This is a genomic window from Lentzea kentuckyensis (genome assembly GCF_002150765.1).
Lineage (GTDB): Bacteria > Actinomycetota > Actinomycetes > Mycobacteriales > Pseudonocardiaceae > Lentzea > Lentzea kentuckyensis.
Window position 1 is genome coordinate 57,672 of the sequence record NZ_MUYM01000072.1, and the last position, 57,671, is coordinate 115,342.

Here is a 57,671-nt window from a genome sequence, read left to right on the forward strand (position 1 = left end):
GCACGCGCTGGCTGTGATCCACCGGAGTTAGAAACCACAGCCCTCCGGCGACCACGTCTGGTCGCTCGCGTTGCTGCCGTCGGCCCGCACGACCCGCACCTCGACGCACAGCGTGCCGGACGCGCTCAGCTCGATCGACGCCACGTCGACGGTGCCGGTCTTCAGCTCGTCGTTGGTGCGCCACACGAACTTGTCACCGGACCGCGCACCCAGGTAGGTCCACGTGAACCGGAGCGTCTGCGGGTTCACCCTGGTCGCCGTGACGACGGGCTTGTCGGAGGGCGGGGCCTGGGTGGTCGACGCACCCGGCGGTTGCGCGCCGACCGGGGCGGGCAGAGAACCGTTGTCCCGCATGAGGAACGCGCTGGTGACGACGACACCGGCGGCGACACCCGCCGCGCCGGCGTACACCGGCCAGCGAAGCCTGCGGCGCGCGGGCGGGTCCGCCGGGACGACGACGGCCTCGATCCCGGTGGTGGGAGCCGACTCGTCGTGGATCTCCCGCAGCTGTCGCGCGAGCTCGGCGGCCGACGCGGGGCGCGCGGCCGGATCGGCGGCCATCGCCTGGCGCAGCAGGCCTTCCAGCGGCTGGGGCACCCGGCCCGACGGCCTGCCGAGCAGGATGCGTTGCTTGATCGCCGTGCGGGTGTTGTCGCCGCGGGGCACCACGAACGGTGAGTGGCCGGCCAGCAGGTGCCACAAGGTCGCGCCGAGCGAGAAGACGTCCGCGCGGACGCCGTGGGTGCCGCTGCTGATCACCTCGGGCGCCGTCCACGGCAGCCGGTCCCGGCCGGTGGTGCCGAAGTCGGTGAGGTAGACCTGTCCGCGTTCGCCGACCAGGACGTTGGCGGGCTTGACGTCGCGGTGGATCACGCCGGCCTGGTGCGCGGCGTGCAACGCGTCCGCGACGTCGACCCCGATCTCCAGCACGCGCCCGAACGGCAGCGGTGCCGCGGCGGCCAGGTCGCCGTTCGGGAAGTACCTCATGACCAGGTAGGGCAGGCCGGCGCGGGTTCGTCCGGCGCGGTACACGGGCACGATGCCTTGATGCCTGAGCTCCGCCACGGTGCGGATCTCGGTCACGCGCGGTGAGTCGACGAGCAGTTTCACCGCGGCGTCGCCTTCCGCGCCGCGGTACAGGTGAACGTTCTTGCCCAACGGTCTTGCGTACCGGAAGCCGGGGATCTCCGGTAACTCCTCTGTCATTCGCCACCTCGTCGTCGGCGACGCGGTCGGGTGGCCCCGCCCACCCGACCGCGTCAGACACTCTGCCGGGGTTGGAATATTCCACCGATCAGGTGACTGTCAACCGTCAAACCACCAGTTGAGACGCGACGGGGCGCGTCGCAACGCGGTTGACCAGGGCTAGGAGGCGAGCGGGATGTCCCCGCCGACGCCCCACTGGGTGGTGAACTGGCCGCGGACGTACCAGTTGCCCTCCCACGGCCGCCACACGGCGAGATCGGTCACGCCGTCGCCGTTGAAGTCGCCGGGAACCGGGATGTCGCCGCCGACGCCCCACTGGGTCGTGCTGATCCCACGCACGTACCAGTTGCCCTCCGACGGACGCCACACCGCGAGATCCGCGACAGCATCACCGTTGTAGTCGCCCACAACAGGAACGTCCCCGCCGACACCCCACTGCGTCGTGCTGATGCCACGCACGTACCAGTTACCTTCGGACGGACGCCACACGGCGAGATCGGTGATGCCGTCGCCGTTGTAGTCGCCCGCGACAGGGATGTCACCGCCAACGCCCCACTGGGTCGTGCTGATCCCACGCACGTACCAGTTGCCCTCCGACGGACGCCACACCGCGAAGTCCGTGACGCCGTCACCGTTGTAGTCACCGGGAACCGGGATGTCCCCGCCGACACCCCACTGGACCGTGCCGATGCCACGCACGTACCAGTTGCCCTCCGACGGACGCCACACGGCGAGATCGGTCACGCCGTCGCCGTTGTAGTCGCCAGGAACCGGGATGTCGGCGCCGATGCCCCACTGCGTGGTGCTGATCCCGCGCACGTACCAGTTGCCCTCGGAAGGACGCCAGACCGTCAGGTCCGTTGTCCCGTCACCGTTGTAGTCGCCTTCCGGCCCCCACTGGGTGAACAGCGAGTACAGCAGCCGGTTCGGCGAGCCCGCGCCCGGACCGCCGACCACGGCCGCCGTCGCGTTGCGGACGATGGCGTCGTGCACCCGATCGGCCGGAGCCGCCGGATGCCGTTGCAGGTACAGCGCCGCCACGCCGGCCACGTGCGGTGTGGCCATCGAGGTGCCGCTGATCGAGTTGGTCGCCGTGTCGCTGGTGTTCCACGACGACGTGATGCCGACACCGGGTGCGAACAGGTCGGTACAGGTACCGAAGTTCGAGAACGAGGCCCTGGCGTCGTTGGTGCCCGTGGCGTTCACGGTCAGAGCTTGCGCGACCCTGGCAGGCGAGGTCTGACAGGCGTCGGCGTTGGAGTTGCCGGACGCCACCGCGTAGGTGACGCCCGACGCGATCGAGTTGCGGATCGCCGTGTCCAGCGGGTCGAACGCGCCACCGCCCAGGCTCATGTTCGCCACCGCCGGCCTGACCGCGTTGGCGGTCACCCAGTCCACACCGCTGATCACACCGGCGAAGCTGCCGCTGCCGGAACAGGACAGCACCTTCACCGCGACCAGCTGGACCGCTTTGGCCACACCGAATTCCGCGCCACCGATCGTGCCCGCCACGTGCGTGCCGTGGCCGTTGCAGTCGGTGTTGTTGCCATCTCCCGTGGTGTTGGTGCCCCAGGTCGCTCGTCCGCCGAACGTCGTGTGGGACACGCGGATACCGGTGTCGATCACGTAGGCGTGCACGCGGCCCGCGGTCGGCCCGTAGTTGTACCGCTGGTCCAGCGGCAGGTTCCGCTGGTCGATCCGGTCCAGGCCCCACGACGGCGGGTTCACCTGCACGCTGTCCGCCTTGACTTCGGCGTCCTGGTACACCGCCGCGACCCTGGGATCACGCGCCAGCGCCTTGGCGTCCGCCGCGTTGGCGTCGACCGCGAAACCCTGCAGCGCGTGCTGCCAGCTCGCGGTCACTTTTCCGTTGTACTGCTTGGCCAGCGAACCCGCGTTCGTCGCCGCCACGCCGTTGCGGAGCACGACCACGTACTGGTCCGCGATCGCCTTCCCCGCCGGTGCGGCGATGACGACACCTTCCGCGGCCGAGGCCGTCGCCACACAGGTCGACAACCCGGTCGCGGCCACCACGATCCCTACAAGCGCACGCCGTATGGCGCGTCTGCCCGAGGTTTTCACAAACGCCCCTCTCATCCGAGACAAGCCTTGTGCAGGCGCACGGACCGCGATCGGCCGATCGCGCAACGGAACCGTGACGCCCGACAGAGACGTCGTCGCAGCCGAGGTTTCGTAACCGAAAAAGTTGGGTATCGGCCCAAATGACTCCGTCGGGACCACGCGATCTGGTCCTTTCGCGGCGCGGTCTGTGCTCTTCGGCCACAAGGCGCAGGATTGAGACGTGGGTGACGACTGGGTGTTCGGCTTCGGGTCCACCTCGTGGGAGGAGCTGGCCGGAAAGCTGTTCGGCGGGCTGACGCAGCCCCGGTCCGCGACGCGGCGCACGGACCACTTCGGGCGCGATCTCACCGCGGCCGCACGGGACGGCCTCCTCGATCCGGTGATCGGCCGGGAGGACGTGATCGACGAGGTGCTCGAGGTGTTGTCGCGGCGCACCAAGAACAACCCCGTCCTGATCGGGGATCCGGGGGTGGGCAAGACCGCCGTCGTCGAAGGCATCGCGGCCAGGATCGCGAGCGGCGAGGTGCCGGCCACGCTGCGGGACCGGCGGCTGATCTCGCTGGACCTCGCGGGCCTGGTCGCCGGGGCGAAGTACCGGGGCGAGTTCGAGGAACGGCTGCGGGACGTCATCGAGGAGGTCGCCGCGACGGACCGGATGGTGGTCCTGTTCATCGACGAGCTGCACACCGTGGTGGGCGCGGGCAGTGCGGAAGGCGCGCCGCTGGACGCCGCGAACATGCTCAAACCCGTGCTCACCACCGGGAGGCTGCAGGTCATCGGCGCCACCACGGCCGAGGACTACCGGCGGCACATCGCGAAGGACGCCGCGTTGGAGCGGCGGTTCCAGCCGATCCTGGTCGCCGAACCGTCGGTCGAGGAGACGATCGCGATTCTGCGTGGGCTGCGGGCCCGGTACGAGATGCACCACGGAGTGCGGATCACCGACGAGGCGATCGTGTCCGCCGTGGAGCTGTCGGCCCGCTACGTCACCGACCGGTTCCTGCCGGACAAGGCGGTCGACCTGGTGGACCGCGCGAGCGCACGGGTCCGGATGCGGGCCAAGACCCCGATGCCACCGGACCCGGCGCGGATCGAGCAGCGGGTGAGACGGCTGGAGCAAAACCGGTCCACCGCGCAGGGCGAGGACGCGCTGACCCTCGACGACCAGCTCGACCGGGCCGTCGCCGAGCTGGAGGCCGCCCGCGCCGCGCTGGCCGACGCGCCGGAGGTCGGGGCGAACGACGTCGCCGAGGTCGTATCGCGCAGCACGGGCATCCCGGTCGCCCAGCTCACCGAGGCCGAACGGCATCGCCTGCTGCACCTGGAGGACTACCTCCACCAGCGGATCATCGGGCAGGACGAGGCGGTGGAGGCGGTCGCCGACGCGGTCCGCCAGGGCCGGGCCGGTCTCAAGCACCCGCACCGGCCCGTCGGCTCGTTCCTGTTCCTCGGCCCGACCGGGGTCGGCAAGACCGAGGTCGCACGGGCGTTGGCCGAGGTGCTCTTCGGTTCGCCGGATCGGCTGATCCGCTTCGACATGAGCGAGTACTCGCAGCACCACGCGGTCACGCGGCTGATCGGCGCGCCACCGGGATACGCCGGCTACGAGGACGCCGGTCAGCTCACCGGCGCGGTCCGGCGGGTGCCGTACTCGGTGCTGCTGCTGGACGAGATCGAGAAGGCGCACACCGACGTCTTCAACACGCTGCTGCAGGTGCTCGACGCGGGCCGGCTGACCGACGGCCAGGGACGCACCACCGACTTCTCCAACACCGTGATCATCATGGCCAGCAACATCGGCGCCGACCAGCTCCTCGCCGCGGCCACCTCGGGGGTTCCGGTCGAGCAGCTGCGGGAGCCGTTGACGGCCGCGGTCCGCCGGTGTTTCCGCCCGGAGTTCGTCAACCGCCTCGACGAGATCATCCTGTTCCGCGGTCTGGACTCAGGCCAGCTGCGGCAGATCACCGCGCTGCTGCTCGAACGCACCCGCCAGCGGCTGCGCGAACAGAACATCACGCTGGACGTGGACGACCAGGCCGTCGACTGGCTCGCGTCCCGCGGGCACGTCCCCGAGTACGGCGCGCGGCCGTTGCGCCGCACCATCGCCAGGGAGCTCGACCGGCGGTTGTCCCGCGCGCTGCTCGCGGGCGAGTTGCGCGGCGGGCAGCACGCCCTCGTCACGGTCGCGGACGACGTCCTGACCCTGACCGTCACCGATCCCCCTGGTTGACCCTCACACGGTGGGAGGGTCGAGGCTGTGCGGGTGATCATCGAGAACGTCTCGTTCCCCGCGGGTCAGCACTGCGAGACCACCACGCTCGGCGCTTTGCTGCACCACGAGGGCATCGAGTTGTCCGAGCCGATGTTGTTCGGTCTTGGCGAGGGTCTGGGCTTCGTCTACTGGGACGCGAAGAACATGGACTTCCCGTTCCTGGGCGGTCGCGTCAAACCGGCCGTGCTCACCCGGACCGCGACCGACCGGCTGGGCCTGACCCTGCACGTCCAGGAGACCACTTCGTCCCGCAAGGCCTGGCAGAACGTCGTCGACGCGCTCGCCGCGGGACGCCCGGTCGGTCTGCAGCTGGACTCCTACCACCTGGATTACTTCACGGCGAAGGTCCACTTCGGAGGCCACTTCGTCGCGATGTACGGCTACGACGCCACCCACGCCCACCTGATCGACACCGCGCAGCAGGGCGGCGCCGTGACGACCACGCTGGCGAGCCTGGAGCGAGCGCGCGGTGAACGCGGGCCGATGACCGCGCGGAACCTCTCGTACACCGTCACCGGCAGCACCGACCGGCTCGATCTGGGCGCGGCCGTCCGGAGTGCGATCTCCCGCAACGCCCACGCGTTCCTCACTCCGCCCATCGCCAACCTGGGTCATCGCGGCATCGCCAAGGCGGCCCGGCAGGTGACGCGGTGGCTCGACCGCTCGGGCGACCCGGCCCGCGACCTTCCCCTCGCCGCGATGCTGATGGAACGCGGCGGCACCGGCGGCGCGCTGTTCCGCGCCCTGTACCGCGACTTCCTCGCCGAAGCCTCCACGATCGTCGATGACGAGGACGTCCGCCTCGGTCACCGGCTGTACGCCGAGATCGCCCCGCTGTGGACCGAGGTCTCACACCACATCGCGGCCGCCGGGGAGACCGGCGACCCGGACCACCTGGCCCAGGCCTCGGCGATCCTCACCGACCTCGCGGCCAAGGAACACCATGCCATGCAGGTCCTCGCCGGTTGACTTCACTGCTGGCGCCACCAGTGCACTTCCAGCGCGACACCGACGTGCACCAGGTTGTGCTCCAACGGCCGTGGCAACAGCTTCGCCGCACGTGCCAGCCGGCGCAGCAGCGTGTTGCGGTGTGTGTAAAGCCGTGCCGCCGCCATGGTCGCGTTGCAGTTCGCGGCGATGAACGCCCGCACGGCTTCGATCACGTCGGGATCAGCTGTCGCGAGCGGGCCGAGGGTGCGTTTCACGAACCGGTCGGCCCGCTCGGCGTCCGTCGTCAGCAGCGCGACCAGCTCGACCTCCTCGTGGGTCGCGAGCTGTCGCGGTGACGCCAGCCGGGCGAGCATCCGTTGCACCGTCAGCGCGTCGAGATGGCTGCGCCGGAACCCGTCCGCGCCGAGGCCGCTGGGCCCCAACGCCACCCGCACGGCCGGGAAACGCGCGACGCCGCTGCGGAGCACGACGTCGTCCGGCGAGCCGTGCACCCACACCCAGCGGGTCGCGGCACTCGCGAGCACGGTCAGCGGCCGCGGATCCGAGGCCGCCGCCGCGAGCACGTCCGCCACCCGGTCGAGGTCGCCCAGCGCGTCGTCGCTCCACACGATCGCCGCGGTGTGTTCCCCGGAGAGCCGGTAGCCGAGGCGTTGCTCGGCGCGGGACACGGTGATCGGCGCGCCGTCGAGCAGCAACGTCACCGTCTCCAGGCGTTCGGCGTGCGTGCCGCGGGTGAGCTGCTCGCGTTCCCGCGTCATCTGCACCGAGATCGCGGACACGGTGTCGTCGACGAACGCCGAGATCGAACGGCACGACACGTCGATCAGCTCGCGCAGTTCCGCGGGATCGGACGTCAGCGAGAACGCGATCTGCATCCACAACCGCAGCGCGACGCCCTGTCCGGAGCGGTAGGCGTCGAGCGCCGACTCGTCGAGCCCGCGGCGGATCAGGTCGCGCGCGAACGCCAGCGGCGCCTCCCCCAGGTCCGCGGGCACGCGCTCGCCCGGCGCCCGGATGTTCGCCGACGCCCAGCCCAGCAGGTTCGACCGGTTCGTGCGCTTCAACGCCGCCGCCAGCACGGGATCCTCGGCCACCTGACGGCGGTTCGGGCCGGACAGCGTGGCCTCGTCCAGCTCGGCCAGCCATTCCGCGGGTGGATCCAGTGCGACCTCCGCGCCACGCCGGATGAGCTCACGCACGCGTGGTGACGGACGTTCCCACGACATGGTGCACATTGCACCACAGCGCCACCGAACAGGGGCACTCCGTGCTTTCGTGACCGGCGTCACCCCGGCCACGATGAGGACATGGCTGACCTCGACGTTCTCATCGTCGGCGCCGGGATCTCCGGCCTCGGCGCCGCCTACTACCTGCAGCGTGAGCACCCGCGCAAGAAGTACGCGATCCTCGAGGCGCGCGGGGCGATCGGCGGCACCTGGGACCTGTTCCGCTACCCCGGCATCCGGTCGGACTCGGACCTGCACACGTTCGGCTACGAGTTCCGGCCGTGGCGCGACGAGGACTCGATCGCCGGGGCGGACAAGATCCTCGACTACCTGCGCGAGACGGCGGAGGAACACGGCATCGATCGGGCCATCCGCTTCCACACCAAGGTGATCGCCGCCGAGTGGTCGTCGCCGGATGCGCATTGGACCGTGGAGGTCGAGAAGGACGGCGAACGAGAGACGCTGACGTGCTCGTGGCTGTTCTGCGCGGGCGGCTACTACCGCTACGACGAGGGGTTCACCCCGCAGTTCGAAGGCAGGGAACGCTTCCGCGGGCCGATCGTCCACCCGCAGCACTGGCCGGAGGACCTCGACCACGCGGGCAAGCGGGTGCTCGTGATCGGCAGCGGCGCGACCGCGGTGACGATCGTGCCTGCCATGGCAACGGCCGCGGCCCACGTGACAATGCTGCAACGCACCCCGACGTACGTCCTTCCGGTGCCGTCGAAGGACCCGATCCGCAACGCATTGCGCAAGGTGCTGAGCGAGGATCGCGCGTTCGCGATCACGCGGCGCAAGAACATCCTGCAGCAGCAACTCACCTGGCGGTTCGCCCAGCGGTTCCCGAACGCGGCGCGACGGCTGATCCGGCGGTTCAACGCCAAGCTGCTGCCCGAGGGTTATCCGGTCGACGAACACTTCAACCCGCCGTACAACCCTTGGGACCAAAGGCTGTGCATCGTTCCCGACGGTGACCTCTTCACGGCGATCCGCCGCGGGCGGGCGTCCGTGGTGACGGACCGGATCACGACCTTCACCGAGACCGGGGTGCTGCTGGAGTCCGGCCGAACGCTTGAGGCCGACATCATCGTCACCGCGACCGGGCTCAACGTCCAGGCGTTCGGCGGGATGACCCTGACCGTGGACGGCTCGCGGGTGAGCCTGCCGGACACCTTGGCGTACAAGGGGATGATGTTGTCCGGCGTGCCGAACTTCGCCTACGCCATCGGGTACACGAACTCGTCGTGGACGCTCAAGGTCGGCCTGTTGTGCGAGCACTTCTGCCGGCTGCTCGCGCACATGGACGCGCACGGCTACGACACCGCCCGGCCCGTGGTCGCCGATCCCGACGCGCCGACCCGCCCGTTCCTGGACTTCGGCGCGGGCTACATCCGGCGCGCCCTGGCCGACCTGCCGCGCCAGGGCGGGCGAGCGCCGTGGCTCACGTCGATGAGCTACTTCAGCGACGTGAAGCTGTTGCGCCGCCTGCCCGTCGAAGACGACGAACTGCGGTTCTCCCGGGCTCGCACCACCGTCGCCAACCAACCTTCGAAATAGCACCCGTTCACCCACACAAGCCCCACCAGCCCCATTTTTGGACACGCGGGGACCCCGCGTTTACCTGGAGGGAACGAAAGGCCCCCGCGTGCCGGCCGGCAAGCGGGGGTTGCGTGCGCGCGGGTAGTACAGGTGCGGGGCGATGGCAAGGGGTTGGAATCAGGCGAACCTTCGTTCAGGATGCCGCGGGTGCAGAGCGCGGCTGGATTCGGTGACAGCGGTGAGATCTCCGGTGTCGCGTGGACACCGCGACGGTCGACCGCTGCCGACGCCACGCCGGAGAACGTCCTGGCCGCGGCGCGGCGGGGTGACGAGGACGCCTTCCGGGCCCTCTACCGGGACCTCCAGCCGCGGCTGCTGCGATACCTGCGGGTGCTGGTCGCCGCCGACGCCGAGGACGTGGCGTCCGACACGTGGCTGCAGATCGCGCGCGATCTCGGCAAGTTCCGCGGGGACCTCGACGGGTTCCGCGGCTGGGCGACCACGATCGCCCGCAACCGCGCGCTGGACCACCTCCGCCACCAGCAGCGGCGGCCGGTCGTGCACGGGACCGTCGAGGACGCCGCCGAACCCGCCGGGCCGGACGACACCGCGCAGGCGGCGGTGGACGCCGTGGCCACCGACGCCGCGCTGGCCCTGATCGCCGGGCTGCCGCGCGACCAGGCCGAAGCCGTGCTGTTGCGGGTCGTCGTCGGCCTGGACGCGAAAGCCGCCGCGAAGGTGCTCGGCAAACGTCCCGGCGCCGTCCGCACGGCGGCGCACCGAGGCTTGCGCACCCTCGCCAAACACCTCGACGCAAGCCCACCACCAGGGCGAACACCAGTGGAGTGACAAAAAACAGAGCCCTGACGCTGAAGGACATGAGATGAGCGACCACCGATCCCGCCGCATCGACCGGCGCACTGCGGAGCGACTGCTGCGTAGCGCGCCCGGCCAGACGCGGGCCGGCGGGCACGACCGCCTGAGCGACCTGCTCGCGGCGGCGTCCGCACCGGCCCGCGACGGCGAACTGACCGGTGAGCGGGCCGCCATGGCGGCGTTCCGCGACGCTCATCTCGCCAACGCCCCTCAGCAACGGAGACCCTGGATGCTCAAGATCGCACTGGCGAACCTGCTGACGGTGAAGATCGCCGCGGTCACCGCGGCGGCCGCCGGCGGCATCGCACTCGCCGCCGCAGCCGGCACCCTGCCCGGTCAGCAGCGCGAGGAACCCGCGCCCACCGCCGACACGAACGTCGTCGCCACGACGTCCGCCCCGGCGGCCTCGAAGCACGGCAAGCCCGACCAGAAGCCGGACAACAGCGCGTCCCCGTCGCCTTCGCTCGACGGGCTGTGCCAGGCCTACACCGCGGGTGCGGGATCCGAACACGGCAAGGCGCACGACAACCCGGCGTTCAGCGCGCTGATCACGGCCGCGGGCGGTGCCGACCGCGTACCCGCCTTCTGCGCCGACCGGCTCGCCGACAAGCCCGGCAAGTCCGACGACACGCCTGGCAAGCCCGACACGGCGCCCGGCAAGCCCGAAGACGCGCCTGGCAAGCCCACCCACCCGAACCGCTGACGCGCACCAGACTCAGGCGACCCGAGGTCACACCTCTCCCATCAGCGGGTCGCCCGTTCCGGACGGGCGGCGGTCTGCCCCCCACGCCGCCGCTCGTCCGCCCCTTTCCGCGCTACCCGAGAGCTGGAGGAGAGCGCCTTGACCGACGCCTGTCCGCACGCCATCTCAGTCGGCAGCTACCTGCTCGAAATCCTCACTCCGGAAGAAACCGCCGAGTTCCGGCACCACAGCAGGCAATGCCTGGCCTGCCAACGCGAGATCGTCGCGCTTCTGCCCGGCGCCCTCTTCCTCCAGGTGCTCAGAAACGACATCCTCTCGGCGAACCAGCGCCTGTGCGCGGATCGGCCCGTGCTGGCCGCGGTCGCCGCCCGCGAGCCGCGCTGGATCGCCGGCTGCGGCACGTTCTGAGCAGAACTTGACCGCGCCGGAAGTCGCGGCCGGGGTGACACTGGTCGTCCGCCGTGCTGGGGGATTCCTTCCAGCGAAAGGCAGACCGCCATGCGAGCAGTGCGTTTCCACGAGTTCGGCGACCCGCACGTCCTCACCGTCGAGGACGCGCCCGATCCGCACGCCGGACCAGGCCAGATCCGGATCAGAGTCCAGGCCGCCAGCGTGAACCCGGTCGACCTGAAGATCCGGGCCGGCTACCTGGAACAGTTCATGCCGACCACGTTCCCCGCGATCACCGGCAACGACGCGACCGGTGTCGTCGACGAGATCGGCGAGGGCGTCACCGGCGTCGAGCCCGGCGACCGGGTGTTCGGCCTCGGTCAGGGCACCACCGCCGAGTACGCCGTCCTCACCGCCTGGGCGCCGGTGCCCAGTGGCTGGAGTGTGGAGCAGGCCGCCGCGGCGGGCCTCGTCTCCGCGACCGCGATGGTCAGCCTGGACACCGTGGGTGACGTCTCCGGCAGGACCGTGCTCGTCGAGGGCGCCGCGGGTGGCGTCGGTTCCGCCACCGTGCAGATCGCCGTTGCTCGCGGCGCCACGGTGATCGGCACCGCGAGCGAGGTGAACCACGACTTCCTCCGCGAACTCGGCGCCACCCCCGTCACCTACGGCGACGGCCTGGCCGAACGGGTGGCCGCCGTCGCACCGGACGGGGTCGACGCCGCGGTCGACACCGCCGGCTCCGGCTCACTGGCCGACATCGTGGCCATCGTCGGTGACGCTTCGCGCGTGGCGACGATCGCCGACTTCGGTGCCGAGGCCCTCGGTGTCACCCTCGTCTCGGGCAACGTCAACGCCGCCGCGAACCTCGCCGACGCGTCCCGGCTCGGGGAGAACGGTTCCTACACCCCGCGCGTGCAGACCACCTATCCGCTGGAGAAGGCCGCCGACGCCCACACGCAGGTCCAGGGCGGCCACACCAGGGGCAAGGTCGTCATCGCCCTCTGAAGTTCTGGACGGCTCGCGTGGGTGGTCAGGACTCGTAGCGGAACGACGCCGTGGCGGGCTCGGCGCACACCGCGTCGGCCGCCCGGTCCGTGTCCTGCAGGTACCACACCTTGGCCCGGTACTCGGTCCACCCGGACACCGCACGTCCGTTGACCGAGTCCGGGCCGATCGAGTTGCGGGACTCCAGCTTCGCCACCCCGTCGGCCCCCGCCGGCACCGTGCCGAGCACGACGCCCTGAGGTCCCAGCGTCGAGAACTCGACCTTCACGCCCTCCAGCGGGCCGTCACCGGTCAGCCGGGCCGCGAGGCTGAGGTCGGATCCTCGTGCCGTCACGGGCTCGACGCTCAGGCGGTAGCCGCAGCCACCGCACGCGGTGACCGCGGCGGGCGACGCCAGCACGAGTGCCAGCGCCGCCACCTGGGACTTCCTCAGCAAGGACCGCCTCCGCTCTCACCTTCGGCCGGGAACGGGCTGAACGCCCGCGACACCGCGATGTCGAGCAGCTGGGCGGACTCGCCGTCCAGGTACTGCATCTGACCGTTCACCACCTTGCCCGGATCCATCATGCTGAACACGAACTTCCGCGTGTTCGGGTCGCCCATGCCCGGCGGCGGCAGCACCGTGATGCCGGAGAGGCCCGAACCGGCCGCGGGGATCTGGTAGCCCAGCCTGCCGGGGCTCGACTCGTCCGCGTACACCCCGACCGGGATCGGGCCGATCTGCACCTGGAACTCGGCGTTCGTCCGCTTCTTCATGTCGAACACGTGGAAGCGCAGTCCACTGTAGACGTCGTCGGGGTTCGTCCTGAACGCCCACTTGTACAACGGGAACAGCGGCTGGTCGAACTTCTCGATGCGCAGGCTCAGGTCCATGTCGAGCTGGGCGTGCACATCCGGCGCGACCATGCTGAACCTGTCGTACGTGCCCTCGACGCCGAGCGCGACGTAGGCCTTGCCCGGCCGGATCGTCATGTCGCGCACCCCGTCGACCACGACGTACACACCACCGATGCGCACGTTCGGCGCCTGGATGTGGCCGTCGTTCACGTGCAGCGTGAGGATCGGGATGCTGACGCAGGACACGATGTCCTGCTCGAACTCGTTGATCTTGAACGGGTCCCGCTGCTTGAGCTCGAACGCTCCACCGACCAGCATCGAGCCGGTCGGGCCAGGCTCCGAGCGCAACCGTGTGCTGAACGTGCCGAGATCGTTCTCCTCGATGGTGACGGTGACCTTCTCACCGAGGTCGAGGAGCTTCGCGAACACGTCGTTGGTCTGGAACCGCAGCCCGGACTCGTTGTTCTCCACGGCGAACTTGCCCTGCACGAACGCCTCGGCGTCGAGTCCCGGCGCCGCGGACACGACGGTGATCACCGGCACCTTGAGTGCGTTGCCCTGGTTGTCGGTGCCCTTGATGTCGACGTCCACGCACGGCGCGTTCGGTCCGGCGTCACAGGCCGGGATGTCCGTGAACCGGGCTCGCGCGGACGCGGGACCACTCTGGTACATGCCCGTCACGTGCGCGTTCACCATGCTGATCGAACTGTTCGCGGCGACCCGCAGGTGGCTGTTGTCGCCGAAGTCCCCCGTCACCTGCAGGCTCGACGGCACCCCGTGCACGTCCGCCGCCCCACGCAGGTTCCCGTACGGGGTCGTCGTGTTCGCCTCGGCCCGCAGCTCCAGCACGTCGATGCCGCCGGACGCGGTGTACTGCACCTGCAGGTCGTGCGCCCGCTTCGGATCGGTCTGGTCGAATCCGAACGGGCCGATGTGCAGGTCGAACGGCGACGGCAGCCCGCGCAGGGTGGCCTTCGCGGCGGCGTACGGCGCGACGTCGAACAGGCCGTCGAGGCGCACGTAGGCGTTGAGCGGCACGTTCGCGGGCGGGCGGTAGCCGACGACGTCGATCTTCTTGGCCGCCATGTCGACCTCGACCACCGTGGGCAGGCCCGGCAACGACACCGTGCTCACCAGGCCGAAGCACTTGCCCAGCAACGAACAGATCGGCCCGTCGTCGCGGGTGCAGCCCGCACCGGTGCAGGACCGGGCTTCGGCGGCGATGCCGTGCTCGTACAACGGCACCTGCCCGATCGCGTTCAGCGCCGCCACCTTGCCGACCCTGGCCTCGGCGAGCAGGCCCACCGGACGGTCGGTGCGGTAGCTCAGCTTCCCGTCGCCGTAGCGCACGTCCAGCGAGCTCGGCAGGCTGACCTTGCCGAGCGCCGTGTACCGGTTGTCCGCGCCCAGCAGGAAGTCGCCGTCGAACGCGAACGTGCCGTCCCCGCTTCGCATGTCGAACCCGACACCGTCCGGCTTGGGCGCCACCGCGACCAGCGACAGCGAGCCGACCGCGGCACTGGCGTCGAGATCACCGTTGCCCTGGTTGTAGTGCGCGGCGACGTGCTGACCCCGTGGCGCGGTCGCGCCCGCGTGGTTCGTGACCGCGAACGCGGCCGACCCGATCGCCCCGGACGTGCTCTGGAACTTGAAGTTTCCGTCCGCCCAGTCCGCCGTCATCTTCGCGGGAATGTTCAGCGCCTGCGCGAACGCCTGGTGCTCACGTCCGCCGAACGGCACCTTCGCCGCGCGGAACGTGATGCCGCCGAGCGGCGCCGACGCCGACGACTCGAAGTGCTTCGCCGGTGCGTCGACCACCACGTCGAGGTCGGCCGGCACGCCGTTCGCGGACGCGGACAGGTAGCCGGCGTCCACACCGGACAGTGCGGCGGTGATCTCGTTGATCGGCGCCGAGTTGTGCACACCCAGCGTCGTGCGTGCGTCGAAGGTGCCGACCACGTGCACGGTCGCCGGCAGCTTGTCGATCGACGCCCTTGCCCTCAGCGTGCCGAACGAGGTCCGGGTGTCGGCCTCGGCGGCGATCTTCAGCACCCCGAGCGGTGCCGACGCGCGGTAGCCGACGTCGACGCGGGCGGGGTTGCCGTCGACCGTGATCGGGCCGACCGTGAGGTCGACGCCCGACGGCAGCCCGTCCAGCGTGACCTGGCCTTCGAGCCTCGGCAGGTTCGGCAGCAGACCGCTGATCTCCAGATACGCCGTCAGCGGTGCGGTGGCGGTGTACCCGCTGATCTCGATCTCCCTGCCCACCAGGTCGACCGCGAGCGCGGACGGCAGGCCGGGCAGCCGGATGGTGCCGGCGAGCCCGAGGCACCGGCCGAACAGCGTGCAGATCGGCGAGTCGTCCTGCACGCACCCCGCGCCCTCGGCACAGCCGCGAGCCCGGACCGCGACGCCGTTGTCGAACAGCGGCGCGCCGAGACCGTTCAGCGCCGCGACCTTGCCCACGTGCACGTCCGCGAGCAGGCCGATCGACTTGTCACCGGTGTAGGTGAGCTTGCCGTCGGCGAGGTCGATCGTGAGCGTGAGGTTCGTCGGCAGGTGGTCGATGCGCGACGTCACCGCGAGACGGGTGTCGTCGGCGCCGTTGGCGGCGAGCAGGACGTCCGCGTCGACGAACACCGGCTGGCCGTCGGTGTCGAGCTGGAGGTTCGCCACCTGCTTCGCCGGGCCGCGGGCGTACTCGGCCAGCTTCAGGTTCCGAATGCTGACGCTGCCGTCGAAGTCGCCGGTGACCTGGCGGTAGTGGGCCGAGACGTGCTGCCCGGCCGGCATGGTCGCCCCGCCGTGGTTCGTGACGGAGAACCGCGCCGCCCCGAGCGCGCCGGACAGGCCGCGGAACCGCATGAGGCCGTCGCCGAAGTCGGCGTCGAACCGGGCCGGCACACCGGTGAGCTCACCGATCGCGAGGTAGTCGCGGCCGGCGAACGGCACCCGTGCGACCGCCGCGATTCCACCGAGCGGCGCCGACGACGTGCCGTCCAGGTGCCGCGCTGGCAGGTCGACCAGGACGTCGACCTCGGCCGGCAGGTCGGTGAGCGCGGTGGAGAGGTAGTGGTGGCCGTTCGGGTCGAGCCGCTCGACCCCCTGCGGGCTCACGAAGAGCTCGGCCCTCGGCACCGCGCTCGACGCCCGATAGCTCACCTTCGGCTTGTCGCCGAGGTCGTAGCGCACGTCCACGGTCCGCGGCAGCCCGTTGATCGCCGCGACCGCGCTCGGCCCGGCAGCGGTGTCGACGTAGGCGGCCTTCACCCGTTGCACCACGGAGCTCGCGTTGAACTGCACGCGCCGTGCCACGGTGTCGAGATCGAATCCCAGTGTGGCGGGGAGGTTCGACACGTCGAGGCGCGTCTTCTGCTTGCCGTCCACGACTCCGGCCGCGACGAACGGCTGGCCGCCAGGGGTGAACTCGGTGCCGCCACGCGGGTGCTGGTCGAAGTACACGTCGATCTTGCGCAGGCCGGTGACGCGGGCGCTGGCGCCGAGCTTGGTCCCGTTCAGCACGGCCGTCGCGTGGTCACCGTTCAGCGGCGCGTAGTCGCCGAGTTCCTTCGACACGAACACCTCCGCCGAACCGAGCGGGGTGTTGGCGTCGAACAGGACGTGCCTGCCGGGCAGGTTCGCGTCCACGTTGACGGTGGTCGGCAGCTCACGCAGCGCACCGCGCAGCACGATGGCCGGCGACCGGTCGAAGAACGACACGTCCAAACCGGACAGTGGGCCGGCGGAGTCGTAGTCGAGCGTCACGTGATCGTTCGCCGAGTTCAGCGCGCCACGCCACTGGGTGGGGAGGTTCTTCGCCGCGGCCCGGACGGACGCGTCGAGCTGTTCGCCCGCGTAGACGAAGTCGGCGAAGAGCACGTCGGTGATCGAGTCGCTCGCGGTGTAGTCGACGATGTCGTCGCCGCCGTCCTTCGGGCGGACCAGCGCGGCCGACACCGTGTTCGGCAGCTGGTCGACGACGAGCTGGTCGAACCTGTTCGCGGCAGCGGAGTTCGACAGCACCTGCACGTCGAGCTTGGTGCGCTTGGTGACCTGCGCGTCGACGGTCGCCTTCTGGTCGCGGTCGCTCGCACCGGGATCGATGAACGCGTGTGCGGTGAAGACGTTCGGCACGGGCTCGAACCGCGCGCTCGCCACGGTCGGGTCGTACGGCAGGCCCTGGTCGTCGTCGGTGACGTTCGAGAGGCCCGCGGTGATCGCGAGGGAACCCGCCGCGCCGACCTGGAGCACGCTCGCCTTGATGTCGAAGATGCCGCGCGACACCTGCAGCGGCGCGAAGGTGTAGACGCCGATCGCGGCCGTGGGCAGGCCCGCGCCGCGGCGGTGGCCGTCGAAGCCGACCGAAAGCCGTTTGTGCGTCGGGAGGTCGTAGACGGCCCACACGTGCGCGGGCAGGTCACGTCCGGCGAACTCGCTGGTGGGCAGCCGGAGGTTGACCACGCCGAGGCCGAGGTGCACGAGGCCGAGCAACGCCTCGGTCTTGGCCTGCAGCGCGCTTCCCAGATCCCGCAACAGGTTCTCGAGGTTCAGCTTCTCGATCAGCAGCTCGGGGTGCAGGATGACGTTGAGCGGGTCCTTCAGCAGCTCGGTGACGACGTTGAGCCGGTCGGAGGCGACCTTGATCTCGCGGTCGAGGTTCGTGATCTCCCTGACCACCGCGGCGATGTCGCCCGGCGCGGCGACCGGCACGAGGTCGGTCAGCACGTCCGGCGTGCGGTCGCCGGTGACGTCGACGATCGCGGGCACGCCGAGCGGGAGGGTGAGCGAGCAGGACACGGCCTTGGTCTGCGACTCGGAACAGACCCGGTAGGTGATCCTCGGGATGCCGTCGGGCAGCTGCTGCAACAGCGCGAGCGGGTCGACCGGCAGCGGCGGCGGCAGGTTCCCGGAGGTCAGCGCGTCGATCAGTTCCTGCAGCGTGGCCCGCCTGCCGGGATCCACGACCTGGGCGGAACGCACCTGCGGCTGCAACGCGTTCGCGTCGAGCGCGGGCCTGCCGTCCGGGGTGGTGCGGCCGGCCTTGGCCAGCGTCGCCAGTGCCTCGGCACCGGTGGCGTCCACCAGCTCCTGTCCCGGCCGCAGCGGAAGGTCCAATGTGGACGGGGTGACCGGAGGGTTCGGCGCGATCGGCACGCGGTCGATCGGCACGCCGCCGTCGGGTCCGGGGTCGAGCGCGGGCAACGGCGCGATGGGCTGCGCCTTCGACGGCTCGTTCTCGATGTTCGGCGAGCCGTCGGGGCCGGGGTCGATCGGGCCGAGCTGCCCCGGTGCCACCGGAGGTGTCGCCGTCGCCTGCGCCCCGAGTCTGTTCTCGGCCGGCGCGGGGTTCTGGGCAGGCTGTGTCGGTGTGGCCGGCTGCGTTGTGGCCGGCGGCGGCGGTGCGGGTGTCGGTGTCGGCGTTGGCTCCGCCTGGGCGGGCGCGACGAGAACCGTGCTGACCAACGCAGCGATGACAGCGAACGAACTGACGCGCAGGCGCGCTGAAGCCACGACTACTCCCCCGAAGTCTGTAGAGCATTCCCCCTAGCTCTACGGCAGACGGAGCGAAGCACACGGCGCGAATGGACCACAGCCATCATTCGTCAAGACCACTCGAACGGCCTAGCAGAACCGGTTGCAACCAGCCAAAAACAGAGTGATCGTCACCATTGTCGCAGCCAGGGCACCGTGCCGTGGAGCTCAGAGCGCCGACAGGATCCTGAGGTTCCACCACAGGTCGAGGCTGTCGAGGGTGTTGATGTCACCCGGTCTCTTCAGCGCGCCGATGGTGAGGGTGCGGGTGTCGACCCACCAGACCTGGGCGTTGCCGTCGGCGAGGAAGCACGTGGTGAACTCGCCGGGCAACGGGCCGGAGGTGTCGCGGTAGTAGAGCGCGTAGTGAATGGGGTCGGACTTCGGCCGGCACCCGCCGCGTTCGTCGTTGCGCGGGATGCCCCGGCTGGTCACCAGTGCCTGGAAGTACGCGTCCTGGGTGGCGCGGTCGCCGAACAGCCGGAACTCGGCCTCGTCCGGCGGCGGGTAACGGGCGTCGAAGCCACTGGACCTGGTGCAGCGCACGGCGGCGACCGCGCCGCTGTCGGGTGTGAAGGGCACGCACGAGTCGGCGTTCTGCTGGTAGACGGCGGGCAGCACGGCCAGCAGCGCGTCGACCTGAGGCGACCGCGTCGTGGTGGTGGTCGTGGGCGTGCTCGTGGTGCTGGCCGCGCTCGTCGTGGTGCTGGACGGCGTGGTGCCCGACCCGAGCGTCCTGTCGCCGTTCCCGTAGATCACCGAGATCACCACCAACCCGATCACGACCGCGAGAGCCCCGCCCACGAGAGCCGCCTGCCTGATCCGCGACTCGGCGCCGGGCTGGGCAACGGTGGCCGGGTACGGCCGGGGGCGCACGGGTGCGGTCGGGAAGGTGACGGTCGGCGGCTCGTGCCGGGGTGCGGGTGGCTGACCGGACGCGGAGGTGTGCGTGGTCAGGGCTTCGGCCGCGGCCCGGGCGAACGCTCCCGCGGTGGCGTACCGGTCGGCGGGGTTCTTCGCCATGCCCTTCGCGATCACGTCGTCCAGCGCGGCCGGGACCGCCGGGTTCAGCGGGGAGGCCTTGGGCGGCGCTTCGTTGAGGTGGGCCCAGATCTGGGCGGCGGTGCTCTCCGCGGTGAACGGGCGCCGGCCCGCCACGCAGGCGAACAGCACACAGGCCAGGGCGTACACGTCCGCCCGGCCGTCCACCGGTCCGCCCTCGAAGCGTTCCGGGGCCATGTAGTCGAGCGTTCCCACCACCGAGCCGGACGCCGTCAGGCTCGTCGCGGCCGGCGCGACACTGCGGGCGATGCCGAAGTCCACCAGGTACACGAAGTCGCCGGCGGTCACGAGGATGTTCGACGGCTTCACGTCGCGGTGCACGAGCCCGTCGGCGTGCGCGGCGTCCAGAGCGCTCGCCACCTGCTCGACGATGCGCACGGCCCGCGCCGGCTCGATGGCCCCCTCGTGGAGCACGTCCGACAGGTCGGCGCCCTCCACCAGCCGCATGTCCAGGTAGAGGCGGTCGTCGATCTCGCCGTAAGCGTGAATCGGGATGACGTGCGGCTCGCGCAGCCGTGCGACGATCCGCGCCTCACGGCGGAAACGGGCGCGGTAGTCCTCGTCGTCGTGGTAGCCCGGCGACAGCCTCTTGAGCGCCACGAACCGATCGTGCGCCGTGTCGTAGGCGCGGTGCACCTCGCCCATCCCACCCCGGCCGAGCAGCTGCTCGATCCGGTACGGCCCGAACGTCTCTTCCGTCATCGTCCTCGTATCCCGAGCGCCCTGTCCGTCCGAGTCGACGCGCGCCGACCACGGCGGGTTCCGCCGGTGCCGCAGCCGGCGGAAGCAGCGTACGTCGGCTCATCCGTGCGCAGGTCCGGGATGACGCCCTTCGTGAGGCTGCTGGGATAGGAACGATTTTAGTCAACACTGAAGTTATTGAGTAGAGGGAGTGGTCGTTCGGGCGACCACTCCCCCGTCAGCTGCCGGTGGCCATACCGGCGGCCGGGCCGCCGACCTGCTGCCAGGCCGTGCCTTGGTGACTCCACTGGAACACCCCGACGTTGCTGAGCCCGTAGATCCCGTCGTCGCTCACCGCGAACGCCGTACCGGGACCGCCGATCCTGGACCAGTTCATCGGCGAACCGTTGTACCGGTACACATCCCCGGTCTTCGGATCCGTCGCGACCAGCCCGTCGTTGCCGGCGCTCATCGTCGCTGCCGGGCCGCCGATCTGGTGCCAGCCCGCACCGTTCCACTGGTACACGCCGGTGGGGTTGAGCCCGTAGACGCCGCGGTCGCTGATCGCGAACGACGTGCCGGGGCCGCCGATCCGCCGCCAGTTGTTCGGCGAGTTGGTGTACAGGTACACGTCCCCGTTCTGCGGATTGGTGGCGAGCAGCTTGTGCGAGCCGGCGTAGAGCGTGCCGGCCGGGCCTCCGACCTGGATCCAGTTGGTGCCACCGGTCCAGCGGTAGACGCCCTGACCGTCCGGACTCAGGCCGTAGACGCCGTCGTCGTTGACGGCGAAGGTCCGGCCCGGTCCGCCGATCCGGCTCCAGCTCATCGGCGAACCGTTGTAGTGGTAGATGTCCCCCGTCTGCGGGTTGGTGGCGAACAGGCCGGCGCCGCCCGCGTACAGGGCCCCTGCCGGGCCGCCGATCCTGGTCCAGCCCTGGCCGTCGTACGCGAAGACCCCGCTGCGGTCGGGCGACAGCGCGTAGACCGTCCGCTGCGCCGGACTCGGGCGGTCCTGCCAGTTCAGCGGCGCGAGATGGAGGCCGCCCTGCCCCCAGCCCGCGCTGCTCACCCACCACTGGCCGCCGTCCTGGATCACTTCGGCCGCGTGGGACTCGATGTGCCCGGCCTGGTCGCCGAGCTGGAAGTGGAACGGGTCGCGGCTGCGGAACACGTCCGTGCCCGTGTAGGAACCGCGCGGTCCGGTGAACAGGTACCACCAGCCGTCGCGCTGGACGACGAACGGCGACTCGGCCGGCGCGCCGACGCCCGCGAACGCGATGTTCCTTCCGCTCCAGTGGATCAGGTCGGTGCTCGTGCGGTACGCCACCACCTCGTCGCCCCCGGACGGAGACTCGTTGGCGCAGTAGTACATCACCCACTGGTCGCCGATCCTGGTGACCAAGGGGTCGCGGGCCTGCAGGCCGTCCCGGAACAGCGGACCGGTCGGGGATCTGGTCCAGTGGAAGAGATCCGTGGAGGTCGCCAGGTTCATCGCGGTATTGGCCGGGTCGGCGCCACCGCCCGCGTAGAACATGTAGTACGTGCTGCCGACGTGGATCACGTGCGGAGCCCACAGATGCGTCTCGCCGTAGCCGGCGTCGACGGTCAGCGCCATGGGCTGCTTCGTCCACGGGCCGCGCATGGCCGGCGCGGTGGCGTGCGCGAACTCGATCTCGTTGTAGGGATCGGCCGGTTCGGGGTGGGTTATCCCGAACATGTGCCAGGTTCCGTTGTCGTCACGGACAAAGGTGTGATCGTTGATGTACCACCGCTGCGCGTCGCTCGGGTCGTAGACCTTGCCGAACTGGCCGGCGGCCGTCCATTCCACCGGCTCGTCGGCCGCGGCCGAGGCGACCGGCGCGAGGGCCAGCAGCAGGGCGACTACCGGCAACAGGGCTTGCTTCATCGGTGTGCTCCCCCAATTCGGGCCACGACGTGCGGGCCCCGAACGGATCGGGGCCCGCACCGCCGGGCTACTCCGCCACGACCACCGAGGCGGGACCGCCGATCTGCACCCAGGGGCCGTTGTTCCACACGTAGACCCCGCTCCTGTCCGGGGAGAGCCCGAAGATCTGGTTCAGGCTGCTGACCGGGAAGTCGCTGCCAGGTCCGCCGATCCGGCTCCACTGGTTCGCGCCGCCGTTGTTGAGATAGACATCCCCGCTGGACGGGTTGGTGGCCAGCAGGCGGCCGCCGCCGGCGAAGATCCACCCCGCCGGACCACCCCACTGCGTCCAGGCGGTACCCGAGCCGTTCCAGCGGTAGACCGCGCTTCCGTTGGGAGCCAACCCGTACAGGCCGGTGTCGTTCACCACGAAGTGCTTGCCGGGACCGCCGACCATCGTCCAGCTCCGACCAGCAATGCTGTACTGGTAGATGTTCCCGGTCTGCGGGTTCGTGGCGAACATTCCCGCCCCGCCGCCGTAGATCCAGCCGGCCGGACCGCCGACCTTCTCCCACGCGGTGCCGCCGAGGTGACGGAACACGCCGCTGCCGTCCGGCGCCAAGCCGAAGATGTCGATGAAGTTGTCAGGGGCGACCGCGAAGACGAACACCCGTCCAGGGCCGCCGATCCTCGACCAGGACTTGTTCGAGGCCCCGTACAGGTAGACGTCTCCGCTCTGCGGATTGGTCGCCAGCACATAGCCGAAGCCGGCGTAGAGATTGGCGGCGGGACCACCGATCTTGCTCCAGGTGGTGCCGCCCTCCCACTGGAAGACACCGCTCTTGTCCGGCGACAACGCGACCGCGTACGCCGTGTACTGCGCCGATTGCGATCCCCGCAGGGCAAGTGCCCGCGGGCCTTGCGCGGCACCGGTCCCGCGTTCTCCGGCCGACGACTTGGCCGGCGCCGGGACGGCGGAGGCCGCCGGTGCGGCAGAGGCCTGCGTCGACACCGATGCTCCCCCGAGCAGCAGCGCGAACGCCGCCACGAGCCGGATGCCCGTTCTCAGACCGATTCTCGAGTTTCTCATGGTTCCCCCAGTCGATTGACGTCGAGAGAACCCGATCGTGCCAGTCTGCCCTTGCACAAACCTTGCACAGCAAGGACAACTCGGGTGACGCGAAGGACTTCCACCTGGCCGGCGACCGGATCGGCGTCGTGTTGGACAGGAATTGGTCATGCGAGCACAGGCCGAGATCGATCTGTGCATGTCGGGCGGGATGGGCGACGACGCGGCCGCTGCCCGGCTCGGCACGTCCGCGCGTTCGGTGCGGCGGGTGATGGGACGACTCGGCTCACGCAGCCGGTTCCAGGCGGGGCAGCTGGCCTCGCGGCGCGGCTGGTTGTGAACCTCCACCGACCTGGGACCGTAGTAAACGTCGATGGGATCTACTAGGTACGGTAGTTGCATGACCCGCAGCGAGCACCGCACAGTCACCCGGTGGCTGCTGCTGTGCGTGCTGTTCTTGGGCGTGGTCGGGATGCATCACGTCGCCACCAGCGGTGACGTGGTCCCCGGTCACGACATGAAGCCCGTGGCGGCACAGCAGCACGCACCTGAGGAGCCCGCACCCCCCTCCCCCGAGCACGACATGCTGCATCTGTGCGTCGCGGTGCTGTTCGCGGTCGTGTCACCACTGCTCCTGGCCTGGTTGCTGGTGCGCGCGACTCGCCAGCGCGCGGGTCGAACCCAGGGGTCGTCCTCGTGGCCACGCGCACCCGACCATCCGCCACCCCAAGGCGGCCGCGCGTTGCTCAGCTCCGCCTGTGTCCTGAGGTTGTGATCGGTCCGTTCCGCCGTGATCACAGTCGACAAAACACAGACAGGAACGCAGAGCATGAGGAAGTCCTTGATCGGGATCGCGACCGCAGGGGTCGCCGTCGTCGCACTCGTCGCCGGATGCGGCGGGAACGACACGGCCGGCCCGGCGTCCACCGCGCCCACCGCCACGAGCAACGGCCAGGCAGGCGGCAACAACGCCGACGACGTGACGTTCGCGCAGGGCATGGTGCCGCACCACCAGCAGGCGCTGGACATGGCGAAGCTCGTGCCGTCGCGCAGCACCAACGCGAAGGTGCTCGACCTCGCCAAGCGGGTCGAGGGCGCGCAGGATCCCGAGATCCAGAAGATGAACGGGTGGCTCAAGGCGTGGGGTGCGTCGACCTCCATGCCGGGCATGGACCACGGCTCGATGCCCGGCATGTCCGGGATGATGAGCGCCGAGGACATGAAGATGCTCGAACAGTCCAAGGGCGCCGCGTTCGACCGGATGTGGCTCGACATGATGATCAAGCATCACGAGGGTGCGGTCGAGATGGCGAAAACCGAGCTGCAGAAGGGCGGCAACGCCGACGCCAAGAAGCTGGCCCAGGACATCGTCGACGCCCAGCAGAAGGAGATCGCCGAGATGCGGGACCTGCTGAAGGCGGTCTGACGCGGTGAGCAGCGGGTGGGTGGACGTCAAGGCGACGGTGTCCGCCCACCCGCTGCGTCCGGCACGAAGTTCCGGATCTTGCCATCACGTACCCTTGCCCCGCGGAAAGGGTGTGCGATGCACGGACTGGGTGATCTGGAGGCAGCGGCCATGGACGTGCTGTGGCACGCCGGTGAACCGCTGCGGGTGCGTCAGGTGCTCGAACGTCTGGACACCGGCAGGACCCTCGCCTACACCACCGTGATGACCGTGATGGACAACCTCCACCGCAAGAACTGGGTCACCCGTGAGCGGGACGGCAAGGCCTACCTGTACGAGGCGACCGTGAGCCGGGCCGAGGCCGCGGCCAACGCGGTGCGCGAAGTCCTCAGCGCTTCCGGTGATCCGCAGGCCGCCCTCCTGCACTTCGCTCGGACGGCCTCCGCGGAGGAGTCCGAACTGCTGCGCAAGGCGTTGCGGCGGAAGGCTTCCCGCGAATGATCGTGGCCGTGGCGCTGCTCCTGGGATCCGTCCTGGTCGGCTGGCTGGCACCACGCCACCTGGTCAGGCTCGCGGACCCGGTCGTGGCGCTGGTCGCGTGGCTCGGCTCGGTCGTCGCGGTGCTCACCACCGCCGCCGTCGCCATGTTCCTGTTGGTGCTGCCCGAGCACGGACTCGGCGCCGTGGCGGCGTTGCACCACTGCTGGCACTCGTTGCAGCACGGCACCGGTCCAACGGTCGAGGTGGTCAGCGGCATGACCGGCGCGGTGTTGCTGACCGGCCTGCTCGCCCGCGTCGCCGTCGTGGGCCGGCGCACCGCACGCCGCCGGGCACAGGAGGGCCGCCGGCACCTGGACGTGCTGCGCATCGCGGCACGCCAGGAAGCGGGCCCTCATCCGACGCTCTGGCTGGAACACGACGACCCGCTGGCGTTCAGCCTGGCGGGCAGGCCTGGTGTCGTCGTCGCGACGGACGGTCTGCACCGCCACCTCACTCCGGCGCAGGTCCAGGCCGTGCTCACCCATGAGCGTGCGCACCTCGAAGGGCGCCACCACCTGCTGGTGACCATCGGCGACGTCGTGGCGGCCACGCTGCCGTTCCTGCCGCTGTTCAAGCGAGCGGCGGCCGCGGTTCGCGAGTTCGTCGAGATGGCGGCGGACAGTGCCGCCGTGCGCGCTCACGGCGCGGAGAACGTCCGCGTCGCGCTGCTGCGGGTGGCCGGCCACGGCGCGCCTGGCGCGGCGCTCGCCATGAGCCGGGACGCGGTGGAAACGAGGCTGGCGCGGCTGCGGCAACGCCGGAGCGCGCCGAGCAGGGCGCGACGGCTGGTGTCGTACGGCCTCGCGGGTGCCGCCGCCCTGGTTCTGCCCGCCATCGCAGCCTCTGGCGGGTTGACCGCCTTGATGCTGCTGGCCTGCACCGCGGGCTAGTTCTGGCGCCCGGCCGTCAACCATGAACGGCGCTTTTGTGGACCTGAGGTCCACAAAAGCGCCGTTCATGGTTTGGGTGCGGGGGCCGACTACACCTGCTCGGCCTCGACCGTCGTCGCGGGCTCGCTGCCCGGCTGCTGCCGGTTCTCGATCTTGATGCCGCACTTGCCGACCAGCGCGACACCGGCACCGATCGTCGTGGCCACCGGAGCGGCCAGCGCCGCTACCAGTCCCAGCGCGACCGGCACCTCCAGCAGCACCTCGTCCTTGCTGTCACGCACCACGACACGACGGTTGATGCCCTCGTTGACCAGCCCGCGAACGGCGTCGACCACCGAGTCGACGGCGGTACGGGTGGACTCGGGCTTGGGTTCGCTCATGACTCTCCTCGAACTGCGGACATCCCCTTACGACTCCAGCGTGCCCAAAGATCGGCGCCCTGCCATCAGGGTTCACCCTGACCCTCCGCCTGAGTCACCCTGGGAATGTGCAGCGGGTATTTAACCGGTTGATCGAACCGATGATGCCCTGACACGCTCCCACGAGTCTCGGAATTGCCGCTATTCGCAGGGAGTTGTGCTTGACCGTCGAAACAGCCCCGGAAATCGACGCCGTCCTGGCGAGGCGACTGGTCGACACCCAGTTCCCGCACTGGGCCGAATTGCCGTTGCGTCCGCACTCCCCCGCCGGCTCGGATCACGTGATCTACCGGCTGGGCGACGAGTTGTCCGTTCGGCTGCCCCGCCACGCCGGTGCGATCGACCAGGCGAGGAAGGAAGCCGAGTGGTTGCCCCGCCTCGCCCCGCATCTGCCACTCGCCATCCCCGTTCTGGTGGAGGTGGGAGAACCGGACTTCGGCTATCCGTGGCGGTGGGCGGTGTCACGCTGGCTGGACGGTGAGGTGGCGACCGTCGAGGCCCTGTCCGGCTCGCACGAGGCCGCCGGTGTGCTGGCCGAGTTCCTGATCGCGCTGCACGAGTTCGACGCCGAAGCGACCGAGGACCTCACCGGGCAGTCGCTGTCCACACGGGACGCGGCGACGCGATCCGCCATCGCGGAAGTCGGGGACGCGTTCGACACCGCGGCGTTGACAGAGCTGTGGGACGCGGCTCTCGCGGCCCCCGAACGGGACCGTCCGCCGGTCTGGTTCCACGGCGACTTCCACACCGGCAACCTGCTGACGACCAACGGCCGGCTCAGCGCCGTGATCGACTTCGGTGAGCTCGCGGTGGGCGATCCGGCCCGCGACCTGATGATCGCATTCACGCTGCTGTCGGCCGAGACGCGAGCCACCTTCCGCGCCGCGCTCGGCGTGGACGACGCCAGCTGGACTCGCGGCCGCGGCTGGGCGTTGGCGACCGGTCTGAACGCCTACGTCTCCTACGCCGCGGTCAACCCCCGCATCGCGGCGAACACCACCCGCCAGATCACCCACGCCCTCGCCGGCTGAACCGCGCCCGCGACGCAGGAGGAGAACGTGCAGTTCGCAATCCGTGAGGCACAGGACGACGACTGGCCGCAGATCTGGTCGATCATTCGTCATGTCATCACCGAACAGCAGACCATCCCGTACGACCCCGACATGAGCGAGCACGACGCCAAACGGATGTGGCAGTTGCCCGCACCGGCGAGAGTGGTCGTGGCCGCCGATGACCATCAGGTGGCCGGTACCGCGAACATGTACGCGAACCGGCCGGGTCCCGGAAACCACGTCGCTTCCGGAACCCTGATGGTCGCCGAAGGAGCACGGGGCATGGGCGTCGGGCGAGCCCTCACCACCGACCTGGTCGACTGGGCCCGGCGAACCGGATTCGCGGCCGTCCAGTTCAACGCCGTCGCCGACACGAACACGGCCGCCGTCCGCCTCTACGAAAGCCTGGGATTCGTCACCCTCGGCATTGCCCCTCGGGCATTCCGCCACGCCACTCAGGGATTCGTCGGCCTGCGCATCATGTGGCTGGATCTGTGACCGCGCGCCATTCCGTGACGGTGACGCCGTCGCCCACGGCGATCTCGCCGGGGGTGAGCACGGACGCCTTCAGGCCGAAGCTGACGCCATCGGGTTCGCGGCGGTAGTCCGCCAGGGTGCGCAACGGCTCGGGCCCGGCGCGCACCCCGGCCGTCTGGTCGACCATGGTGACCGCGCACCGGATGGCCAGCTCACCGAAACCGATCTCGGCGCCACCGATCGTCATCCGGCCCACCCGGTCCTCGGTGTGCGGCTCGGGCCAGCCGCTGATCACGACGTTGGGCCGGAACCTGTCCATCGGCACCGGCTCCGCGCCGCGCGCCGCGATCCGCGCGTTCAGGTCGTCCAATGAGGACAGTGAGAGCACCAGCAGCGCGGTCGGGTCGGTGCCGCCGCGAGCCCGATCCGACGGCTCGCGCACCAGCCGGGCCGGCCTGCCGAGCACCCCGGACAACCACTCGGCCGTCTCCCCGCCCTGGTCGACCCCGGTCCCCGGCCACTTCTCCACGTCCACCTGCCGGGTTTCGCCGTCCGCCGCCACGTCCAGCACCAGCTCACCGGCGCCGGGCGCGCTCAGTTCCAGCTTCGCGCCGTCGTGCGACAGCCTGGACCGGATCACGGCCAGCCGCGGCGCCTCGCCCTGCCAGATCGTCGCCCCGTCCGGCCCGACCACCGCGAACAGCCGGTCGCAGGCGAGCCCGGCCGGGGTGATCTCGGCCCGTGGCACGACGATCCCGGCACATCCCTTGATCGGGTACAACGTCAGCGAGTGAACCGATGCCATGCCGCCCAACGTACCGGCGGTGTCGACGCCATTAGGCAGGACGAACCGGTTCGACTCTCTGGTCCCTTGCAGCATGCTGCTTGTTGGGCGTACTTTCACTGATCGATCGAACCGGTTCGACTCTCCGTCTCCCCTGACCTGTTTCGGAGTCCTCATGGTTCAACGACGAACCAGCACAGCCGTGCTGGCCGCACTGGCATTCGCGTTCTCGGCGGCGGCACCGGCCCACGCCGCGAACGAGTCCATCAGCGTCAACTTCTCCTCCCCCCTCGGCACCCCCACCTACCGCGCCTCCGGCTGGATCTACGGCATGACGGAGAACGGCACGGGTCCCGCCGACCACTTCTACCGGGACGTCAAGTTCCGGTACATGCGGGCCGGTGGCGCCCAGCTGGACAGTCCCGGCGGCTGGGTGTCCGGCAAGTACGACCGCCGGTGGAACTCGACCCGCGCCCAGCTGCTGCGCACCCGTTCGCTGGGCGGCGAGTTCGTGCTGCTGGTCCACGACCTGTGGGGCGCCGACGGGTATCCGATCTCGCGCTTCCCCGGCGACAACGGCAACTGGACCGACTACGACAACTTCCTCACCCGCCTGATCGACGACGTGCGGGCGACCGGTGCCCCGGTGCAGTGGGACCTGTGGAACGAACCCAACATCACGCTGTTCTGGAACCGCCCGCAGTCGCAGTACTTCGAGCTGTGGCGGCGCACGTACCAGCGGGTCAGGGCGGCGTTCCCGGCTCAGCTGATCGTCGGCCCGAGCTGCGCGTGCACTCCGTCGACCGGTGGCTGGTGGCCGCAGTACCTGGACTTCGTGCGCAGCAACAACGTCGTGCCGGACATCATCAGCTGGCACTCGCTGCCGGGTGACCCGGTGTCGAACGTGAACGTGGCGAACCAGACGCTCGACTCGCGCGGCATCCCGCACCCACGGCCGTACCAGATCAACGAGTACGGCGCGGGCAACGAGCAGAACCCCGGCGACGGCGCGTGGTACATCACGCGGCTGGAACGGGCGGGCGCGGACGGCCTGCGCGCGAACTGGGCCAGCGCCGGCAACCTGCACAACGATCTCGGCAACCTGCTCGTCCGCAACTCGGCCGGGCAGCACCAGCCCAAGGGCGAGTGGTGGGTCTACCGCTTCTACGCCTCGCAGACGGGCCAGATCGTCGCCACGACACCGAGCCAGTCGTACGACTCGTTCGCCACGAAGGCGGACGGCGTGGCGAAGATCCTCGTCGGCGGCGGCAGCACCACCGGCAACGTCGCGGTCGCCTTGCAGCGCCTGGACACCACGACCGGCATCGTGCAGAACAACCAGGTGCGCGTGCTGGTCCAGCGCATCCCGCACAACAACGGCGGCGCCGTCCAGGGACCCGTCACCGTGCAGAACACCGTGGTGACGTTGAACGGCAACGCGACCACGGTCAACGTGCCGCACAACAACATCGACGAGACCTTCACCATCACCCTGCTCCCGCCGGGCAGCAGCGGCTTCCAGACCGTCGCCGCCGCCCAGCACTCCCAGCAGTGCCTGGACAACACGAACCTCAGCAGCGCCGACGGCAACCTGCAGCAGCAGTTCTACTGCGAGGGCGGCGACCAGCAGCTGTGGAACTTCACCCCGGTGGCCGGCAGCACCGGAACCTACACCGTCGTGAACCAGCAGTCGGGCAAGTGTCTCGACGTCACCGGCTCCTCGACCGCCGACGGCGCCACCGTCACGCAGAACACCTGCTCCCCCGGCGCGGCGGGCCAGCAGTACACGCTGCGGAAGGTCACCTACAGCGGCAACGATCCCCACGACTACCAGCTCGTCGCGCGGCACAGCGGCAAGTGCGTCGACGTCAACGGGGTCTCCACCGCGGCCGGCGCCCGGATCATCCAGTGGACCTGCAAGCCGTCCGGGCAGAGCGGTGAACTCAACCAGACCTGGCGGCTCTGGGGCGGCCCCTGACCCGGCAGTCGGAGTATAAGTCAGTCTCATGTCTTGACCGTTCGTGCTCGACCCGCTCTTATGTGTTACTGGGCTCTGCGCGATCACTGATCACGTGATGCGTCATTCCGGGATGAGTCCGATACATGCTGGTCCCCACAACGCAGTGGAGCGGCTCATGTCAGCGAAGGAGCAAGGCAGCAGGACGCGCGGGCGGCGAACGCCGGCCGCGCTGGGCATGTGCTTGGCGATGGTGCTGACCGCGGTGCCAGTGGTGGCAACCGCGGCGGCACCCGCGCCGGTCCCGGTGCCGGCGGCGGCCACCGGGCCGTGCGACATCTACGCGTCCGGCGGCACACCCTGTGTGGCCGCGCACAGCACGGTGCGGGCGCTCTACGGCTCGTACGGCGGCAACCTCTACCAGGTCAGGCGTTCCTCGGACAACACGACCAGGGACATCGGCGTGCTGGCCGCGGGCGGCACGGCGAACTCCGCGCCCCAGGACGCGTTCTGCGCCGGCACCTCCTGCGTGATCACGGTGGTCTACGACCAGTCCGGCCGCGGCAACGACCTGTGGTACCAGGGTTCGAGCGTCGTTCCCGGCTCACCGCAGAGCAGGCCGGCGGTCGCGACCTCGGAGTCGCTGACCGTCAGCGGCAGCAAGGCCTACTCGCTCTACATCAACCCCGGCAACAGCTACTGGCGTGACGGCCACCTGACCGGCGTGCCCACCGGCAGTGCGCCGGAAGGCATGTACATGGTCACCAGCGGCACGCACGTCAACGGTGGCTGCTGCTTCGACTACGGCAACAGCGAGACGACCAGGAAGGCCGACGCCGCCGGGGCGATGGACGCCATCAACTTCAGCACGCAGTGCTGGTTCGGCGGCTGCCAGGGCACCGGTCCCTGGGTCCAGGCCGACCTCGAGTGGGGGCTCTTCCCCGGCGGCAGCAAGTCGTGGAATCCCAACCAGAGGGCGTTCCCGAACAAGTTCGTGACGGCGATGCTGAAGAACAACGGGACGTCGCGGTTCGCGATCAAGGGCGGCAACGCGCAGTCCGGTGGCATGACGACGTTGTGGGACGGCTCGCTCCCGTCCGGCTACAGCCCCATGAGGAAGCAGGGCGCGATCATCCTCGGCAGCGGCGGTGACTGCTGCAAACCGGACGGTGGCGCCAACCTCAGCGCGGGCACCTTCTACGAGGGCGCGATGGTCGCGGGCTACCCGTCCGACGCGACCGAGAACGCGGTGCAGGAGAACGTCATCGCGGCCGGCTACAGCACGGGCGGCACCCCCGGCACCACCGGAGCGGTGCGCGGGCTCGGCTCCGGCAGGTGCCTCGACGTCAACGCGAGCAGTACCGCGGCCGGCACGCCGTTGCAGATCTGGGACTGTCACAGCGGCACCAACCAGACCTGGTCGCGCACCGCCACCGGCCAACTGACTGTCTACAGTGGAGACAGCACCAGGTGCGCGGCGGCGCAGAACAACCAGACCGCGCCGGGCACCGCCGTGGTGATCGCACCATGCGACGGCGGAGCAGGACAACGGTGGCAGTTCAACGCCAACGGCACGATCACCGGCACGCAGTCCGGGATCTGCCTGGACGTCAACGGCGGCGCCACCGCCAACGGCAGCAAGATCATTCTGTGGACCTGCCACGGTGGCAACAACCAGCAGTGGTCGTTCGGATGAAGCAGCGGCGACTACCTCGTCCGGAGTGCGGGCGCTGACCCGAGTGGTGGTCGCGGCTAGCCGCTGAACGGCGCTTGTCGGCGCCGTTCAGCGCGCCCTACGGTCATGTGGGAGCGCTCCCAGAATCCCGTCGACGAGGACGGAGAACCTCACGACATGAGATCGCAACCCCTAGGCCTGCTCGCATCCGCGCTGGTGGTGACACTCGCCGCGACCACATTCCCCGCGGCAGGTAATGCCGTGGCGGCGGAGTACGAGCGCGTGCTCAACGGAAAGTTCGACAGCGGTTCCGCCGACCCCTGGTGGAGCAGCGCCGGTGTGACCAACCAGATCACCGGCGGTGAGCTGTGCGCGGCGGTCACCGGAGGAACCACCAACCCCTGGGACGCGCTGGTCGGCCAGAACGGCGTGCCGTTCGAGAGCGGGCAGTCCTACACCTTCTCGTTCGACGCCCACGCCACCACCGCGCAGACCATCGCCGCCGCGGCCGGCGAGAGTGTGAGCCCCTATCGCGGGATCGCCCGGCAGGAGTTCGCGGTCACCACCGCGAAGCAGCACTTCACCTTCACCTTCACGTCCACATTGGACTTCCCGGACGCCGGCAACGGCCAGGTCGCCTTCCAGCTGGGCGGCCAGTCCGCCAACAACACCATCTGCGTGGACAACGTCTCGGTGACCGGTGGCGTGAAACCGCCCGGCGGCGTGACCCCCAATCCCACCAAGAAGGTCCAGGTCGACCTGGTGGCGTACGTGCCGGGCCTGCCCAAGCGCGCCACCCTCGTCTCCACCACCACCTCGGCGCAGACGTGGACCCTCAAGAACTCCGCGGGCGCGGCGGTGGCCACCGGTCAGACCACGCCCAAGGGAGCGGACGCGACGTCCGGCGACTCGGTGCACCTGATCGACTTCTCGTCGTTCGACACGCCGGGCACCGGCTACACGCTGTCCGTCGGCGCCGACACCAGCTTCCCGTTCGACATCTCCGCCGACCCGATCAAGAAGCTGCGCTACGACTCGCTCGCGTTCTTCTACCACCAGCGCAGCGGCACGCCGATCGACGCGCAGTACGTGGGCACCGAGTACGCGCGCCCCGCCGGTCACGTCAACGTCGCACCCAACAAGGGTGACGACAACGTGCCGTGCCGTGCCGAGATCACCTGTGGTTACACGCTCGACGTGCGCGGCGGCTGGTACGACGCGGGCGACCACGGCAAGTACGTGGTCAACGGCGGCATTTCGGCCTGGCAGCTGTTGAACTCCTACGAGCGGGCCACGCGAGTCGGTGACGCCACGGCGTTCCGTGACGGCACGCTCGCCATCCCGGAGCGCTCCAACGGCGTGCCGGACCTCCTCGACGAGGCGCGCTGGGAGGTCGACTTCCTGCTGAAGATGCAGGCACCGGACGGCATGGCGCACCACAAGATCCACGACGCGGCCTGGACGGCGCTGCCCACCCGTCCCGAACTGGACGACCAGGCCCGCCGGCTGTCCGCGACCAGCACGGCGGCGACGCTGAACCTGGCCGCGGTGGCGGCGCAGGCGTCCCGGCTCTGGCGCGGCATCGACGCGACCTACTCGGCGAAGCTCCTCGCGGCGGCACGGAAGGCGTACACGGCGGCCAAGGCCAACCCCGCGAAGCTCGCCGACGCAGCCGACAACGTCGGTGGCGGCGCGTACGACGACAAGACCGTGAGCGACGAGTTCTACTGGGCCGCGGCGGAGCTCTACGCGACCACCGGCGACTCGGCGTACCGGACCGACGTGACCGGCTCCCCGCACTACAAGGCGGCCGGCCTCACCAGGGCGGGCTTCTACTGGGGCGGCACGGCTCCGCTGGGCGACATCACGCTCGCCCTGGTGCCCAACGGGTTGCCCGCGGCGGACGTCACGGCGATCAGGGCGGCGTTCGCCTCCGTGGCCGACCAGCACCTGGCCGCGATGGCGGGCATGGGCTACGCGACGCCTTATGACAACAGCGCCGACGGGTACGTGTGGGGATCGAACTCCGCGGTGCTCAACAACGCTCAGGTGCTGGCACTGGCACATGACTTCACCGGTGCCACCAAGTACCGCGACGGCGTGTTCGAGGCGCTGCACTACCTCCTCGGCCGCAACCCGCTCAGCACCTCGTACGTGGCGGGCTACGGCGACCAGGCCGTGCGCAACGTCCACCACCGGTTCTGGGCGCACCAGAACGACGCCACCCTGCCGATCGCGCCGCCCGGATCACTCTCCGGCGGCCCGAACAGCGCGCTGCAGGACCCCGTGGTCCAGCGGTTGCTCGTCGGCTGCCCACAGCAGAAGTGCTGGGTGGACGACATCGGCGCCTACTCGGTGAACGAGGTCGCGGTCAACTGGAACTCCGCGCTCGCCTGGGTTTCCGGCTGGGCCGCGGAGAAGTCCGGGGCTCCCGTGAGCAAGCCGGACTGCGAGGTGCGCTACGAGGCCAACAAGTACCAGGGCGGCCTGACGGCGCACGTGAGCATCACCAACTCCGGCACCACCGCGTGGAACGGCTGGAAGCTCGCGTTCGCCTTCCCCGGCACCCAGCGGATCACCCAGGGGTGGGCGGCGAACTGGAACCAGACCGGTGGCGACGTGACCGCCACGAACATGTCGTGGAACGCCCAGATCGACCCCGGCAAGTCCGTCTACATCGGATTCAACGCCTCCGGCACCGGAGCCGATCCGACGGCGTTCACCATCAACGGCAAGGCGTGCAAGTCCGGCTGATCGCCTGAACCACCACCACCGCCGCACAGTCCGACGAACTCGTCGGGCTGTGCGGCGGCGCACGTGAGGAGAACTTTGTGGACCGCGCACGCGAGACCTGCCTCATCGCGGACGCGCTGTCCCAACTGACGCACGAACACCGCGAGGTCATCATCCGGGCCTGCTACCGCCGTGAGACCGTTGCCGAGCTCGCCGACGCGCTCGGCCTGCCGCAGGACACGGTGAAGTCCCGCCTGCACCACGGTCTGCGCGCGCTGGACCTGGCGCTGCGGGAGAACGATGTCATCGCGCGCCCTGCGGGCGACGCACCCGGCTGAACGCCTCTGGACATGCAAGGATCCCGCACCGGTCATCACCGGTGCGGGATCCGTCTCTCAGGTCACGGGGTGGTGAGCTCGAACCGCGACACCGCCACCGAACCGCCGAGGGCCTGCGTGGCGTGGTTGAAGATGCCGAACCGGTAGCCCATGAAGAACTGCCATTCGTTCTTCAACGTGAAGCCCGTTCCCAGCGAGGTGAAGTTCACCCCGTCCGTGCTGTAGGAGAACCGGGCCTGTCTGCCGCTGCCGGGACGAATGTCGGCGTTGGCGCGCAACCAGATCCGGTTGCCGGAGAGGTTCGCGCTCGCGATCTCCGTGCCGGTGCCGGTGGTGTTCCAGTTGCCGTCCATGGTGAGGCCGTTGACCATGACGACCCGGTTGCGGCCGCTGTCGCGTTTCACCCCGATCCACGCCGACGAGTCGCGCAGCATCGCGAGGCCGCTGCGGTCGCCGTCGCGCATCGAGGTCACGTCGAGCGCCACGGTGGCGGTCGACGACGGGCCCTGGATGCGGTGGGTCAGCGTGTTGCGGGCGTTGTACAGGTCGTTCGTGACGGTCGCGGTCGAGAGCCGCAAACCGTTGTTGACGCTGTACTTCGGGGTGTCCGGGTTGTGGTTCCACTCCCACTGCGGCCCGAGTTTGGTGCCCTCGAACGTGTCCGCGCCGATCATCGGTTTGACCTGGCGTGGCGGCGGTGGGAGGTTCGGCATCGGGTAGGTCGCGCCCCAGCCGCCGTTGACCGTGGTGATGCGCGGCCAGCCGTCCGCGGTCCAGGTGATCGGCGCGAGCACCGGCACGCGGCCGCCGGGATAGGCGTCGATGAACGCCATGTAGTACCAGTCGCCGTTCTGCGTCTGCACGAGACCGCCCTGGTGCGGCACTCCCGCGCCCTGGACCGGGGTGGGCATGTTCAGCAGCACCTGCTGGACGGTGTACGGGCCGAACGGACTGGACGCCTTGAGCACGTACTGGCCGTTCGCCGGCCTGGTCAGCCAGATGTAGTAGCTGCCGTTGCGCTTGTAGAACCGGGCGCCTTCGAGGGTGCCGATGTTCGACGGCGTCTGGAACACCTGCTGCGAGCGCACCTCGGACTTCCCGTCCGGTGAGAGCTGCGCGACGCTGATCTGGGTGTTGCCGTAGGCGACGTACATCGTGTCGTTGTCGTCGACCAGCATTCCGGCGTCGTAGTAGCACTTGTTGATGGTGGACAGCTTGGACCACTGGCCGTCCACAGCCGCGGCGGTGTAGATGTGGGTCTGCGCGAAGTCGACGCACCCGCCCCAGTAGTACGTCTTGTTGCTCTTGCGGAAGTTCAGGAACGACGCCCAGATCCCGCGCACGTACCCGCGCCCGCCGTTGAGGTCGTACTTGGCACCGAAGTCCAGCCGTGGCACGGAATGCCCGGCGTACTCCCAGTTGACCAGGTCGTAGGAGCGCAGGATCGGCGCGCCCGGCGAGTAGTGCATGGTCGACGCCGAGTAGTAGTACGCGTCGTCCACGCGGATGATGTCACCGTCGGCGAAGTCCTGCCACACCACCGGGTTCTTGAACGAGGCGGCCTGTGGCGGCGCGGTGGTCGTCGTCGTGGTGGTCGTCATGGTCGGAGGCGTTCCGGTGTCGTCGCAGGTGACGCCGTTCAGACTGAACGAGGCCGGATCCGGGTTGGCCGAGGAGAACGTGGCGTTGAACCCGAAATCGACCTTGCCACCGCTCGGCACGGAACCGTTGTAGGAGGCGTTGCGCGCGCTGACCTCGGTGCCGCTCTGCGTGATCACGGCGTTCCAGTGCTGGCCGACCTGCTGGCCGCCCGCGTAGGTCCACTCCAGGTTCCAGCTGGTGAGCGCGTCACCGGTGTTGGTGATGGACACGGACGCGCCGAAGCCGCCCTGCCATTCGGAGGTCTTGGCGTACGTGACCGAACAGCCGGGAGCCGCCTGGGCGGCCGTGCTCGCGGCGAGCCCTCCTGCCACGAGGGTGAGTGCGGCGAGCGCCGCCGCGATCGGGGCGCGCCTCATGACCGTGACCACTTCTGGTTGGACTGGCCGTTGCAGGTCCACAGCACCAGCCGCGAACCGTTGGCGGTGCCGGACCGTTCCACGTCGAGGCACAGACCGGCGTTCGCGTTGCGGACCGATCCGTCGGAGCCCACCGTCCAGCGCTGGTTCGCCTGACCGTTGCACGACCAGCTGATGACGCGGGTGCCGGTGGCGGTGCCCTGGTTGTAGGCGTCCAGGCACTTGTCGCCGAAGACGCGGATCTCACCGTTCGGCCACGTGGTCCACTGCTGGCTCGCCGCCGTGTGGCAGTCCTGGATCACCGTGTTCGCACCGGCGGCCGTGGAACCGTTCTCCACGTCGAGGCACCGGTTGGACGACGCACCGCGCAGCCGGGCGGTGGTGCCGGTCACCGGGCTGCCGCCGGTCACCCGGTAGGCGGCCACGCCGTGTGCCGGGACGGAGGCCGAGATCGCGCCGGAGGTGGTGGACGTGCCACCGGTCCAGAGGTCGGTCAGCGTGAAGCTGGTGCCGGACAGGCCGATCTGGGCGCCCGTGGTGGACACGGTCGCGGTGCCGCTGCCCCGGTTGAACAGTCCGATCGCGACCGAACCGTCCGAGAGCGGTTTCGCGAACACCTCGGTGGCGCCGTCATCGCGCACGCGACGCCCGCCGGCACCGAGCGCGTCCTGGTTCACCGCGAGCAGGCGCGGGTTGCGCAGGATCGCGCTCACGTCCGCGGACATGGTGCGGATGTCGTTGCCCGCCATGAGCGGCGCGGCCATCAACGACCACAGCGCGAAGTGCGCGCGGGCCTCGGTGAGCGAGAGCCCTGGGCGTCCGACGACGAGCATGTCCGGGTCGTTCCAGTGGCCGGGACCGGACTGGACTGCGAGCGGGGCGGTGATGTCGACGACGTTGCCGACGCCCATCGGGTAGCTGTTGACGTTGCCGTTCTGCCAGATGTCCAGCAGGTCCTCGGTCGTCCGCCACAGGTCGGCGACCTCACCCCAGTTGTACCTGTCGCCGGTGATGGCGTGGAAGCTGTTGGGGTTGATGCTGTAGACGATCGGGCGGCCGGTGGCGCGCAGGGCGTCGCGCATGATCGTGAACCGGGCGACCTGCTCGTCGCGGGTGCCGGCGCCCGAGCACCAGTCGTACTTCAGGTAGTCCACGCCCCACGACGCGAAGGTGCGCGCGTCCTGGACCTCGTGGCCCTTGCTGCCGGTCGCGCCGGGGAACGCACCGGTCCCCTGCGCGCACGTCTTCTCGTTCGGTACCTGGTAGATGCCGAACTTCAGGCCACGCGCGTGGATGTAGTCGCCCAGCGCCTTCATCCCGCTCGAGAACTTCGTGGGATGCGAACGCAGGTTGCCCGCGGAGTCGCGTTGCGGGTCGAACCAGCAGTCGTCCACGACGACGTACTGGTAGCCGGCGTCGCGCATGCCGGAGGACACCATCGCGTCCGCGGCCTGGCGCACCTGGGCCTCGGTGATCCCGCAACCGAAGCTGTTCCAGCTGTTCCAGCCCAGCGGCGGCGTCAGCGCCGGACTGCCCGGCGCGGCATGTGCGGCGGGGCCGACGGTGATGGACGCGGCGGCCGCCAGCACGGCGGCCATGAGGCGCGGCAGTCTTCTTGACCGGGTGGGCATCGTCGGCCCCTCTCTGGCAGGGGTGACGCCGCCGGGGATCCGGGTTCCCGGCGGCGTCGGTCTAGGGGGTCAGCAGGTCGAGTTGGTCTGGGTCAGCAGGCCGAGCCGCCACGGCAGCTTGTTGTAGTCACCGCCGGCGCTGGGGTTGATGCCCTGGTACAGGAAGCGGAGCTGACAGGGGTTGATCTCCATCGTCTGGTCCACCCCGGCACGGATCATCTCGCCGTGGCTGAAGTCGCGGGTCCACTGTCCACCTGGGAGCGTCACGTTGTTCGAGCGGGCGAACGGGTTCGACTCCTCGGCGGCCAGCGCGCTCCACGGACCGGTGATCGCCGGAGCGGTCCAGGTGCGGAACCAGCGCCTGCCGTCCGAGCCGATCGCCTCGTGCACCAGCAGCCACTGGTTCTTCCCGGCGACCTTGTAGACGTTGGAGGCCTCGAACAACCGGTTGCGGTTCGAGTCCTGCAGCGCGATCACGGTGTTGGTGAACCCGTTGGGGAACTGCGCCATGGTCGTCTCGGACCGGTAGAGGTGGCCGTTGTCGTCGGAGGAGAACAGGTAGCACTTGGCGTTGTCGCACACCATCCAGAAGTCGACCCAGTAGCCGTTGCCGATGTTGTCGCGGATGATCTGCGGCATGCCGTTGGCGTAGAAGTTCTTCGGCGCCGACCACGACGACGGGTTCGAGATGTCCGTGGTCGTCGAGTACGACGCGTTCGATCCCGTCTGGTACACGAGGTACCACAGGCGTTGTGGCGCGAAGTAGAACACGTGCGGCGCCGCCTTGTAGCCACCGCCGACGGGCGTGCGGTCGAGGTAGTAATGCGGTGCCGAGCCGGCCTGCGACCAGTCGCTGAAGCTGGTGTACATGATGTTGTAGCCGGTCGTGTACACCGAGGCGAACACGTGGTACTTGCCGTTGTGGTACACGACGCTCGGGTCCTTGACCGAGTAGACGTTCGGGTGCGCCGAGTCCGGTTTGGGACTGATCAGCGCGCCGCTGGAGGACCACCGGAAGCTCGACGGCAGGTTGCCCGCGGGCGGACTGGTCGTGGTGGTCGTCGTCGTGGTGGTCGTCGTGGTGGGACCGACGTCGCCGGTGCACAGGGTGCCGTTCAGCGTGAACGCCGTGGGGTTCGGGTTGTTCGCACCGGTGGTGGAAGCGTTGAACCCGAACTCGACTTTGCCGCCGGTCGGGATCGCGGCGTTGTACGAGACGTTGCGCGCGGTAACCTCGGTCCCGGACTGGGCGGCCTGGGCGTTCCACGCCTCCTTGAGCTGCTGACCGCCGCCGAAGCTCCAGGTCAGCGTCCAGCCGTCGATCGCGTCGCCGAGGTTGGTGACACTGACGTTCGCGGTGAACCCACCGTCCCATTGCGACGGTGCGGTGTAGGACACCGAACAACCCGGCGCGGCCGTGGCCGCCGGCAGCGTCACAGCGGTGATCACGGACAGGGTGACGAGCGGTACGGCGGCCGCGGCGGCGAGCCGGGCCCGCCGCGACGCGAACAGCGGTGCGAAGAACATGGTCACCCTTCGACGATGGAGGGATCTGCGAGCGGAGTCACGGACTGGAGCAGGTCGCGGCGCCGATCGACGGCGTGCCGGAACCGGAGGCGAGGAAGCCGAAGGTGGTGGAGCCGCTGGGGTTGATCGTGCCGTTGTAGGACTCGTTGGTGACGGTGACCGAACCGCTGGCTTTGCCACCCCAGACCTGCGTCACGCTGTACCCGCCGGGCAGGGTGAACCGGACCGTCCATCCGGTGATCGCCGACGCGGTGGGGTTGGTGACGGTCACCTCGCCCTGGAAGCCACCGTTCCAGTCGCGGGTCACCACCGGCGTCGCGGTGCACGGTCCGCCGGGCTGCGGTGGTGACGGGTCGCCGATGCTGCCGGGCACGGCCGACAGCGCGTTGAACCAGACCGTGGCCATCTTGCTGTAGCCGGCGGCGTTCGGGTGGATGCCGTCGGGCAGGTCGGAGATCGGCACCGCCGGATACATGTCCACCACGTGCACCCGCTTGCCCGCGGCCGCCTTGGCTCGCAGCAGCGGCACGATCGCGGAGTTGAAGTTGCGCACGGTGCCGTCGGCGAACCGGATCGGGATGATCGTCGCGACGAACACCTCCGCGGCGGGCGACTGATTGGTGATCTTGTCCACCAACGCGGAGAGCCGCCGTGGCGCTCCAGCCGGATCGCTGCCGTACATGTCGTTGGTGCCGATGTGCAGCAGGATCGTGCGCGGGTTGTACGTGCGCAGCCAGTTCACGACGTTCGCGTCGATCTGCGCGATCGTCCAGCCGGGATGGCCCTCGTGGTTGCGGTCGGGCATCGAGGAAGGTCCGTCGGACAACGAACCCACGAAGTCGACGGTCCGTCCGGCGGCCCGCAGCTTCGTGCCGAGGTCGAGCCGATAGCCGCCGATGGAGCCGCCCTGGGTGATCGAGTCGCCGAGCGGCATGACCCGCACCGGGTCCACAGCGGACACTCGGGGCGACTGGTCGGCGACCGCGGGCGATGCCACCAGCAGGACCGAGATCAGAGCGCCGCACAGAGCTTTCAGCGGACTTGACATGGATTCAACGTAACGAGGCGGTCATACCCGGTCAAAGCTAAAATTGTGAGCGTTCACTTTAGCTTCGATCCCTTCGACACTGTCGAATTTCCGTTCGATACAAGGAAATCATCTACCTGCACAACGTGGCGTCAAGGACACCCCACCTTGGGCTGTTAGCGTGAACATGCGGTTCACTCGCGTGGCGCCGCGACCGAGCCACCCTCACGCACCGGCATCGGCACCCGGTGGATCATCGGCGCGCGGACACCGCGCCCGCGCCGGACGACCAGGTCCACCAGGACCCGCACCGCCCACGCACCGAGCTCGTAGTGCGGCAGGGCGATCGTGGTGAGCCGCGGCCGCATCCACGAGGCGACCGGATGGTCCTCGAACCCGACCAGCGAGACGTCCTCCGGCACCGAGAGCCCGGCTTCGGCGAGCGCCTGATACGCACCGGACGCCAGGTGGTCGTTCAGGCACACCAGCGCTTTGGGCCGGTGCGTCCGCAACAGTTCCGCGGTGGCTTCGAAGCCGCACTCTTGTGTCCACTTCGGACACGACCGCGCGCCGGCCACCTCGGCCCCGGCCGCGGCGAAGACCTCGCGCAGACCGAGCAGGCGCTCCGCGGCCGCGATGCCGTGCGGCGGGGTCTCGTTCCGGTACTGCCCTGCGCCGATCAGGTGAATGTCGCGGTCGTGCCCGGCCTCGACCAGGACGCGCGCGGCCGAACGGCCCGCCTGCACCTCGTCGGGCAACACCGACGGAATGGCCAGTGGGGTCCTGGGGGTGGCGTTGAGCAGCACGGCGGGCGCGTCGTACAGACCGTCCGGCACAGCGACCGGTCTGGTGTGCGTGGACGCGAACACCACGCCGTCCGCGCGCCGGTCCTGCATCGCGTCGACCAGCGTCCGTTCGACCACCGGATCTCCACCGGACTCGCCGACGAACAACATGAACCCATGCCGGTACGCGGCGTCCACCGCGCCCTTGACCATGTCGGCGGCCCAGCCGGACGACGCCACGGTGTCCGACACGAACCCGAGCGTCTGCGTGCGTCCGGCTCGCGACCCCGTCGAGAGGAGGTTGCGCCGATAACCCAGTTCCTGCGCCGTCGAGCGCACCCGCCGCTCGGCTTCGGCCGAGATGCGCAGCTCTCGCGCCCGTCCGGTGAGGACGAGCGACGCCGTCGTCACCGAGACTCCGCTCGCCGCCGCGATGTCGGCCAATGTCACGCGCGTTCGTCCCACAGCGGATCCGCCTCCCGTTGTCGTACGGGCTCGGCCGCGTTTCAGGCAGCCGAGTTCCACGAAATGCTTGCAAGCACCCGTTTTCGCCGAACGGCCCTCGGCGGAGGGGACCGTCCGGCGAGCACACTCACCGCTTCAGACGACCGGGTTCCCCGGCGTCGCCGCGACGAACGAGCCACGCCTCGGTGATGTGGGTGAACATGGCGTCGGCCGCACCGGCCGCGTCCTGGGCGACGATGTTTTCGAAAATGCGCCGGTGCCCCGCGTTCGAGGCCCTGCACAGGTCACGGCCGCTCCTGCCGAGGTAGCCGGCGGCGGTGATGGCCTGTCGTTCCAGCGAGCGCACGACGCCGCGGGCGATGCGGTTGCCCGACGCCTGCATGATCGTGTCGTGGAAGAGGCGGTCCTGCTCCTCGTACACCGGAACGTCGTCGAAGAGCTCGTCCATCCTCTCCACCAGTTCTCGCAACCGTTCGATGGTGTCCCCGTCGGCGGTGCGCGCGGCGACCTGCGCCATGTCGGACTCCAGCAACCGCCGGGTGACGACGAGGTCGTCGAGGATCGCGAGGCTCTCGTCCTCGGCGATCGTGGCGGCGAGCACCAGTTCGTCGAGCATGTTCCACCGCACCGGTGGGTTGACCGTCGTGCCCGAGCCCTGGCGCACCACGACCAAACCCTTCTCCTGCAGGACTTTCACCGCCTCGCGGATCACCGTCCTGCTGACCGAGAAGGTCTCGCAGAGCACCGGCTCTGGAGGCAGGGTGACGCCGGTGGCGTAGCTGCCGCGGACGATGCGCTGCACGAGCTCGGCGGTGACCGCCACGGCGAGGCTGGCCGGTCTGCGGGTCCACTCCGGGGTCGCTGACGTGCCCTGTGCCGGTTGCCGACCTGTCGTTGTCATCTTCGACTCCGTTGTGCCGCAGTCCGTCGATCAGGGTCCCACAGTATACGTAACACCATTGACGTCACACGTCATACGAGTTACGTTCGCGTTGTGCTACACCGGCCGCCGACAGCCGGCTTCTCCTGGAGAAGTGAGCCGCGATGGAGCAGCGCCCACTCCACTTCATCCGAGTGCGGAAGCGCTCTCGCGCCAGCACGGCCATCACCGTCCACAAAGGACACGCAGCTGCCCCGCCCGCCGCCACGGGAGGCCGAACCACACCTCAGGAGGTCCCTTGTCCACGTCCTCGTTCCCCGCAGCGCGGCGGCGAACGGCACTCGCCGCCGTCGCGGTGGTGGTGACCGCCGCGATAGCCACCGCTCCCCCGGCCTCGGCCGCCACCACGACCCTGTACGCCTCCCCCGCGGGCACCGGTACCGCCTGCACCGCCACCGAGCCGTGCTCGCTGCCGGCGGCGCAGGCCGCGGTGCGGTCCCGCAACAGCACGATGTCCGGCGACATCGTGGTGGAGCTCGCCGATGGCGTGTACCGGCTGTCGCAACCGTTTCGCCTGACGGCCGCGGACTCCGGCGGCAACGGCTACCGCGTGCTGTGGCAGGCCGCCGCGTCGGCGCGGCCCGTCATCACCGGCGCCAGAGCGGTCACCGGATGGTCGGTCGCCGACGCCGGGAAGAACATCTACCGGGCGAACGTCGGCACCGGTCTCGACAGCCGCCAGCTCTACGTCGACGGCATGATCGCGACTCGGGCGCGCACACAGGTGAACCGGTCCGACTTCTCCTTCACCGACACCGGCATGCGTTTCTCGAACGGTGCGCTGAACTATCTGAACAACCTGGCGAACCAGAACCGGGTCGAGGTGGAGAGCGTCAACTCGTTCACCGACCGGTACTCGCCGGTGCAGAGCATCAGCGGCAACTTCCTCACGATGCAACAACCCGCGTGGAACAACAACACTTTCGGCTACGACACGCTCAACAACCCGTTCCGCGCCGGACCGCTCTATCTGGCGAACGCGTACGAGTTCCTGGACGCGCCGGGCGAGTGGTATCTCAATCCCGGCACCGGCGTGCTGTATTACATCCCGCGTGCCGGGCAGAACATGAGCAATGTCAGCGTCGAACTCCCGACGTTGCAGTCGCTGGTCGACGTGGGCGGCACCTATGACGCGCCCGCGCACGACATCTCGTTCAGCGGAATCACCTTCACCGGCACGTCGTGGCTCGGCCCCAGCAGCAACCAGGGCTTCGCCGACCAGCAGACCGGTGCCTACATCGCCGGCAACTGGAACTGGCCGGCCGACCGGCTGAACTCGTGCAAGAGCGGCTGCCCGTTGTTCGAGGCGGTGCGCCCGCACTGGTCCCAGATGCCCGCGGCCGTGCAGATCTCCGCGGCCAGCCGCGTCACGTTCACCGACTCCCGCTTCGTCAACCTCGGGCAGACCGCGATCGGCATCGGCAACGACGCCAACGCGCACGCCAGTGGTGTCGGCCTGGGCGCGTCCAGCATCACGATCACCCGGTCGGAGATCGCCCAGAACTCGGCGGGCGGCGTCGTGGTCGGTGGCGTGCGCGCCGACGCGCACCACCCGAGCGACCAGCGGATGGTCAACCGGGACATCACGGTCAGCTACAACCGCGTCCACGACCTCGGCATCGAGTACCGGGGCATCGTGTCGGTGCTCAACACCTACGTCACCAACTCGACGGTGGCCAACAACGAGATCTACAACCTGCCGTACTCCGGCATCAACGTCGGCTACGGCTGGGGCTCCAACGACGCGGGCGGCAGCAACCACTACGCCAACCGAGGTCTGTACAACTACCAGCCCCGGTACTCCACGCCCACCACCGCGTCCGGCAACAAGCTGCTCAACAACTACGTCCACGACGTGATGCAGCAAATGACCGACGGCGGCTGCATCTACACCCTCGGCTGGAACCCGAACGCGGAGATCAGCGGCAACTACTGCCTGCGCACCAACGGGTTCTTCGGGCTCTACTTCGACGAGGGGTCCAAGTACTACCGCGCGACCGGCAACGTCTTCTCCGCCACCGGCACGTGGGCCACCGCGAACTACGGTGGCGGCGAGAACATGGGCAACTGGACGCTGACCGGCAACTGGTCGACCAACGGCAGCAGCAACATCTCCAACGGCGACCGCGGCAACGTCGTGAACAACAACACCGTCGTCCCGAACGGCAACTGGCCGGCCGGCGCGCAGGCCGTGATCGCCAACGCCGGACCGGGCGGTGGCGGTGGCGGCGGCGGCAAGGAGAACATCACCGTCGTCGGCACCCAGTCCGGCCGCTGCCTCGACGTCGCCGGCACGAGCAACAACACTCAGGCGAGGCTCTGGGACTGCGGCGGCAGCGCGAACCAGCGGTGGAACTACACGTCCGCCAAGCAGTTCACGATCGGTGGCAAGTGCCTGGACGCCAGCGGCAACGGCACGGCGAACGGCACCGCGGCGATTCTCTGGGACTGCCACGGCGGCCTGAACCAGCAGTGGAACGTCAACGCCGACGGCAGCGTGACCGGCGCGCAGTCCGGGCTCTGCCTCGACGCCAGCGGCAACGGGACCGTGAACGGCACGCTGATCCAGCTCTGGGCGTGCCACGGCGGCACGAACCAGCAGTGGAGCCTGCGCGCCTGACCGAACAGTCCACATGCGACGGTTCCCCGTCCCGGCCGGTCGAGGTCGGGGCGGGGAACCGTTTTTCTCCCTGTCGCCAGGCAGCCAGACAGTCATGCGGTCAGGAGCAGACAGTGCCGTTCAACGCCGGTGAGGCGAACGGTGGCGTCGTCCCGCTGTAGTTCGCGTTGTACCCGATGGTCACCTGTCCGCCGGCCGGCACCGAGCCGTTCCAGGTCGCATTGGTGACGCGGATGACGTCCCCGGTGTCGTTCCACGTCCCGTTCCAGCCCTGCTGGACGGTCACGCCGGGAGCGGAGAACGTGAAGGTCCAGCTGGTCAGGGCCGCGCCGCGGTTCTCGATCACGATCTCGGCGCCGTAGCCGCCCTGCCACGTACTGGTCAGGCGCTGGGTCGCCCGGCACCCGCCGCCGGGGTTGTTGCCCGTGGTCGTGGTGGTCGTCGTCGTGGTGGGGCCGGGCCCCGCCGCGATCGCGAGGTCGTAGGCCCGCTGCGGGACGAACTGACCGGCCGGCGCGATGCAGCCGTCCGCCTCGCCCGGCAGCTTCACCCACAGGAACGCGTCGATCCTCGAGTCACCGGTGTTCGCCGTGCTCGGGGTGCCGATCGCACGGCCCGGAGGATCGCACCACTCGGTGCCCTGCGGGCCGTTGCCGTTGCGGCTGGTGTCCACCACGGCCTTGAGGCGGCCGTCGCCGACGGCGTTGAGCACGTTCTTGGCGTAGTTCACCTCGTCGGAGGTGGAGCGGTAGTTCGACACGTTCGTCGAGATGCCGTCGGCGCTGTTCGAGACGTCCGCGCCACGCAGCCTGTTCGCGGCCTCCGCCGGGTTCAGCCACGCCGAGTTCCCGATGTCGAAGTACACCTTGGCCTGCGAGGACCCGGACTTCAGCTTCTTGCCCGCGTAGGCCATCGACGCCTTGGTCTGGTTCTGCTGGTCCGCGTTCTGGCAGTTGCTCATGATCGGCAGCACGTCCGGTTCCAGCACGATCGTGGCCGGCCGCCCGCCGAGCCCGGCCGCGACCTCGTCGACCCACGCCCGGTACGCCTGGTGGGACGGCGCCCCGCCACCGCTCGCGCCGCCGCAGTCGCGGTTGGGGATGTTGTAGACCACCAGGATCGGGATCTTCCCCGCCGACGCGGCCGCGCCGACGAACGAGCTGATCTCCGAGCGGATCGACGAGGTGTTGGTGGTCGTGTACCACCGAGCCTGCGGCACCGAGGCGATCCGGTCGCGGATGACCGCCGCCCGCGAGTCGCCGGGGTTGGCGGCCACCCATCTGGCGCTGGAGCTCATCGGGTCCACGTAGAACGCCGACTCCGCGGCGTTCACCGCGACGCCGCCGCCCACCGCGAGGGCGATGGTGCCGGCCAGGAGCACACCGGCGGCGGCGCTCGCGCCACCCGCGAGCTTCCACCGTGTCATGTTTTCGCTTGCTCTCATTCAGGTCCTCGCAGCGTCGTTGCTGGTGCGGGTACGGGTCAGATGTGAGAGCGCTCTCACACAGCGACGAACGCCGCGATGAAAGCGAGTTCAGGCTCGGGTCAATGTAGTCACGGCACCATGCTCGGTCAACGCTAAAATGTTAGCGCTAACTTTAGCAAAATCGATTCGCCTACCCCGACCAGAACTCATTCGACACTATTCGACGTGCAGATTGGGAGCGCTCCCTTGTTTTTGTAGCCCATTCAGCTCAATCTGCGCACAGAGTCCGCCGCACCTTCTTGTGAGCGTGAACATGAGGCTGCCACACTCCTGTACGGCGCATGTCCACCCATCACGCCCGCATTCCGGGCACGTTTTCGAAAGTGTGGAGATGAAACTGACATCGAGGTCAGTGTCACTAGTCCCGATCGTTTCGACAGTCGCGGCGACGGCACTCGGCGCAACCCTGATCATGGCAGGCAACGCGAACGCGGCGACCACTCTCGGCGCGGCGGCCCAGCAGAGCGGCCGCTACTTCGGCACGGCGGTGGCCGCGGGCAGGATGGGTGACTCGACCTACATCGGGATCCTGAACCGCGAGTTCGACATGGTCACGGCCGAGAACGAGATGAAGATCGACGCGACCGAGCCGAGCCAGGGCCGGTTCACGTACGGCAACGCCGACCGGATCGTCAACCACGCGCGCACCCAGGGCAAGCGGGTGCGCGGGCACACCCTGGCGTGGCACTCGCAGCAACCCAGCTGGATGCAGGGCATGTCCGGCACCGCGCTGCGCAACGCGATGCTGAACCACGTCACGCAGGTCGCGACCAACTTCCGCGGCAAGATCTACGCCTGGGACGTGGTGAACGAGGCCTTCGCCGACGGCAGCAGCGGCGGCCGGCGTGACTCCAACCTCCAGCGCACCGGCAACGACTGGATCGAGGCCGCGTTCCGCGCGGCCCGTGCGGCGGACCCCGGCGCGAAGCTCTGCTACAACGACTACAACACCGACGACTGGTCCCACGCCAAGACCCAGGGCGTCTACCGGATGGTGCAGGACTTCAAGTCCCGCGGCGTGCCCATCGACTGCGTCGGGTTCCAGTCCCACTTCAACCCCCAGAGCCCGGTTCCCTCCAACTACCAGACGACCCTGCAGAACTTCGCCAACCTCGGCGTCGACGTGCAGATCACCGAGCTGGACATCGAGGGCAACGGCAGCGCTCAGGCCTCCAACTACGACCGCGTGACGCGAGCCTGTCTCGCCGTGTCGCGGTGCACCGGCATCACGGTGTGGGGTATCCGCGACAGCGACTCCTGGCGTGCTTCCGGCACCCCGCTGCTGTTCGACAACAGCGGCAACAAGAAGGCCGCGTACAACTCGGTGCTCACCGCGTTGAACGCGGGCGGCTCCGGTCCCACGACGACGACCACCACGACGTCGAGCGATCCCGGCCCCGGGCCTGGTCCTGGTGACTGCACCGCGTCGGTGTCGCTGAACCAGTGGGGCGAAGGGTTCGTCGCCACCGTCAAGGTCACCGCCGGTTCCTCCGCACTGAGCGGCTGGCGGGTCACGACCACCGTGTCGAACGGCACCGTCACCAGTTCCTGGAGCGCCAACCGCAGCGGCACCAGCGGAACGGTCAACTGGACCAATGTGGACTACAACGGCAGCGTCGCCGCCGGCCAGTCCACCGAGTTCGGTTTCCAGGGCACCGGAAGCGGATCGGGCCTCAACCCGACCTGCGCCGCGAGCTGACCTTCCGCACCACACAACAGGAGAGGACCGCCCCGCGGATCGGCCGAACAGCCCGGTCCGCGGGTGCCTCCTCCGCCCTCGGGGAGACGATGATGGCCACGAAACGAAGGTTCTGGACGACCATCGCCGCGGTGACGGGCCTCGTCCTGACGGTGATCGCCCCGGCGAGGGCGGACAACCCGATCGTGCAACACATCTACACCGCCGATCCGGCGCCGTTGGTCCACAACGGACGGGTCTACCTCTACACCGGGCACGACGAGGACAACTCGACCTGGTTCACCATGAAGGAGTGGCGGGTCTGGTCGTCGACCGACATGGTGAACTGGACCGACCACGGCTCACCCATGAGCCTCGCCACCTTCAGCTGGGCGAAGCAGGACGCGTGGGCCGGGCAGGCGATCGAGCGCAACGGCAAGTTCTACTGGTACGTCCCCGTCGTCACGAAGGCGACCGGACGCCCGGCGATCGGGGTCGGCGTCGCCGACAGCCCCACCGGCCCGTTCCGCGACGCCATCGGCCGACCCCTGGTGGAGAACGGCGAGATCGACCCGACGGTCATGATCGACGACGGTGGTCAGGCGTACCTGTACTGGGGCAACCCGAACCTGTCGTACGTCCGCCTCAACGCCGACATGATCTCCTACTCCGGCGGCATCAACCGGATCCCGCTCACCACGGCAGGGTTCGGCACCCGCACCGGTGACCCGAACCGGCCCACCCTCTACGAGGAAGGGCCCTGGGTCTACAAGCGCAACGGCCTGTACTACAACGTTTTCGCGGCCAAGTGCTGCTCGGAGTTCATCGCGTACTCCACGGCCCCCGGCCCCACCGGCCCGTGGACCTACCGCGGCACCGTGATGCCCACGCAGGGCAGCAGCTTCACCAACCACCCCGGCATCATCGACTTCAAGGGCAGCTCGTACTTCTTCTACCACAACGGTGCCCTGCCAGGCGGTGGTGGTTTCACCCGCTCCGTCGCGGTCGAGAAGTTCAGCTACAACGCCGACGGCACGATCCCGACGATCAACATGACCACGGCAGGACCTCCCGCCGCGGACACGCTCAACCCTTATGTCCGCCAGGAAGCGGAGACGATCGCGTGGGGCAGCGGCATCGAGACCGAGGTCGCCGGCGAAGGCGGCATGAACGTCGGCTTCATCAACAACGGTGACTACATCAAGGTGAGGAACGTGGCCTTCGGAGCCGGCGCGAACCTCTTCGCCACGCGCGTCGCGTCCACCACCGCGGGCAGCTCGGTCGAGGTCCGCTCGGACGGCCCGAACGGTCCGCTCGCGGGCCGGTGCACCGTGCCCAACACGGGCGGCTGGCAGACCTGGACCACCGTCTCGTGCCCGGTGAGCGGACTGACCGGCACCCGTGATCTCTACCTGAGGTTCAGCGGTGGCAGCGGTTACCTGCTCAACATGAACTGGTGGACGTTCGGCACGGCAGGCGTGTCATGAACGCCCGGTCGCGTCCGGACAGGTTCACCATCACGGCGCTCATCGCGGCGCTGGTGCTGCTGATCACCGCCATCGCGCTTTCGCTGGTGCCACAACCGGCGCTGGCCGCGTCGCTGGCGCGGGTCACCAACTTCGGCACCAACCCGACCGGCCTGAACATGTACGTCTACGCACCGGACCGGGTCGCGGCCCGCCCGGCGATGCTCGTGATGGTGCACTACTGCAGCGGTTCCGCGAGCGCCGTGCACAACGGCAACGGCCGCGACTACGTCACCGCCGCGGACCGCCTCGGGTACGTGATCGTGTACCCGGAGGCCACCAGGGACGGTCACTGCTTCGACGTGTCCACCCCGAACGCGTTGCGCCGCAACGGAGGTGGCGACTCGACGGGGATCATGTCGATGGTGTCGTACGCGCGCCAGCGCTACAACGTCGACCCCGCACGCATCGTCGTCGCCGGTTTCTCGTCCGGCGCGATGATGACCAACGTCCTGGCCGCGCAGTACCCGGACGTGTTCAGCGCGGGCTCGGCGTTCTCCGGCGTCCCGGCCGGCTGTTTCGCGACGACGAACGGCTCGCTGTGGAACAGCCAGTGCTCGGGCGGAAACCTGCTGAAGACCCCACAGCAGTGGGGTGACCAGGCCAGGGCCATGTATCCGGGCTACACCGGCCGTTACCCGCGAATGCAGCTGTGGCACGGGACGACCGACACCACGCTGGCGTACCCGAACTTCGGCGAGGAACTCGACCAGTGGACCAACCTCCACGGGGTGAGCAGGACTCCCGCGTCCACCGACCAGCCGCAGCCGAGCTGGACCCGCACGCGCTACGGCACCACCGGCACCACGGCGACCATCGAGGGCATCAGCATCCAGGGCACCGGGCACAGCCTGCCGATGGGCGGGATGCTCGCCTACTCCATCGCCTTCCTGGGCCTGGACACGCCACCCACCACGACAACCACGACAACCACGACGACGACAACGCCGGTGCCCACTGACGGTTGCCGGGTCACCGCTTCGGTCAGCCCCTGGAACACCGGCCTGACCGAGACGATCACCATCACCAACACGTCCACCACCGCGGTGAACGGCTGGCAGCTGCGGTTCACCCTGCCCGGCGGGCAGACCATCACCGGAGGCTGGAGCGCGGGCTACTCCCCCACCACCGGCGAGGTGACCGCGCGCAACGTCGACTACAACGCGCAGATTCCGCCGAACGGTTCGGTGCAGATCGGGTTCCAGGCCACGCACACCGGGGACAGCGCGGCCGCGAGCGGATTCACGCTCAACGACGAGCACTGCGCCGCGGGCTGATCCGGCTTCCCCTCTCGACCACTGGAGGACCGACATGTCCGACCTGAACCGGCGGCAGCTCATGAAGCTCGGCGCGGGGGTCGTGCTGACGCAGGCGGGGTGGACGGCCATCAGCACCGCCTCGGCGGCACCCGCGGAGGTGCGGGCGGCGAACGACCTCGCGCTCTGGTACGACCGCCCGGCCGGCAACGACTGGCTGCGCGCGTTGCCGATCGGCAACGGCCGGCTGGGCGCGATGGTCTTCGGCAACACCGACACCGAACGCCTGCAGCTCAACGAGGACACGCTCTGGGCGGGCGGCCCGCACGACTACAGCAACCCGCGGGGTGCCGGGTCCCTGGCCCAGATCCGGCAGCTGGTGTTCTCGAACCAGTGGACGCAGGCGCAGTCGCTGATCGACCAGACGATGCTGGGCAACCCGGCCGGGCAGCTCGCCTACCAGCCGGTCGGCGACCTCAAACTGGCGCTGCCGTCCGCGACCGCGACCGGGTACCAGCGCTCACTCGATCTCACGACGGCGACGACGGTCGTCACCTACACGGCGAACAACGTGCGTTACCGGCGCGAGGTCTTCGCGAGCGCGCCGGACCAGGTGATCGTCATGCGGCTGACCGCGGAGACGCCGGGATCGGTCTCGTTCACCGCGTCGTTCGGCTCACCCCAGCGCACGACGACGTCGAGTCCGGACGGCACGACGATCGCGTTGGACGGGATTTCCGGTACCCAGCGCGGAATCGCGGGCACGGTGCGGTTCCTCGCGCTGGCCAAGGCCGTCGCCGAGGGCGGCTCGGTCACCAGTTCCGGCGGCACGTTGCGGGTGAGCAACGCCAACGCGGTGACCGTGCTGATCTCCATCGGCACCAGTTACGTGGACTTCCGCACGGTCAACGGTGACTACCAGGGCATCGCCCGCAGCCGCCTGAACTCCGCGCAGGGCCAGGCCTTCGACACCCTGCGGGCCCGCCACGTCGCCGACTACCAGGCGTTGTTCGGGCGCGTGACGCTCGACCTCGGGCGCACGGCGGCGGCCGACCAGCCCACGGACGTCCGCATCACCCGGCACGCGAGCACCGCCGACCCGCAGTTCTCCGTGCTGCTGTTCCAGTACGGCAGGTACCTGCTGATCTCGTCGTCGCGCCCCGGCACGCAACCGGCGAACCTGCAGGGCATCTGGAACGACCAGATGGCACCGTCGTGGGACTCGAAGTACACGATCAACGCCAACCTGCCGATGAACTACTGGCCCGCGGACACCACCAACCTCGGCGAGTGCTTCCAGCCGGTGTTCCGGATGATCAACGACCTCACCGTCACCGGCGCCCGCACCGCGCAGGTGCAGTACAACGCGCGCGGCTGGGTCACCCACCACAACACCGACGCCTGGCGTGGTTCCTCGGTCGTCGACTTCGCCGCGGCGGGCATGTGGCAGACCGGCGGCGCGTGGCTGTCGACGTTGATCTGGGACCACTACCGGTTCACCGGCGACGTGGCCTTCCTGCGCACGTACTACCCGGCGCTCAAGGGATGCGCGCAGTTCTTCCTCGACACGCTCGTCACCGAGCCGAGTCTGGGTCACCTCGTCACCAACCCGTCGAACTCGCCGGAGCTCAACCACCACGCGAACGCCAGCGTGTGCGCCGGGCCGACGATGGACATGCAGATCCTGCGCGACCTGTTCGACGGGTACGCCAGCGCGTCCGAGGTGCTGGGTGTCGACGCCGACTTCCGCACGCAGGTCCGGGCGGCCCGGCAACGGCTGGCCCCGACGAAGGTCGGCTCGCGCGGCAACGTCATGGAGTGGCTCTACGACTGGGTCGAGACGGAACCGAACCACCGGCACGTCTCGCACCTGTACGGCCTGCACCCGAGCAACCAGATCACCAAGCGCGGCACTCCCCAGCTGCACACCGCCGCACGCAGGACGTTGGAACTGCGCGGCGACGCGGGCACCGGGTGGTCCCTCGCCTGGAAGATCAACTACTGGGCGCGGCTCGAGGAGGGCACCAGGGCGCACGACCTGCTCCGGTCCCTGGTGACGACGGAACGCCTCGCGCCCAACATGTTCGACCTGCACCCGCCGTTCCAGATCGACGGCAACTTCGGCGCGACCTCCGGCATCGCGGAAATGCTGCTGCACAGCCACAACGGCGAGCTGCACGTCCTCCCCGCGCTGCCATCGGCGTGGTCGGCGGGCGGCGTCACGGGCCTGCGCGGACGCGGCGGCTACACGGTCGGCGCGACGTGGGCTGCCGACGGCGCCATCACCGTGTCCGTCACGCCGGACCGCGATGGCGCGGTCCGCGTTCGCAACCGGATCTTCACCGGCACGTTCGAGCTGCGTGACACCACCACCGGCACCGTGATCCAGCCGACGAAGCCGGAAGCCGACGTGGTGGAGTTCGCCGTCCAAACAGGACACACCTACCGCGCGACCGGTCAGGGCACCGGTTCCGGACCGGTGGTGCGGCCGGGCGTGTACTACCGGCTGGTGGCGCGGCACAGCGGCAAGTGCGCCGACATCGCCGGCGGGTCCACGGCGTCCGGCGCGCTGCTGCAGCAGTGGTCCCAGACCAGCGGGCTCAACCAGCAGTTCGACTTCCTCGACTCCGGCGGCGGCCACTACCGCGTCCGGGCCCGGCACAGCGGTCTGGTGCTCCAGGCTGCGAGCTCGAGCACCGGCGCCGACGTCACCCAGCAGGCCGACACCGGCGCGAGCGCCCAGCAGTGGCGCGTGACCGACCAGGGCGGCGGGGTGATCAGCCTGGTCAACCGGCAGAGCGGGCTCGCCCTCGACGTGTGGCAGGCCTCGACCGCCGACGGGGCCCGCATCTCCCAGTGGACCCCCAGCGGGGCCGAGAACCAGCGATTCCAACTCCAACCAGTCTGATGAACCGAAGGGACAACGATGTTCCACGACCAAAGGGCCAGCCATGTCCCGGCATAGGATCGCGCTCGCCCTCGCCGCGGCCAGTGCCGTGGTCTTCCTGGGCGCGGCGGGCATCGCGCTCGGCGGCACGACCCCCGGCCACGTCGGTGCGGCGGCGGGCACGGCCGGATGTGGCAAGGCGCCCGCTCTGACGAGCGGCCAGCACACCATCAACACCGGCGGCCAGAACCGTTCGTACATCCTGCGGCTGCCGCCGAGCTACGACAACAACCGCCAGTACCGGCTGTTCGTCGGCCTGCACTGGCTGGGCGGTACCGCCAACGACGTCGACTCCGGCGGTGGCGACGGCTACAACTGGTCGTACTACGGGCTGCGGAAGCTCGCGGACGCGGCGAACAACAGCACGATCTTCGTCGCCCCGCAGGGCAACAGCAACGGCTGGGCCAATCCCGGCGGCCAGGACCTGACGTTCATCGACGACCTCGTCCGGTTGCTGGACAACAGCCTGTGCGTCGACACCACCCAGCGCTTCGCCGGCGGCTTCAGCTACGGCGGCGGGATGTCGTACGCGATCGCCTGTGCCCGCGCCAACGTGTTCCGCGCGGTGGTCGTCTATTCCGGCGGGGTGCTCAGCGGTTGCAGCGGCGGCAACGATCCCATCGCCTACATGGGCATCCACGGCGTCAGCGACAACGTGCTCAACATCTCCCAGGGCCGGGGCATGCGCGACCGGTTCGTGCGCAACAACGGCTGCACAGCCCAGAACGCGCCAGAACCTCGTGCGGGCAGCCGGACGCACATCGTCACGAACTTCAGCGGCTGCCGGCCCGGCTATCCCGTGGTGTGGGCCGCGTTCGACGGCGGGCACACCCCCGGCCCGATCGACTCCGGCGGTGACGGCTGGCGCACCTGGACGTCCGGTGAGGCGTGGAAGTTCATCACGCAGTTCGAGGGCGGCGGCGGCCCGACGAGCACCACCACGACGACGACCACGACCTCGAACCCGCCCGGTGACGCGGACTGCAAGGTCAGCGACGCGATCAACGCGTGGAACAACGGCCTGACGTCGAACATCACCATCACGAACACGGGCACCGCGCCGATCAGCGGTTGGTCGCTGGTCTTCACCCTGCCAGGAGGCCAGAACATCACGTCCGGCTGGAGCGCCTCCTACTCCCCCGCCTCGGGCCAGGTGACGGCCAAGAACGTGAACTACAACGCCGACATCGCACCGAACGCGTCCATCACCGTCGGCTTCCAGGCCACCCACACCGGTGACGCCTCGGCGCCGACCTCGTTCGCCCTCAACGGCAAGACGTGCGCAGTCGCCTGACCATCACGAGAGAGAGTGCGTACAAACCCATGCGACAGAACAACATTCTTCGACGGGCGTGGTCGCTGATCGCGGCGGCCACGCTGGTCCTCTCCGGCGCCTCCGTCGCCCAGGCGCAGACGCCGGCCGATCCTGCCGCACTGGCTGGAACCCCAGGCTGCGGCAAGGCCCCGACGCTGCGCAACGGCAACCAGACGATCCAGAGCAGCGGCAAGAACCGCTCGTTCATCCTGAGCATCCCGGACAACTACGACAACACCCGGCAGTACCGGCTGGTCTTCGGCTTCCACTGGCTGGGCGGCACCTCCGATCAGGTGGCGGGCGGCGGCAGCGACGGCGCGGTCTACGCCCACTACGGGCTGAAGCAGCTGTCGAACAACTCGACGATCTTCGTCGCCCCGCAGGGCCTCGGCAACGGCTGGGGCAACTCGGGCGGCGAGGACGTCAGGTTCACCGACGACATGATCAGCCGGATCGAGAACGACCTCTGCGTCGACACCACGCAGCTCTTCTCGCTCGGCTTCAGCTACGGCGGCGCGATGAGCATCTCGCTCGCGTGCTCGCGCCCGAACGTCTTCCGCGCGATCGCCGCCATCGCGAGCCCCGGCGAGATCAGCGGCTGCGCGGGCGGCACCGCACCCGTGGCTTACATGGGCATCCACGGCATCAACGACAACATCGGCGGTGGACGCGGCCAACGCGACCGCTGGGTCCGCAACAACGGCTGCACACCCCAGAACGCCCCCGAACCCGGACCGAACAGCCGCACGCACATCACCACCGCGTACTCGGGCTGCAGGACCGGCTATCCGGTGGTCTGGGCCCCGTTCGACGGCGGCCACCAACAGGGACCGGTGGACGGGTGCGCGGGCTGTGAGAGCG

Annotated in this window: 43 protein-coding genes (2 of these 43 cut by a window edge); 26 read left to right on the forward strand and 17 right to left on the reverse strand. The window is 69.4% G+C overall.

Annotated features, from left to right (window positions below):
- Positions 1-31: the 3' end of a PaaX family transcriptional regulator gene (locus tag B0F77_RS31105; RefSeq protein WP_245848874.1), read on the forward strand. Its footprint begins 881 nt before the window's first position; the window shows 31 of its 912 coding nt (coding positions 882-912); its start codon lies off the left edge, out of view; the stop codon is at positions 29-31.
- Here the strand turns inward: B0F77_RS31105 and B0F77_RS31110 are convergent.
- Entirely contained in the window at positions 28-1,206 is a 1,179-nt protein-coding gene (locus B0F77_RS31110; RefSeq protein ID WP_086666569.1) for a serine/threonine-protein kinase, read from the reverse strand. The genes B0F77_RS31105 and B0F77_RS31110 overlap by 4 nt on opposite strands.
- 159 nt (positions 1,207-1,365) lie before the next feature.
- Entirely contained in the window at positions 1,366-3,237 is a 1,872-nt protein-coding gene (locus tag B0F77_RS50050) for a S8 family serine peptidase (protein WP_245848875.1), read from the reverse strand.
- A 271-nt stretch (positions 3,238-3,508) separates the two neighbouring features.
- Between B0F77_RS50050 and B0F77_RS31120 the strand changes: the two genes are divergently transcribed.
- The gene (locus B0F77_RS31120) at positions 3,509-5,518 is read left to right on the forward strand and encodes an ATP-dependent Clp protease ATP-binding subunit (RefSeq protein WP_086666571.1); all 2,010 of its coding nucleotides are present in this window, start codon (positions 3,509-3,511) and stop codon (positions 5,516-5,518) included.
- 33 nt (positions 5,519-5,551) lie between these two features.
- A complete protein-coding gene (locus B0F77_RS31125) occupies positions 5,552-6,529 on the forward strand; it encodes a BtrH N-terminal domain-containing protein (RefSeq protein ID WP_086666631.1) in 978 nt (325 codons plus the stop codon).
- Between the two features lie 2 nt (positions 6,530-6,531).
- On the opposite strand, the gene B0F77_RS31130 is transcribed toward B0F77_RS31125, so the two are convergent.
- Complete coding sequence (locus tag B0F77_RS31130) at positions 6,532-7,737, reverse strand: PucR family transcriptional regulator (protein ID WP_086666632.1); 1,206 nt, start codon at positions 7,735-7,737, stop codon at positions 6,532-6,534.
- A gap of 81 nt (positions 7,738-7,818) precedes the next feature.
- Between B0F77_RS31130 and B0F77_RS31135 the strand changes: the two genes are divergently transcribed.
- The 5 genes from B0F77_RS31135 (at position 7,819) to B0F77_RS31155 (ending at position 12,253) form a co-directional block, all read left to right on the forward strand.
- Positions 7,819-9,294 carry a flavin-containing monooxygenase gene (locus tag B0F77_RS31135; RefSeq protein WP_086666572.1) on the forward strand — a complete coding sequence of 492 codons (1,476 nt, stop codon included), beginning with the start codon at positions 7,819-7,821 and terminating at the stop codon, positions 9,292-9,294.
- A 189-nt stretch (positions 9,295-9,483) separates the two neighbouring features.
- Positions 9,484-10,125, forward strand: a complete 642-nt coding sequence (locus B0F77_RS31140; protein ID WP_245848877.1) for an RNA polymerase sigma factor — start codon at positions 9,484-9,486, stop codon at positions 10,123-10,125.
- Positions 10,126-10,159: 34 nt separating this feature from the next.
- Positions 10,160-10,855: a hypothetical protein gene (locus tag B0F77_RS31145; RefSeq protein WP_086666574.1), complete on the forward strand. Its 696-nt coding sequence runs from the start codon at positions 10,160-10,162 to the stop codon at positions 10,853-10,855.
- Positions 10,856-10,993: 138 nt separating this feature from the next.
- The gene (locus B0F77_RS31150; protein ID WP_086666575.1) at positions 10,994-11,263 is read left to right on the forward strand and encodes a hypothetical protein; all 270 of its coding nucleotides are present in this window, start codon (positions 10,994-10,996) and stop codon (positions 11,261-11,263) included.
- A 90-nt stretch (positions 11,264-11,353) separates the two neighbouring features.
- Positions 11,354-12,253, forward strand: coding sequence for an NADP-dependent oxidoreductase (locus B0F77_RS31155; protein ID WP_086666576.1), 900 nt, complete (start codon positions 11,354-11,356; stop codon positions 12,251-12,253).
- A 25-nt stretch (positions 12,254-12,278) separates the two neighbouring features.
- On the opposite strand, the gene B0F77_RS31160 is transcribed toward B0F77_RS31155, so the two are convergent.
- From B0F77_RS31160 to B0F77_RS31180, 5 genes are all read right to left on the reverse strand, one after another.
- Positions 12,279-12,689 (reverse strand): hypothetical protein, encoded by a 411-nt coding sequence (locus B0F77_RS31160; protein WP_143466985.1) that lies wholly within the window; start codon positions 12,687-12,689, stop codon positions 12,279-12,281.
- Entirely contained in the window at positions 12,683-18,601 is a 5,919-nt protein-coding gene (locus B0F77_RS31165; protein WP_143466986.1) for a hypothetical protein, read from the reverse strand. Before B0F77_RS31165 ends, B0F77_RS31160 begins: the two co-directional genes overlap by 7 nt.
- 189 nt (positions 18,602-18,790) lie before the next feature.
- Positions 18,791-20,386, reverse strand: coding sequence for a serine/threonine-protein kinase (locus tag B0F77_RS31170; protein ID WP_086666579.1), 1,596 nt, complete (start codon positions 20,384-20,386; stop codon positions 18,791-18,793).
- A 217-nt stretch (positions 20,387-20,603) separates the two neighbouring features.
- Positions 20,604-22,271 carry a tectonin domain-containing protein gene (locus B0F77_RS31175; protein WP_086666580.1) on the reverse strand — a complete coding sequence of 556 codons (1,668 nt, stop codon included), beginning with the start codon at positions 22,269-22,271 and terminating at the stop codon, positions 20,604-20,606.
- 67 nt (positions 22,272-22,338) lie between these two features.
- On the reverse strand, positions 22,339-23,340 hold the full coding sequence (locus B0F77_RS31180; protein WP_143466987.1) for a hypothetical protein: 1,002 nt from the start codon (positions 23,338-23,340) through the stop codon (positions 22,339-22,341).
- A gap of 148 nt (positions 23,341-23,488) precedes the next feature.
- Here B0F77_RS31180 and B0F77_RS48130 point away from each other — a divergent pair, with 148 nt between their 5' ends.
- The 5 genes from B0F77_RS48130 to B0F77_RS31200 all read left to right on the forward strand — a co-directional run bounded on the left by B0F77_RS48130 (position 23,489) and on the right by B0F77_RS31200 (position 26,154).
- Positions 23,489-23,659, forward strand: coding sequence for a helix-turn-helix domain-containing protein (locus B0F77_RS48130; protein WP_158102867.1), 171 nt, complete (start codon positions 23,489-23,491; stop codon positions 23,657-23,659).
- A gap of 60 nt (positions 23,660-23,719) precedes the next feature.
- Positions 23,720-24,094, forward strand: a complete 375-nt coding sequence (locus B0F77_RS31185) for a hypothetical protein (protein WP_086666582.1) — start codon at positions 23,720-23,722, stop codon at positions 24,092-24,094.
- Positions 24,095-24,148: 54 nt separating this feature from the next.
- Positions 24,149-24,745 carry a DUF305 domain-containing protein gene (locus B0F77_RS31190; protein ID WP_086666583.1) on the forward strand — a complete coding sequence of 199 codons (597 nt, stop codon included), beginning with the start codon at positions 24,149-24,151 and terminating at the stop codon, positions 24,743-24,745.
- Between the two features lie 117 nt (positions 24,746-24,862).
- On the forward strand, positions 24,863-25,225 hold the full coding sequence (locus B0F77_RS31195) for a BlaI/MecI/CopY family transcriptional regulator (protein ID WP_086666584.1): 363 nt from the start codon (positions 24,863-24,865) through the stop codon (positions 25,223-25,225).
- 8 nt (positions 25,226-25,233) lie between these two features.
- Positions 25,234-26,154: a M56 family metallopeptidase gene (locus B0F77_RS31200; protein WP_245848879.1), complete on the forward strand. Its 921-nt coding sequence runs from the start codon at positions 25,234-25,236 to the stop codon at positions 26,152-26,154.
- Positions 26,155-26,243: 89 nt separating this feature from the next.
- Here B0F77_RS31200 and B0F77_RS31205 read toward each other — a convergent pair whose 3' ends face one another.
- A complete protein-coding gene (locus tag B0F77_RS31205) occupies positions 26,244-26,534 on the reverse strand; it encodes a DUF4342 domain-containing protein (RefSeq protein ID WP_086666586.1) in 291 nt (96 codons plus the stop codon).
- 200 nt (positions 26,535-26,734) lie between these two features.
- On the opposite strand from B0F77_RS31205, the gene B0F77_RS31210 reads away from it, so the two are divergent.
- Positions 26,735-27,604 carry an aminoglycoside phosphotransferase family protein gene (locus tag B0F77_RS31210; RefSeq protein WP_086666587.1) on the forward strand — a complete coding sequence of 290 codons (870 nt, stop codon included), beginning with the start codon at positions 26,735-26,737 and terminating at the stop codon, positions 27,602-27,604.
- A 27-nt stretch (positions 27,605-27,631) separates the two neighbouring features.
- On the forward strand, positions 27,632-28,123 hold the full coding sequence (locus B0F77_RS31215) for a GNAT family N-acetyltransferase (protein ID WP_086666588.1): 492 nt from the start codon (positions 27,632-27,634) through the stop codon (positions 28,121-28,123).
- Here B0F77_RS31215 and B0F77_RS31220 read toward each other — a convergent pair.
- Positions 28,104-28,907: an MOSC domain-containing protein gene (locus B0F77_RS31220; protein WP_086666633.1), complete on the reverse strand. Its 804-nt coding sequence runs from the start codon at positions 28,905-28,907 to the stop codon at positions 28,104-28,106. The two genes, B0F77_RS31215 and B0F77_RS31220, sit on opposite strands and share 20 nt — an antisense overlap.
- A gap of 154 nt (positions 28,908-29,061) precedes the next feature.
- On the opposite strand from B0F77_RS31220, the gene B0F77_RS31225 reads away from it, so the two are divergent.
- The 4 genes from B0F77_RS31225 (at position 29,062) to B0F77_RS31240 (ending at position 35,589) form a co-directional block, all read left to right on the forward strand.
- Positions 29,062-30,864: an RICIN domain-containing protein gene (locus B0F77_RS31225; protein ID WP_086666589.1), complete on the forward strand. Its 1,803-nt coding sequence runs from the start codon at positions 29,062-29,064 to the stop codon at positions 30,862-30,864.
- 157 nt (positions 30,865-31,021) lie between these two features.
- The gene (locus B0F77_RS31230; RefSeq protein ID WP_086666634.1) at positions 31,022-32,539 is read left to right on the forward strand and encodes an arabinofuranosidase catalytic domain-containing protein; all 1,518 of its coding nucleotides are present in this window, start codon (positions 31,022-31,024) and stop codon (positions 32,537-32,539) included.
- 156 nt (positions 32,540-32,695) lie between these two features.
- Positions 32,696-35,272, forward strand: a complete 2,577-nt coding sequence (locus B0F77_RS31235; protein ID WP_086666590.1) for a glycoside hydrolase family 9 protein — start codon at positions 32,696-32,698, stop codon at positions 35,270-35,272.
- A gap of 77 nt (positions 35,273-35,349) precedes the next feature.
- Positions 35,350-35,589, forward strand: a complete 240-nt coding sequence (locus B0F77_RS31240) for a sigma factor-like helix-turn-helix DNA-binding protein (RefSeq protein WP_211294139.1) — start codon at positions 35,350-35,352, stop codon at positions 35,587-35,589.
- A 62-nt stretch (positions 35,590-35,651) separates the two neighbouring features.
- Here the strand turns inward: B0F77_RS31240 and B0F77_RS31245 are convergent, their stop codons facing one another.
- From B0F77_RS31245 to B0F77_RS31270, 6 genes are all read right to left on the reverse strand, one after another.
- Positions 35,652-37,607, reverse strand: coding sequence for a family 43 glycosylhydrolase (locus B0F77_RS31245; protein ID WP_086666635.1), 1,956 nt, complete (start codon positions 37,605-37,607; stop codon positions 35,652-35,654).
- Positions 37,604-39,238 (reverse strand): glycoside hydrolase family 27 protein, encoded by a 1,635-nt coding sequence (locus B0F77_RS31250; RefSeq protein WP_086666592.1) that lies wholly within the window; start codon positions 39,236-39,238, stop codon positions 37,604-37,606. Before B0F77_RS31250 ends, B0F77_RS31245 begins: the two co-directional genes overlap by 4 nt.
- 69 nt (positions 39,239-39,307) lie before the next feature.
- Complete coding sequence (locus B0F77_RS31255; RefSeq protein WP_086666636.1) at positions 39,308-40,765, reverse strand: glycoside hydrolase family 62 protein; 1,458 nt, start codon at positions 40,763-40,765, stop codon at positions 39,308-39,310.
- 37 nt (positions 40,766-40,802) lie between these two features.
- Entirely contained in the window at positions 40,803-41,813 is a 1,011-nt protein-coding gene (locus tag B0F77_RS31260; protein WP_086666593.1) for a cellulose binding domain-containing protein, read from the reverse strand.
- A gap of 173 nt (positions 41,814-41,986) precedes the next feature.
- The gene (locus B0F77_RS31265; protein ID WP_086666594.1) at positions 41,987-43,027 is read right to left on the reverse strand and encodes a LacI family DNA-binding transcriptional regulator; all 1,041 of its coding nucleotides are present in this window, start codon (positions 43,025-43,027) and stop codon (positions 41,987-41,989) included.
- 142 nt (positions 43,028-43,169) lie between these two features.
- Positions 43,170-43,943 (reverse strand): FadR/GntR family transcriptional regulator, encoded by a 774-nt coding sequence (locus B0F77_RS31270; RefSeq protein WP_086666595.1) that lies wholly within the window; start codon positions 43,941-43,943, stop codon positions 43,170-43,172.
- 277 nt (positions 43,944-44,220) lie between these two features.
- On the opposite strand from B0F77_RS31270, the gene B0F77_RS31275 reads away from it, so the two are divergent.
- Positions 44,221-46,602 (forward strand): RICIN domain-containing protein, encoded by a 2,382-nt coding sequence (locus B0F77_RS31275; protein WP_245848881.1) that lies wholly within the window; start codon positions 44,221-44,223, stop codon positions 46,600-46,602.
- Positions 46,603-46,702: 100 nt separating this feature from the next.
- Here the strand turns inward: B0F77_RS31275 and B0F77_RS31280 are convergent, their stop codons facing one another.
- Entirely contained in the window at positions 46,703-48,028 is a 1,326-nt protein-coding gene (locus B0F77_RS31280; RefSeq protein WP_086666596.1) for a glycoside hydrolase family 6 protein, read from the reverse strand.
- 391 nt (positions 48,029-48,419) lie between these two features.
- Between B0F77_RS31280 and B0F77_RS31285 the strand changes: the two genes are divergently transcribed.
- The 6 genes from B0F77_RS31285 to B0F77_RS31310 form a co-directional block, all read left to right on the forward strand.
- Positions 48,420-49,787, forward strand: coding sequence for a glycoside hydrolase family 10 protein (locus tag B0F77_RS31285; RefSeq protein ID WP_086666597.1), 1,368 nt, complete (start codon positions 48,420-48,422; stop codon positions 49,785-49,787).
- 92 nt (positions 49,788-49,879) lie between these two features.
- The gene (locus tag B0F77_RS31290) at positions 49,880-51,253 is read left to right on the forward strand and encodes a glycoside hydrolase family 43 protein (protein ID WP_086666598.1); all 1,374 of its coding nucleotides are present in this window, start codon (positions 49,880-49,882) and stop codon (positions 51,251-51,253) included.
- Positions 51,223-52,569 (forward strand): extracellular catalytic domain type 1 short-chain-length polyhydroxyalkanoate depolymerase, encoded by a 1,347-nt coding sequence (locus tag B0F77_RS31295; RefSeq protein WP_245848883.1) that lies wholly within the window; start codon positions 51,223-51,225, stop codon positions 52,567-52,569. The genes B0F77_RS31290 and B0F77_RS31295 overlap by 31 nt, the downstream gene beginning before the upstream one ends.
- A 34-nt stretch (positions 52,570-52,603) precedes the next feature.
- The gene (locus B0F77_RS31300; protein WP_086666600.1) at positions 52,604-55,456 is read left to right on the forward strand and encodes a glycosyl hydrolase family 95 catalytic domain-containing protein; all 2,853 of its coding nucleotides are present in this window, start codon (positions 52,604-52,606) and stop codon (positions 55,454-55,456) included.
- Positions 55,457-55,499: 43 nt separating this feature from the next.
- The gene (locus B0F77_RS31305; RefSeq protein WP_086666601.1) at positions 55,500-56,789 is read left to right on the forward strand and encodes a CE1 family esterase; all 1,290 of its coding nucleotides are present in this window, start codon (positions 55,500-55,502) and stop codon (positions 56,787-56,789) included.
- Between the two features lie 29 nt (positions 56,790-56,818).
- On the forward strand, positions 56,819-57,671 hold the 5' portion of the coding sequence (locus tag B0F77_RS31310) for a ricin-type beta-trefoil lectin domain protein (protein ID WP_086666602.1). It continues 437 nt past the right edge of the window; only the first 853 of its 1,290 coding nucleotides appear in the window; the start codon lies at positions 56,819-56,821; the stop codon falls past the right edge of the window.

Coding starts and splice junctions, on each gene's coding strand:
- B0F77_RS31175 (WP_086666580.1), bottom strand. CDS start 22,271: ATGAAGCAAGCCCTGTTGCCGGTAGTCGCCCTGCTGCTGGCCCTCGCG.
- B0F77_RS31145 (WP_086666574.1), top strand. CDS start 10,160: ATGAGCGACCACCGATCCCGCCGCATCGACCGGCGCACTGCGGAGCGA.
- B0F77_RS31110 (WP_086666569.1), bottom strand. CDS start 1,206: ATGACAGAGGAGTTACCGGAGATCCCCGGCTTCCGGTACGCAAGACCG.
- B0F77_RS31280 (WP_086666596.1), bottom strand. CDS start 48,028: ATGACACGGTGGAAGCTCGCGGGTGGCGCGAGCGCCGCCGCCGGTGTG.
- B0F77_RS31300 (WP_086666600.1), top strand. CDS start 52,604: ATGTCCGACCTGAACCGGCGGCAGCTCATGAAGCTCGGCGCGGGGGTC.
- B0F77_RS31190 (WP_086666583.1), top strand. CDS start 24,149: ATGAGGAAGTCCTTGATCGGGATCGCGACCGCAGGGGTCGCCGTCGTC.
- B0F77_RS31290 (WP_086666598.1), top strand. CDS start 49,880: ATGGCCACGAAACGAAGGTTCTGGACGACCATCGCCGCGGTGACGGGC.
- B0F77_RS48130 (WP_158102867.1), top strand. CDS start 23,489: ATGCGAGCACAGGCCGAGATCGATCTGTGCATGTCGGGCGGGATGGGC.
- B0F77_RS31135 (WP_086666572.1), top strand. CDS start 7,819: ATGGCTGACCTCGACGTTCTCATCGTCGGCGCCGGGATCTCCGGCCTC.
- B0F77_RS31205 (WP_086666586.1), bottom strand. CDS start 26,534: ATGAGCGAACCCAAGCCCGAGTCCACCCGTACCGCCGTCGACTCGGTG.
- B0F77_RS31170 (WP_086666579.1), bottom strand. CDS start 20,386: ATGACGGAAGAGACGTTCGGGCCGTACCGGATCGAGCAGCTGCTCGGC.
- B0F77_RS31225 (WP_086666589.1), top strand. CDS start 29,062: ATGGTTCAACGACGAACCAGCACAGCCGTGCTGGCCGCACTGGCATTC.
- B0F77_RS31305 (WP_086666601.1), top strand. CDS start 55,500: ATGTCCCGGCATAGGATCGCGCTCGCCCTCGCCGCGGCCAGTGCCGTG.
- B0F77_RS31260 (WP_086666593.1), bottom strand. CDS start 41,813: ATGTCAAGTCCGCTGAAAGCTCTGTGCGGCGCTCTGATCTCGGTCCTG.
- B0F77_RS31255 (WP_086666636.1), bottom strand. CDS start 40,765: ATGTTCTTCGCACCGCTGTTCGCGTCGCGGCGGGCCCGGCTCGCCGCC.
- B0F77_RS31220 (WP_086666633.1), bottom strand. CDS start 28,907: ATGGCATCGGTTCACTCGCTGACGTTGTACCCGATCAAGGGATGTGCC.
- B0F77_RS31270 (WP_086666595.1), bottom strand. CDS start 43,943: ATGACAACGACAGGTCGGCAACCGGCACAGGGCACGTCAGCGACCCCG.
- B0F77_RS31230 (WP_086666634.1), top strand. CDS start 31,022: ATGTCAGCGAAGGAGCAAGGCAGCAGGACGCGCGGGCGGCGAACGCCG.
- B0F77_RS31195 (WP_086666584.1), top strand. CDS start 24,863: ATGCACGGACTGGGTGATCTGGAGGCAGCGGCCATGGACGTGCTGTGG.
- B0F77_RS31250 (WP_086666592.1), bottom strand. CDS start 39,238: ATGCCCACCCGGTCAAGAAGACTGCCGCGCCTCATGGCCGCCGTGCTG.
- B0F77_RS31180 (WP_143466987.1), bottom strand. CDS start 23,340: ATGAGAAACTCGAGAATCGGTCTGAGAACGGGCATCCGGCTCGTGGCG.
- B0F77_RS31130 (WP_086666632.1), bottom strand. CDS start 7,737: ATGTCGTGGGAACGTCCGTCACCACGCGTGCGTGAGCTCATCCGGCGT.
- B0F77_RS31155 (WP_086666576.1), top strand. CDS start 11,354: ATGCGAGCAGTGCGTTTCCACGAGTTCGGCGACCCGCACGTCCTCACC.
- B0F77_RS31285 (WP_086666597.1), top strand. CDS start 48,420: ATGAAACTGACATCGAGGTCAGTGTCACTAGTCCCGATCGTTTCGACA.
- B0F77_RS31235 (WP_086666590.1), top strand. CDS start 32,696: ATGAGATCGCAACCCCTAGGCCTGCTCGCATCCGCGCTGGTGGTGACA.
- B0F77_RS31245 (WP_086666635.1), bottom strand. CDS start 37,607: ATGAGGCGCGCCCCGATCGCGGCGGCGCTCGCCGCACTCACCCTCGTG.
- B0F77_RS31185 (WP_086666582.1), top strand. CDS start 23,720: ATGACCCGCAGCGAGCACCGCACAGTCACCCGGTGGCTGCTGCTGTGC.